The sequence below is a fragment of the Fulvivirga lutea genome, assembly GCF_017068455.1.
In the GTDB taxonomy this organism is placed as follows: Bacteria; Bacteroidota; Bacteroidia; order Cytophagales; family Cyclobacteriaceae; genus Fulvivirga; species Fulvivirga lutea.
In genome coordinates this window covers 655,514-713,184 of the sequence record NZ_CP070608.1, presented here as the reverse complement: position 1 = coordinate 713,184, position 57,671 = coordinate 655,514, and the positions used below count along the sequence as shown (strand labels likewise).

At 37.2% G+C, this 57,671-nt stretch carries 48 protein-coding genes (1 of these 48 cut by a window edge); 26 read left to right on the top strand and 22 right to left on the bottom strand.

Translation table 11 applies throughout. The features are described from left to right. Positions 1-296 precede the first annotated feature (296 nt). From JR347_RS03400 to JR347_RS03365, 8 genes are all read left to right on the top strand, one after another. Positions 297-2,129 carry a tetratricopeptide repeat protein gene (locus tag JR347_RS03400; RefSeq protein WP_235689744.1) on the top strand — a complete coding sequence of 611 codons (1,833 nt, stop codon included), beginning with the start codon at positions 297-299 and terminating at the stop codon, positions 2,127-2,129. Positions 2,130-2,182: 53 nt separating this feature from the next. Next, positions 2,183-3,946, top strand: coding sequence for an AMP-dependent synthetase/ligase (locus JR347_RS03395; protein ID WP_205722649.1), 1,764 nt, complete (start codon positions 2,183-2,185; stop codon positions 3,944-3,946). Positions 3,947-3,949: 3 nt separating this feature from the next. Then, complete coding sequence (locus tag JR347_RS03390; RefSeq protein WP_205722648.1) at positions 3,950-4,453, top strand: nucleoside/nucleotide kinase family protein; 504 nt, start codon at positions 3,950-3,952, stop codon at positions 4,451-4,453. A gap of 75 nt (positions 4,454-4,528) precedes the next feature. Then, the gene (locus tag JR347_RS03385) at positions 4,529-6,673 is read left to right on the top strand and encodes a M3 family metallopeptidase (RefSeq protein WP_205722647.1); all 2,145 of its coding nucleotides are present in this window, start codon (positions 4,529-4,531) and stop codon (positions 6,671-6,673) included. A gap of 170 nt (positions 6,674-6,843) precedes the next feature. Continuing rightward, positions 6,844-8,760, top strand: a complete 1,917-nt coding sequence (locus JR347_RS03380; protein ID WP_205722646.1) for a GAF domain-containing protein — start codon at positions 6,844-6,846, stop codon at positions 8,758-8,760. A 79-nt stretch (positions 8,761-8,839) separates the two neighbouring features. Beyond that, complete coding sequence (locus tag JR347_RS03375) at positions 8,840-9,043, top strand: hypothetical protein (RefSeq protein WP_205722645.1); 204 nt, start codon at positions 8,840-8,842, stop codon at positions 9,041-9,043. A gap of 18 nt (positions 9,044-9,061) precedes the next feature. After that, positions 9,062-9,694, top strand: coding sequence for a hypothetical protein (locus JR347_RS03370; RefSeq protein WP_205722644.1), 633 nt, complete (start codon positions 9,062-9,064; stop codon positions 9,692-9,694). A 27-nt stretch (positions 9,695-9,721) separates the two neighbouring features. Continuing rightward, positions 9,722-10,498: a response regulator transcription factor gene (locus JR347_RS03365; protein WP_205722643.1), complete on the top strand. Its 777-nt coding sequence runs from the start codon at positions 9,722-9,724 to the stop codon at positions 10,496-10,498. Here JR347_RS03365 and JR347_RS03360 read toward each other — a convergent pair whose 3' ends face one another. Further along, complete coding sequence (locus JR347_RS03360; protein ID WP_205722642.1) at positions 10,499-13,195, bottom strand: ABC transporter permease; 2,697 nt, start codon at positions 13,193-13,195, stop codon at positions 10,499-10,501. Then, a complete protein-coding gene (locus JR347_RS03355) occupies positions 13,195-13,530 on the bottom strand; it encodes a PadR family transcriptional regulator (RefSeq protein ID WP_205722641.1) in 336 nt (111 codons plus the stop codon). Before JR347_RS03355 ends, JR347_RS03360 begins: the two co-directional genes overlap by 1 nt. Positions 13,531-13,706: 176 nt before the next feature. On the opposite strand from JR347_RS03355, the gene JR347_RS03350 reads away from it, so the two are divergent. The 6 genes from JR347_RS03350 (at position 13,707) to JR347_RS03325 (ending at position 22,427) form a co-directional block, all read left to right on the top strand. Further along, positions 13,707-14,159, top strand: coding sequence for a MarR family winged helix-turn-helix transcriptional regulator (locus JR347_RS03350; protein ID WP_205722640.1), 453 nt, complete (start codon positions 13,707-13,709; stop codon positions 14,157-14,159). A gap of 8 nt (positions 14,160-14,167) precedes the next feature. After that, positions 14,168-16,570, top strand: a complete 2,403-nt coding sequence (locus JR347_RS03345; RefSeq protein WP_205722639.1) for a 3-hydroxyacyl-CoA dehydrogenase/enoyl-CoA hydratase family protein — start codon at positions 14,168-14,170, stop codon at positions 16,568-16,570. A 29-nt stretch (positions 16,571-16,599) separates the two neighbouring features. Then, the gene (locus JR347_RS03340; protein ID WP_205722638.1) at positions 16,600-17,775 is read left to right on the top strand and encodes an acetyl-CoA C-acyltransferase; all 1,176 of its coding nucleotides are present in this window, start codon (positions 16,600-16,602) and stop codon (positions 17,773-17,775) included. A 33-nt stretch (positions 17,776-17,808) separates the two neighbouring features. Further along, positions 17,809-19,611: an acyl-CoA dehydrogenase family protein gene (locus JR347_RS03335; protein ID WP_205722637.1), complete on the top strand. Its 1,803-nt coding sequence runs from the start codon at positions 17,809-17,811 to the stop codon at positions 19,609-19,611. Positions 19,612-19,718: 107 nt separating this feature from the next. Then, the gene (locus tag JR347_RS03330; protein ID WP_205722636.1) at positions 19,719-21,497 is read left to right on the top strand and encodes a DUF885 domain-containing protein; all 1,779 of its coding nucleotides are present in this window, start codon (positions 19,719-19,721) and stop codon (positions 21,495-21,497) included. A 258-nt stretch (positions 21,498-21,755) separates the two neighbouring features. After that, positions 21,756-22,427: a hypothetical protein gene (locus tag JR347_RS03325; RefSeq protein ID WP_205722635.1), complete on the top strand. Its 672-nt coding sequence runs from the start codon at positions 21,756-21,758 to the stop codon at positions 22,425-22,427. A gap of 14 nt (positions 22,428-22,441) precedes the next feature. Here the strand turns inward: JR347_RS03325 and JR347_RS03320 are convergent, their stop codons facing one another. The 6 genes from JR347_RS03320 to JR347_RS03295 are packed head-to-tail and all read right to left on the bottom strand — an operon-like array spanning position 22,442 to position 29,180. After that, positions 22,442-24,640, bottom strand: coding sequence for a T9SS type A sorting domain-containing protein (locus JR347_RS03320; RefSeq protein ID WP_205722634.1), 2,199 nt, complete (start codon positions 24,638-24,640; stop codon positions 22,442-22,444). 2 nt (positions 24,641-24,642) lie between these two features. Then, positions 24,643-26,457, bottom strand: a complete 1,815-nt coding sequence (locus JR347_RS03315; protein WP_205722633.1) for a M2 family metallopeptidase — start codon at positions 26,455-26,457, stop codon at positions 24,643-24,645. A gap of 59 nt (positions 26,458-26,516) precedes the next feature. After that, on the bottom strand, positions 26,517-27,536 hold the full coding sequence (locus tag JR347_RS03310; RefSeq protein WP_205722632.1) for a transferase family protein: 1,020 nt from the start codon (positions 27,534-27,536) through the stop codon (positions 26,517-26,519). Positions 27,537-27,548: 12 nt separating this feature from the next. Further along, positions 27,549-27,974, bottom strand: coding sequence for a VOC family protein (locus JR347_RS03305; RefSeq protein WP_205722631.1), 426 nt, complete (start codon positions 27,972-27,974; stop codon positions 27,549-27,551). Between the two features lies 1 nt (position 27,975). Next, positions 27,976-28,296, bottom strand: coding sequence for a Rieske (2Fe-2S) protein (locus tag JR347_RS03300; protein ID WP_205722630.1), 321 nt, complete (start codon positions 28,294-28,296; stop codon positions 27,976-27,978). Continuing rightward, positions 28,293-29,180, bottom strand: a complete 888-nt coding sequence (locus JR347_RS03295; RefSeq protein WP_205722629.1) for a sterol desaturase family protein — start codon at positions 29,178-29,180, stop codon at positions 28,293-28,295. The genes JR347_RS03300 and JR347_RS03295 overlap by 4 nt, the downstream gene beginning before the upstream one ends. A 59-nt stretch (positions 29,181-29,239) precedes the next feature. Between JR347_RS03295 and JR347_RS03290 the strand changes: the two genes are divergently transcribed. After that, a complete protein-coding gene (locus tag JR347_RS03290; protein ID WP_205722628.1) occupies positions 29,240-30,532 on the top strand; it encodes an amidohydrolase in 1,293 nt (430 codons plus the stop codon). 1 nt (position 30,533) lies between these two features. Further along, positions 30,534-31,445, top strand: coding sequence for a 1-aminocyclopropane-1-carboxylate deaminase/D-cysteine desulfhydrase (locus tag JR347_RS03285; protein WP_205722627.1), 912 nt, complete (start codon positions 30,534-30,536; stop codon positions 31,443-31,445). Here the strand turns inward: JR347_RS03285 and JR347_RS03280 are convergent. Continuing rightward, positions 31,422-32,027 (bottom strand): DUF2179 domain-containing protein, encoded by a 606-nt coding sequence (locus JR347_RS03280; protein WP_205722626.1) that lies wholly within the window; start codon positions 32,025-32,027, stop codon positions 31,422-31,424. The two genes, JR347_RS03285 and JR347_RS03280, sit on opposite strands and share 24 nt — an antisense overlap. A 5-nt stretch (positions 32,028-32,032) precedes the next feature. Next, a complete protein-coding gene (radA, locus tag JR347_RS03275; protein WP_205722625.1) occupies positions 32,033-33,397 on the bottom strand; it encodes a DNA repair protein RadA in 1,365 nt (454 codons plus the stop codon). 97 nt (positions 33,398-33,494) lie between these two features. Here radA and gpmI point away from each other — a divergent pair, with 97 nt between their 5' ends. Continuing rightward, entirely contained in the window at positions 33,495-35,018 is a 1,524-nt protein-coding gene (gene gpmI / locus JR347_RS03270) for a 2,3-bisphosphoglycerate-independent phosphoglycerate mutase (protein ID WP_205722624.1), read from the top strand. Continuing rightward, positions 35,015-35,584, top strand: a complete 570-nt coding sequence (locus tag JR347_RS03265) for a hypothetical protein (protein ID WP_205722623.1) — start codon at positions 35,015-35,017, stop codon at positions 35,582-35,584. The genes gpmI and JR347_RS03265 overlap by 4 nt, the downstream gene beginning before the upstream one ends. Here JR347_RS03265 and JR347_RS03260 read toward each other — a convergent pair. After that, positions 35,581-36,495, bottom strand: a complete 915-nt coding sequence (locus JR347_RS03260) for a universal stress protein (RefSeq protein ID WP_205722622.1) — start codon at positions 36,493-36,495, stop codon at positions 35,581-35,583. The genes JR347_RS03265 and JR347_RS03260 overlap by 4 nt on opposite strands. Positions 36,496-36,632: 137 nt before the next feature. Between JR347_RS03260 and JR347_RS03255 the strand changes: the two genes are divergently transcribed. From JR347_RS03255 to JR347_RS03245, 3 genes are all read left to right on the top strand, one after another. Then, positions 36,633-38,429 (top strand): ABC transporter ATP-binding protein, encoded by a 1,797-nt coding sequence (locus JR347_RS03255; protein ID WP_205722621.1) that lies wholly within the window; start codon positions 36,633-36,635, stop codon positions 38,427-38,429. Positions 38,430-38,450: 21 nt separating this feature from the next. Next, positions 38,451-38,858: a Fur family transcriptional regulator gene (locus tag JR347_RS03250; protein ID WP_205722620.1), complete on the top strand. Its 408-nt coding sequence runs from the start codon at positions 38,451-38,453 to the stop codon at positions 38,856-38,858. A gap of 176 nt (positions 38,859-39,034) precedes the next feature. Continuing rightward, positions 39,035-40,054 (top strand): TerC family protein, encoded by a 1,020-nt coding sequence (locus tag JR347_RS03245; protein ID WP_205722619.1) that lies wholly within the window; start codon positions 39,035-39,037, stop codon positions 40,052-40,054. Here JR347_RS03245 and JR347_RS03240 read toward each other — a convergent pair. The 3 genes from JR347_RS03240 to JR347_RS03230 are packed head-to-tail and all read right to left on the bottom strand — an operon-like array spanning position 40,029 to position 42,967. After that, entirely contained in the window at positions 40,029-41,306 is a 1,278-nt protein-coding gene (locus JR347_RS03240) for a TerB family tellurite resistance protein (RefSeq protein WP_205722618.1), read from the bottom strand. The genes JR347_RS03245 and JR347_RS03240 overlap by 26 nt on opposite strands. Positions 41,307-41,345: 39 nt before the next feature. Next, entirely contained in the window at positions 41,346-42,245 is a 900-nt protein-coding gene (gene ilvE / locus JR347_RS03235; protein ID WP_205722617.1) for a branched-chain-amino-acid transaminase, read from the bottom strand. 5 nt (positions 42,246-42,250) lie between these two features. Beyond that, complete coding sequence (locus JR347_RS03230; protein ID WP_205722616.1) at positions 42,251-42,967, bottom strand: sulfotransferase-like domain-containing protein; 717 nt, start codon at positions 42,965-42,967, stop codon at positions 42,251-42,253. 66 nt (positions 42,968-43,033) lie between these two features. Here JR347_RS03230 and JR347_RS03225 point away from each other — a divergent pair, with 66 nt between their 5' ends. Next, positions 43,034-44,029 (top strand): potassium channel family protein, encoded by a 996-nt coding sequence (locus JR347_RS03225; RefSeq protein WP_235689743.1) that lies wholly within the window; start codon positions 43,034-43,036, stop codon positions 44,027-44,029. 12 nt (positions 44,030-44,041) lie between these two features. Here JR347_RS03225 and purE read toward each other — a convergent pair whose 3' ends face one another. Then, positions 44,042-44,545 (bottom strand): 5-(carboxyamino)imidazole ribonucleotide mutase, encoded by a 504-nt coding sequence (gene purE / locus JR347_RS03220; RefSeq protein WP_205722615.1) that lies wholly within the window; start codon positions 44,543-44,545, stop codon positions 44,042-44,044. Between the two features lie 4 nt (positions 44,546-44,549). Beyond that, on the bottom strand, positions 44,550-45,689 hold the full coding sequence (locus tag JR347_RS03215; RefSeq protein ID WP_205722614.1) for a 5-(carboxyamino)imidazole ribonucleotide synthase: 1,140 nt from the start codon (positions 45,687-45,689) through the stop codon (positions 44,550-44,552). 182 nt (positions 45,690-45,871) lie between these two features. Between JR347_RS03215 and deoD the strand changes: the two genes are divergently transcribed. After that, positions 45,872-46,573 (top strand): purine-nucleoside phosphorylase, encoded by a 702-nt coding sequence (deoD, locus tag JR347_RS03210; protein ID WP_205722613.1) that lies wholly within the window; start codon positions 45,872-45,874, stop codon positions 46,571-46,573. A 3-nt stretch (positions 46,574-46,576) separates the two neighbouring features. Here deoD and JR347_RS18435 read toward each other — a convergent pair whose 3' ends face one another. Next, positions 46,577-48,514 carry a peptidylprolyl isomerase gene (locus JR347_RS18435; RefSeq protein ID WP_205722612.1) on the bottom strand — a complete coding sequence of 646 codons (1,938 nt, stop codon included), beginning with the start codon at positions 48,512-48,514 and terminating at the stop codon, positions 46,577-46,579. Positions 48,515-48,554: 40 nt separating this feature from the next. Then, complete coding sequence (locus JR347_RS03200) at positions 48,555-49,913, bottom strand: pyridoxal phosphate-dependent decarboxylase family protein (RefSeq protein WP_205722611.1); 1,359 nt, start codon at positions 49,911-49,913, stop codon at positions 48,555-48,557. Between the two features lie 78 nt (positions 49,914-49,991). On the opposite strand from JR347_RS03200, the gene JR347_RS03195 reads away from it, so the two are divergent. Both JR347_RS03195 and JR347_RS03190 read left to right on the top strand, forming a co-directional pair. Continuing rightward, positions 49,992-50,558, top strand: coding sequence for a collagen-like protein (locus tag JR347_RS03195; protein ID WP_205722610.1), 567 nt, complete (start codon positions 49,992-49,994; stop codon positions 50,556-50,558). Further along, positions 50,555-51,337 (top strand): hypothetical protein, encoded by a 783-nt coding sequence (locus JR347_RS03190; protein WP_205722609.1) that lies wholly within the window; start codon positions 50,555-50,557, stop codon positions 51,335-51,337. The genes JR347_RS03195 and JR347_RS03190 overlap by 4 nt, the downstream gene beginning before the upstream one ends. On the opposite strand, the gene JR347_RS03185 is transcribed toward JR347_RS03190, so the two are convergent. From JR347_RS03185 to JR347_RS03175, 3 genes are read right to left on the bottom strand one after another with little or no spacing between them, the layout of a single operon-like run. Continuing rightward, entirely contained in the window at positions 51,334-53,130 is a 1,797-nt protein-coding gene (locus tag JR347_RS03185) for a MutS-related protein (protein WP_205722608.1), read from the bottom strand. The genes JR347_RS03190 and JR347_RS03185 overlap by 4 nt on opposite strands. Positions 53,131-53,185: 55 nt before the next feature. Then, complete coding sequence (feoB, locus tag JR347_RS03180; RefSeq protein ID WP_205722607.1) at positions 53,186-55,297, bottom strand: ferrous iron transport protein B; 2,112 nt, start codon at positions 55,295-55,297, stop codon at positions 53,186-53,188. A gap of 1 nt (position 55,298) precedes the next feature. After that, entirely contained in the window at positions 55,299-55,523 is a 225-nt protein-coding gene (locus JR347_RS03175; RefSeq protein WP_205722606.1) for a FeoA family protein, read from the bottom strand. A 207-nt stretch (positions 55,524-55,730) separates the two neighbouring features. Between JR347_RS03175 and JR347_RS03170 the strand changes: the two genes are divergently transcribed. Further along, positions 55,731-56,567: a universal stress protein gene (locus tag JR347_RS03170; protein WP_205722605.1), complete on the top strand. Its 837-nt coding sequence runs from the start codon at positions 55,731-55,733 to the stop codon at positions 56,565-56,567. Between the two features lie 64 nt (positions 56,568-56,631). Here JR347_RS03170 and JR347_RS03165 read toward each other — a convergent pair whose 3' ends face one another. Further along, a protein-coding gene (locus tag JR347_RS03165; protein ID WP_205722604.1) for an alginate O-acetyltransferase AlgX-related protein crosses the window boundary here: on the bottom strand, positions 56,632-57,671 show its 3' portion. 100 nt of this gene lie beyond the right edge of the window; only the last 1,040 of its 1,140 coding nucleotides appear in the window; the start codon falls outside the window, past its right edge — the gene reads right to left on this strand; its stop codon occupies positions 56,632-56,634.

Here is a 57,671-nt window from a genome sequence, read left to right as displayed (position 1 = left end):
AACTAGCTGTATTCTGTAAACAAATTTTGATCAAATACCCACACTTTCTTAACAACGTAAACCCATAAATATTTTATCAACAAAAACACCATGTTATCCACTAATGGTACTTAAGCCATTTATAATCAATAACTTACAAAATAATTTTATGTTAATAATTAATATAGTCTTCAACTTCTTACCAACAATCTACATAACCAAATAAACTCTTGATTAATTATCCACGTATCCACATAGTAATAATTAATAATAGTTTTTAATTTATAATATATATATAATATTGCTCTGTGGGTATTGTGAATAAAACTTCAAAAACGATTTTATTATTACTGTTTGTAGCGACTAATATTCTTGCGCAGCAAACCACCGAAATTCAATTGGCCAACGAGTATTATGGACAGGGTGAATATGAAAAGGCACGCACACTATACGAGGATCTCGCCAAAGACTTTAATAATATCACACTCATTCATAACAACTACTATTTCTTGTTACTGGAAACGGCCAATTATAATGATGCAGAAAAGTATATCAAGAAGTTAATAAAACGATTTCCCGAAAATCTCTATTATAAATTAGATCTAGGTTTATTAATTTTTACGGAAGAAGGTGAAAATCAATCTGACATTTATTTTAAAAATGTCATTGATGATATTAAATACGATAATTATCTCGTCAGCATCACAGCCGATTATTTTGTAAACAAAAAATTGACACAATATGCTGTTTTAACATTTACGGAAGGACGAACCGCTTTGAATAATCCTTACTTGTTCTCACTGGAGCTTGCGAATATTTATCGTATCATGAACGAGAAGGATAAAATGGTTGAAGAATATCTAAACTATGTTATTCAAAATCCGGCTAATCTCAGTTCAGTAAAAAACACGCTCCAAACTTTGTTGAACAAACCGGATGAGTTGCAAAGTTTAGAACGACTTTTATATGATAAAATCCAGCAAAACCCACAAAGTGAAGTTTATTCGGAGCTTCTTATATGGGTAAATCTCCAGCAGAAAAATTTCTATGGGGCATTTCTGCAAGCAAGAGCAATTGATAAAAGATTAAGATCAGAAGGAAGCCGCACATTGAACATTGGTATGATTGCCTTGAATAACAATGATTATAACAATGCGATAAAAATTTTCAGCTATTTGATTCAAAACTACCCTGGCTCGAATAATTATCTTCTGGCTAAAATGTATTTGATCCGATCTTATGAGCAACGTGTAAGGAATACTTACCCCATTGATGAAAGAGAAATAAGAAATCTGGTGAATGATTATAATGAATTTATCAAGGAGTTAGGAGTTAGTAGAAACACGTTAGAAGCACTAAGGAACAAGGCACTGCTACATGCATTTTATTTAGATGAAAAGGATTCAGCTATAGCTATACTTGAAAAAATTGTTGAAACACCACGCGCTAACCCCGAAATTAAGTCGAAATCAAAATTAGATTTAGGTGATATTTATTTACTCAAAGGAGAATCGTGGGAGTCTTCTCTCTTGTATTCTCAGGTGGAAAAATCGAATAAAGAAGATGATCTTGGCTATATAGCAAAATTAAAAAATGCCAAATTATCATACTATAAAGGAAATTTTAAATTGGCTGAAGAACATCTGGATATTTTAAAAGAAGCAACCACCCGGGAAATTGCGAATGATGCCATGGCATTAAGTCTTCTTATTAAAGATAATACAGTATTAGATACTTCAGATGTAGCACTACAAGAGTATGCCAACATAGAATTGCTACTTTTTCAGCATAAAACGGAACAAGCAAAACTTAAGATCGATTCCATGCTCACTAATTTTCCAAACCATTCACTTACAGATGAACTCCTCTGGCTAAAAGCTGATTTGCTAAAAAAAGAAGGAAAATTTACTGAATCAATTTCTTTGCTCGACAGAATAGTGGAGCAGTATGGATCTGATATACTAAGTGACGATGCTTATTTTTCAATTGCTGATATTTATGACCGACAGCTTAACGAAAAGGAACGGGCTATGGAATACTACAGAAATTTTTTAACGAAGTATCCGGGCAGTGTTTTTATTGCTGAAGCTCGCAAAAGATTCAGAGAACTTCGTGGCGATTTCGATGCCCGCGAGCAGCTTGTTAACTAGATGTAATACGATCTCTAGTTTTTTTGTTAATTTAATCTCCAAAATAATTTATCATGGAGATAAACCGTCTGTTCGATACACTCGACTATCAACTCGAAGAATGCCCGCTTGATGATTCATTAGCCAATAAGGTTGATGGAAAGTGGCAAACAATATCAACCCAAGAGTTTAAAGAATTAGTGAACCAACTCAGTGCTGGGCTTATCAATAAAGAAGTACAAAAAGACGATAAAGTCGGAATAGTATCCTTCAACAGGCCAGAATGGGTAATTACAGATTTTGCTGTTACGCAAATAGGAGCAATTGGTGTACCCATGTATCCTAACTCAACACCAGGTGATTATGCATTTATAATTAATGATGCTTCCATTAAGAGAGTCTTTTGTGGTGACGTTGAAATCTGCGAGAAAATTGAAAGTGTAAAAGACAAACTAAATCAACCGGTTGAACTTTACTGCTTCGATGAAAATCAAAAATTCGAATTCTGGAAGAACTTATTCAAACAGCCCGGCCAATCCGATATAGACGAGATCAATGCCAGAAGGGATTCAATTAAAACAGAAGATCTGGCCACAATAATTTATACCTCCGGAACCACAGGTAATCCTAAAGGAGTAATGTTAAGCCATAAAAACATACTCTCTAATTCTGCATCTGTAGAAGAAATTTTTCCAAACGTGGAGAAAGGATATCGTACGTTAAGTTTCCTGCCACTGTGCCACATATTTGAGCGAACAGGATTATATACCTATATGCGTTTGGGCGTAAGTATTTATTATGCCGAGAGTATGGATACCATTGGTGAAAACTTAAAAGAAGTAAAGCCCCAGTTTTTCGCCACGGTGCCACGATTACTTGAAAAAGTATATGATAAAATTGTTGCCAAAGGCTATTCACTCACAGGTATAAAAAAACAGCTCTTCTTTTGGGCACTTCAATTGGGTGATAAGTATGAGCCCAATAAATCACATAGTTTTATATATAAATTAAAACTGGCAATAGCCAACAAACTAATATTTAGTAAGTGGCGTGAAGCTCTCGGTGGCAATGTTCAGTTTATAGTTTCTGGAGCGGCAGCACTTCAACCCAGATTGGCTCGAGTTTTTTGGTCGGCACAAATAAAAATTTTGGAGGCCTACGGCCTCACAGAAACGTCCCCCGGAATTAGCTTTACACGAGACGACCCTAAAGATGTTAGGATAGGTTGTGTAGGTCCACTGCTACCGAGAGTTGAAGTGAAGTTTGGGGAAGATGGCGAAATATTGGCCAAAGGACCAAGCGTAATGATGGGCTATTTCAATCGACCAGATGCCACAGCCGAAGTGTTAGATAGTGATGGCTGGTTTCATACGGGTGACATTGGTGAAATGGTGGAAGGTAGATATTTGAAAATCACCGATCGTAAAAAAGAAATTTTTAAAACTTCTGGAGGAAAATACATCGCGCCTCAGTTAATTGAAAATAAGTTTAAAGAATCTACACTCATTGAACAGGTGATGGTAATAGGTGAAGGGGAGAAATTTCCATCTGCCTTAGTCGTACCTGCTTTTGAAGTACTTCGCGATTGGTGCGAGATTAAAAAAATCAATTATACTACCGATATAGAAATGATTGCACATGAGCGTGTTTTGAAGAAATTTCAAAAAGAGGTAGATAGGTTGAATAAATCATTTGCTCAATATGAGAAAATCAAAAAAATTAAATTATTACCTACTTCATGGACTATTGAATCGGGCGAGCTTACGCCTACGCTTAAATTGAAAAGAAAAGTAATTCTTTCAAAATATCAGGCTGATATAGATTCACTATACGCTTAAGTAATGATTATTGGAATTGGTGGCGTAAGCAGGTCAGGTAAAACAACATTGGCCAAGTTATTACAAGACCAACTCGGGGAAAAAAATGTTAAGATTATTTCGCAGGATGATTTTGCATTGGATAAAGCAGAGTTACCCACCTTTCATGGCATGACCGATTGGGAGCATCCTAACGGTATAAACTTCGACAGTCTAAGGAAAACCGTTTTACAAGAATCTAAAAAATATCCCTACCTAATTACTGAAGGCTTTTTAATTTATCACGATGATGAATTGAGATCATTAATTGACTTCAAAATCTTTATTGATATTAATGAAGCTACTTTTCTGAATCGCAAGATGAAAGACGACCGATGGGGAAAAACACCCATCATTTATGTGTCGCACATATGGGATAGCTATCTGAAATACGGAAAAATAAGTGATCAAGGGATTGACCTCAAGCTAGATGGAACAAAACCTTTTGATGGTACAATTATTATTTCCGAAATAATAAAATCAGAGTAATCCTACCATTCATAAAAATATCCTGTTTATATCGCAGGCTTATTTTTAACTTTCCAAAAACCAAATATTCTTAAAATGAATTTTAAAAAGCTTACAACTTACCTAACTATTGTGAGCGCTGTTGCCTGGACAGCGTGTTCTCAAAGTTCTCAACCTGAGGAAGAAGAATTTACGACAGACAATGTGCTGTTAAAAGAGTGGTCGGGCCCTTACGGTGGATTGCCGGCCTTTGATCAAATGAATTTGGATAGTTTAAAGCCCGCTTTAACAGAGGGTATGAGACTAAACCTGCAAGAGATTGATAAAATTGCCAATAACCCAGAGCCTCCAACTTTTGAAAACACAATTGTAGCGTTAGAAAGTACTGGAGACGCACTCAATAGAGTGTTTGTTTATTATGGCATTTGGAGTAGCAATATGTCAAGTCCTGAGTTCCGTGAAATTCAAGCAGAAATGGCTCCAGTTATTTCTGAATTCAGTTCAAAAATTACACAAAACGAAAAACTGTTTCAGAGAGTAAAAGCAGTTTATGAACAAACTCAAAAAGAGCCTAGGTCTCCCGAAGAACAAAGACTTGTTCAGCTGACTTATGAAGGGTATGCGATGAACGGAGCTGACTTAGACGAAGAGTCTAAGAAGCGTTATGCAGAAATTAATAAAGAGCTCTCTTCGCTGTATACAAAATTTGCAAGTAATGTCTTGGCAGATGAAGAATCGTACGAAACATTTTTAACAAAAGATCAGCTTGGTGGTCTTTCAGAGTCTTATATAAATTCAGCTGCAAAAGCTGCTGCTGATAGAGGAAAAGAAGGAATGTATGCTGTAATTAATACACGTTCATCGATGGACCCTTTCTTAACTTATTCTACAGAAAGAGATCTGAGAGAAAAAGTGTGGCGTAACTACTATTCTCGTGGTGATAATGGTGGTGAACACGACAACAATCAGATTATTGCCGACATTTTGAAATTGAGAGATGAGCGCGTTGCATTGTTAGGACATGATAATTATGCAGAATGGAGACTTCAAAACAGAATGGCTAAAAAACCGGAAAATGCGATGCAAATGATGGAGTCTGTTTGGCCGGCAGCTATAGCAAGAGTAGATGAAGAGGTTGCTGACATGCAAGCCATTGCTGATAAAAATGGTGATAACATTACCATCGAACCTTGGGACTATAGATATTATGCCGAGAAAGTGAGACAGGATAAATATGATTTAGATTCTGATGAAGTAAAACAATACCTGCAACTTGATAAGTTGAGAGAAGCGATGTTCTTTGTAGCGGGCGAATTGTTCAATTTCAAATTCACTCCCGTACCGGAAGGTACAGTTCCTGTTTATCAGGAAGATGTAAAGGTTTGGGAAGTTACGGACAAAACTTCTGGTGAACATATCGGCCTGTGGTATTTAGATCCATTTGCCAGACAAGGAAAAAGATCAGGTGCCTGGGCAAACTCTTACAGAAGCCACACTACATTTGAAGGGAAAGAAACTGTACTCGTTTCAAATAATTCAAATTTCGTAAAACCGGCACCTGGCGATGCAGTACTTGTTTCGTGGGATGATGCCAATACTTTCTTCCATGAATTTGGTCATGCACTTCATGCATTGTCTTCTAATGTAGAGTACCCAACATTAAATGGAGGAGTGAGAGATTATACGGAGTTTCAATCTCAACTTTTAGAAAGATGGTTGTCGACTGATGAAGTAACTAACAATTATTTGGTACACCATAAAACTGGCGAGGCTATGCCTCAGGAATTAATTGCAAAAATTAATAAGGCCTCTACCTTCAATCAGGGCTTTGCAACTACAGAATATTTAGCTTCTGCACTCATGGATATGTATTATCATACTACTGATCCGGAAGGCATTGATCCTGATGCATTTGAAAAAGAAACATTGGCTAAATTAAATATGCCAGATGAACTAGTAATGCGTCACAGGTCACCACATTTTGGGCACGTGTTTTCTGGTGAAGGATACGCTGCCGCTTATTATGGTTATATGTGGGCAGATGTATTAACGTCAGATGCAGCCGAAGCATTTAAAGAAGCTCCGGGTGGATTCTATGACAAAGAAGTTGCAGAGAAATTGGTAAAATATTTATTTGCTCCAAGAAACTCAATGGATCCTGCTGAAGCGTATAGAAAGTTCAGAGGTCGCGATGCTAAAATTGAAGCATTAATGCGTGATAGAGGTTTTCCAGTGAAGTAATTAATTTAATTTTAAGTAAAACCCTGACGAGCACCGTTAGGGTTTTTTTATAACTAGTTGATAGAGAGCGCTGTGTAATTCACATAATAATAACTTAATTATTACTTAATCAAATGCAGAAATCTTAGAGGGCATTTTACCTGTTATTTTGAATCCTAACGAATACAAATATGAAAACCTGGATTCAAAAACTGCCAATAAGATTTAAACTACTCTTTGCTTTTGGCTCTATACTTCTAATGTCAGTCTGGATTATCTCTGTAGGCATTTCCAGTATCCAGAATATAATTTCATACAATGAATTATCTGAAAGAATAAATGGGCTGAACGTAGCAGCACTCAAAATGTCGCGTGATATCCAGGAGTTTTCTGATCGAGGCTTTAAAAACGTAGAATTTTTAAAAACGAATGAAAGTGAATGGCTAAACTCCTACAATAAGGAATATGCATTTATTCAAAGTGAACTTGAGGACATTGACAGTCACGATTACTTTACTCGCCAAATAAATAAAAGGCAATTAGATTCAATTTCCAGTAAGCTGGTCGCCTATGATAAAAATGTCAAAAGTCTAATTCTTACTTTCTCTGAACGAGGGTTTCAGGATTATGGTGTTGAGGGAAAACTAAGAAAAGCCATTCATGATGTTGAAGACTCTAACTACCCCTACGACAAAGCAAGCATGCTGATGCTTCGCAGACACGAAAAAGATTTTTTCTTAAGGAAGGATTTAAAATATAAAAACCGATTTAACGATCAAATAGAAAAACTTACAATACAGGTTGACTCCATGAATCTGGAAGAAGGGAAAAGTGAGATTAAAAATAGTATCAAAAAGTACCAATCACAGTTCAACTATATAATCGAACTGGAGTCCAAAATAGGTCTGGATTCTGAGAGTGGATTATTGGGAGCGATTAATAGCAATTTTGAATCGTTTGAAAATGTGCTATCAAACTTAACACAATCAGTAAAATCGAAAAATCAAGAAATGGTGCAACACTCATTGATTACCCTATTTGCACTGCTTACACTTCAGATTATTGTAGGGTTAATATTGGTTATTTTTTATGCAAATCTTCTTACTAAGGCAATTAATGAAATAAAATCTGCCTTAGTAAGTCTTTCCAAAGGGTCTTTTCCAGAAAATATGGTTGTTCGCACAAAAGATGAAATCGCTTATGCAAAACACGCGCTTAATAACCTGGTTGAAAGAATTAAAGCTGCCGTTCAGTTTGCTCAGGATCTTGGAAAGGGTAATTTGAATATCGAATACAAAGACGAGTTTAAAGAAGACGTTTTGGCTACAGCCATAATAAAAATGAAAAGTCAGTTGGTTGAGGCGGATAAACAACAAAGAAGTATTAACTGGTTAAATGAAGGAATGGCCAAGTTCTCTGAAATTTTAAAAAACAACACCAATAATATTTCAGAGTTAGGTGATGAGATTATTTCTCAGCTTGTAAATTATCTTGGCGTTAATCAAGGGGCGATATATGTTATCAATGAAGATGAAAATTGCCTTGAATCGGTGGCTACTTACGCTTACAATAAAAAGAAATATGAACATAAAAAGATACAAATTGGTCAGGGTCTGGTAGGTCAGTCTGTACTGGAAAAATCTTATATTCTACTAAAAGAAGTTCCAGAAGATTATATCAAAATCACATCAGGCCTGGGTGAGGCAACGGCAAGAAATGTAATTATCGTTCCGCTTATGATCAACGATGAGGCGATGGGCGTTATTGAGTTAGCTTCTTTTCAGCTCTTTTCAGAGTTGGAAATTAAATTTATTAACAGAGTATCTGAAAGCATAGCCAATATTTTATCTAGCAAAAAAATAGCTGAAAGGACATTAAAATTACTGGACGAGGCTCAGGAGAAGGCAGTGGCACTTAGTGCACAGGATGAAGAATTGCGACAAAACTCAGAAGAGCTTCAGGCCACGCAAGAGGAAATGGAGCGACAGCGAACGGAACTTTTGAAAGAGGTAGAGCGATTGGAAAATGAGTTGGGCAAATCGGAAATACAAATTTCAGATCTAAGAAATAGGCTAACTCAAAAAGAGAAGGAACACCTGTTTGAATAAATTATTGATCTTCCTTCAAAACCATTTCATTTTTTGACAAATCTTTTTAGCTTGTAAGTTAATTCAAACTTACACTCCTATGAAGTACTTACTTTTTATTGTCTCAGTTGGTATCCTGTCAGCATGTAGCTCTGCCCCTAAAGAAGAGGTTAGTGAAGAGCTAAAGTCCAATACAGAAAGTGTAGAGGCCGCAACAGAAGAATTAGATCAAACTACTGATGACCTTGAGAAACAAATGGAGAAAACCACTCAGGAAGTAGACAGCCTTTTAAAGGATATTTAAACCCAACCTCTGGTAATCATGAAAAAGTTAACCTACATACTATTAACTCTTGTTCTTTGCGTAACAATTTTAGAGTCCTCGGCTCAAGGAAATTCTGATAAAGCGAAAGAGAAAAAAGAGCAAGCTCAAAAGAATAAAGAAAACAAAGGGAAAGGAAAGGAGAAAGATAAAAACAGTAATGAGTCTGACAGTCTGGATTCAGAAGAGAAGGGAAAGAAAATGAAGGAGGAGAAGGTGAAAGACAAAGACCCAAAAGAAGATAAGGAGGAAAGTGAAGAAGGGGAGGAAAATGATGGGAATGCCTACGGAAAAAATAAAGGTGAACTAAGCGGTAAAGAATTTGGCCAAGCCAGGGCGGCAGAGGCTCGTGCTAAAGCCGAGGCAGAAGTGAAAGAATCCGAAGAGAAAGTGGCTTTAGCGGAGCAAACTTTACAAGAAACTCAAACAAAAATAGAAGTGGCCAAGCAAAAAGTTGAGGAGCAGAAACAAGCAGGCGATGTTGTTGATGAGGCAATTAAAGTAAAAGAGGAGAAAATAGCTCAGGCTGAAAAGGTAGCACGAGATTTAGAAGAAAAAATAAGATTGGAAAAAGAAAAATTGGAAAGAGCCAAAGCTGCACTTGAAAAATTAGGAACGGAGTTTAAACATTAAACATTGTCTGCTGTTTAGTTAAACAAAATGCATAACCACGAATTTGTAAATATTTACGATGAAGTCTTTGAGACTATAAAGGAGCTCAAAGGCGATGTAATCGAAACCCACATTAAAAGATTAAAAGAACTAGATAAGCTAATTCCGCCCAGTGCTATGTTCTTTTGCATTACTAACACTACTAAAAGATCTTTTGAGTTTGTAAGTAAGAATTTCTCCTATGCTACTGGTCTCGACCGAAAGAAAATGGAGGATGAAGGCATGACCTATTGGTGGAGTAGGTATCACCCAGATGAGGCAAGTATTTGGTTGAAAGTGTTGTCAGAGCTTATGGAATTCACACTAGCTGAAATTCCACAGGAAGATAGAAAGCGCGTAAGTTATATCTGGAATTACAGCATTAAAAACTCCAAAGATGAATACCTGAATGTCACTCAACATACAACACCCATGTATTTTGATGATGAAGGAAAACCTGTAATAGGTTTGGCTCACTATTCAGTTACGGGTTCTGGAGATCGTATTCCAATGAAATCAACGGCATTAATTTTAAATGCGAATGATGAATATGAAACTATTTATTATAAAAACTACTCTCAACACTTACTCGAAAATAAATACAGCCACCGAGAAAGAGATATATTAAGATTACTGTCGCTAGGTCATTCTACATCTGAGATAGCTAAAAAGTTGTTTATCAGTGAACACACTGTTCATACCCACAGAAAAAACATTCTGGCAAAAACTGATTGCCAGAATATTACGGAGCTGGTAGCCAAATGTATTAGAGACGGCCTGCTTTAATTACTCGCTTTTCAAAGAATCTACAGGGTTGCTCATGGCGGCTTTTATTGCCTGATAACTTACTGTTATTAATGCAATTAAAAAGGCAAGGGCACCGGCTATTATAAAAAGTTCAGCACCAACTGAAATTTTGTAGTTATAACTGTTCAACCACAGGTCTATGCCATACCATGCAACCGGGATGGCTATAAAGTACGCAACAAGAACTAAAAGTGTAAATTGCTTTGAAAGCATCAGAGCAATTGAGTTTACACTTGCTCCTAACACTTTTCTTATCCCTATTTCTTTAACCCTTTGTTCAGCCATAAAAGTAGCTAATGCAAACAGTCCTAAACATCCGATGAATATTGCCAGTGCAGAAAAAATACCAAAAACCACGCCCAACCTTGATTCTTCAGCATACATTTTTGCAAACTTGTCATCAAGAAAATGATAGTTAAATGGCAATCCAGCCCCTACCTTTTTCCATGTATCTTCAATTTGTTTCACTGAATTTGAAAAATCGTTTGTTGATAACCGAACAGACATAACGCCAGTGCTGTTACCTAATCTAAGCGCCAGAGGACCAATATTTTCTTTGAGGGATTCAAAATGAAAATCTTTAACCACACCAATAACATGATAAACTTCAAACTCATCAGATAACACAGCACCAGTATTATTATTGTAGCTATATGTTACGATTGCTCTTTCGTCACCTGGGTTAAACCCATAAACTCTTAACGCCTGTTCATTTAAAATTACCGCGTTTGAATCGGACGCTATGTTTTTGTCAAAATTTCGTCCTTCAATTAATTCCATACCCATCGTTGGTATATAGTCACTATCTACATTCCACATTTGGGTGCTAATCGTATTCGATTCATCTGGCGAGAGTCCCTTCTTCCAATAAACATTATCATTTCTGTTATAGCCGTTGATCGGAATAAAACCGCTATATGAGGCAGAAACTACATTGCCTAACTGGGTAACCTCATTTTTAAAAGTTTCTCTGGAGTCACCCAACATATAGGTGTCATTTACCAAAATCACCTGCTCTTTATTGAAACCAATTTTTTTGTTTTGAATAAAATTTAATTGTTTCTGTATAGCGATAGTGCCTATAATCAAAAGAATACTGATAAAGAATTGGAACACAACAAGTGAGCTACGCAGTATTGAACTTCCGGCACCCTGAGCCAATTTTCCCTTCAAGGTATTTATAGGTTTGAAAGAGCTAAGGAAGAAGGCTGGATATATTCCGGCAATAACTCCTATAACAATAGCACCACTTAAAACAGACAAAATGAAAAGGGGGTCACCAAAAGGAATGGTTAGGCTTCTTTCAGCAATGAGATTAAAGAATGGTAAAAGAGTTATTACCAGTATGAAACCTACAATTAAAGACATTAAACTCATAATAATAGATTCAGTAAGAAATTGTCTTACTAAGTGAGATTTGTATGACCCCAATGCCTTTCGAACGCCAACTTCTTTTGCCCGGTTAGCAGACCTTGCAGTTGATAGGTTCATAAAGTTTATGCACGCTAATGCCAGGATAAAGATGGCAATGGCAATAAAAAGGTATACACTTTGTTGATTGCCTGTTTTACCGATGTCAAAAATGAAGTCAGACTTTAGATAAATATCTTCCAATTGTTTCAATTCCAAAACCACTTCATTACCTGATGCAGCAAATTCCTCAAGGCCAACACCTAAAAACTCTTTGAGTTGAGGCTCTACTTTTCTACCATAGAAATCGGAAAGCTTTAAGGCAAGGTCTTCTTTTTCAACACCATCAGCGGCCCTTATGTAGGTGTAGAAATTATTGCTCAACCACATGTTGTTATTGGCTTCCTTTTGAATAGTTGACATCGACATAAAAAAGTCGAACTGTATGTGGGAGTTGCTTGGGATATCTTCAAAAACAGCCGTTATTTCAAACGACTCATTGCCATCCATAATCAGAGTCTTATTCAAAGCACTTTCTCCAGGATAATACTTATCGGCCGTTGATTTGTTTATGGCCACTGTATAAGGCCTTATCAGCGCTGTTCTTTTGTCTCCTTCAATTACCTTAAAAGTAAACAGATCAAACAGTGTAGAATCGGTGAAGGTCAATCGATCTTCTTTTATACTTTCATTCGATTCTGGTGTCTTTACCAAGTAAGTACCTCTGTTTCGGAACCTTACTGCTTGTTCAACCTCAGGCATTTCTTCAACTGCAGTGAACCCGAAAGGGGCAGGTCCCGTAGGGTACTTAAATTCATTTCCATTGATTTTACCATATCTCTCTATCCGATAGATGTTGTTTCCATTTACATGAAAATCATCATAATTGAGCTCATTTTGAACAAACAGGTAAATTAAGAGGCTACAGGCAACGCCAACAGCTAGGCCAATAATATTTATAGCAGAATAAAACTTGTGCTTCACGAGGTTTCGAATGGCAATTTTAAAATAATTACGAATCATGATCTTAGTGTTGTTATTGGAGTATTGGATAGTTTGGGATTGTAGTGAAACGAGCTTTTCCTCGTTTCCAAAGTCTTTAATTACCTCATCATAGGCTTCAATAAAACGCATTCCTGATTGCATCTTATCTTCCACCAATGAACATATATGATCGAGCAGTTCTTCACCCAGATTGTCGTCAACGATTCCTCGATATTGAATGTCCTTCGAGATATAGTTAATATGCTCGTTGGTTAATTGCATTAATAAGCAGGTTTAATCTGGAGCACATTAAACATGGTGCTGATAAAGGCCTCAAAAGCCTCAATTTTTTGAGAAACCGTGCTGTTACCAACCGGTGTGAGTAAATAATATTTTCTAACGCGCTTACCCATGCTTACCTTTTCAGTTGAAAGAAGCCCCTCGGCTTCAAGCTTATGAAGAGTTGGGTACAATGAACCTTCAGTTAAAACCAATTTTCCATTGGAAAGGGCTTTTACTTTTTGGGTTATTTCATACCCATACATTTTACCATTATCAGCCAGTAGCTTCAAAATGATAGTTTGTAAAGTGCCTTTTAATAGTTCCGGACTATGCATAATAGTTCAATACATTGGAGTCTTAGGTAATACGATTGTAATTCGTGAAGGTTACAAACACATTAAAATTGATTATATTGTGAGTAAAATTTAATCCAATATAGTATGCATGCATAACAAATTTTTTTATATTTGTTATCCTTCAAAAACAAACGTTTGAATTGAAGGGTGTGAATATGAAAAGAGAGGAAACAATCGATCATAATATTAAGTCTGCATGGCATGCCATCTCTCGAATGTATAACCAGCAGGCGGTCAAACAGGACATCACAACTTCTATCGGTTTTGTTCTATTGAACATTAGTTCTAAAGAAGGTACTCAGGCTACCAAGATTGCTCCTCTAATGGGCTTGGAGTCAAGGAGCCTAACGCGTGTCTTAAAAAACATGGAAGAAAAAGGGCTGATCTATCGTAAGCCAGACGAGAATGATGGCCGATCAGTTAGAATATACCTAACAGAAGAAGGCAAACGGAAGAAAGAAGTTTCACGAAATACGGTGTTATCTTTTAATAATCAGGTGCGTGAGAAAATCCCAGAATCGAAATTAAATGTATTCTTTGATGTGATTAATAACATCAACGAAATTATAGATAAGAATAAAGTATACGATAACGCAAATAATAAATAAACTAACTAATGACTAGACGAATAAGAAAAGTTGCTGTATTAGGATCCGGTATCATGGGATCGCGAATTGCATGTCACTTTGCTAACATTGGTGTAGATGTTCTTTTGTTAGACATTGTTCCTCGTGAGCTTAATGATCAGGAAAAAAAGAAAGGTTTAACACTAGAAGATAAGGTTGTCAGAAACAGAATTGTGAATGATGCCTTTGAATCAACCTTAAAGTCAAAGCCTGCATCACTTTATGACAAAGACTTTGCTAGTAGAATAACACTAGGAAATTTTGACGATGACATTTCTAAAATCAAGGATTATGATTGGACAATTGAAGTAGTAGTTGAAAATCTGGATATCAAGAAAAAAGTATTTGAGCAGGTTGAAAAGCACAGAACTCCGGGAACGCTTATTACTTCTAATACATCAGGTATTCCTATTCACCTGATGCTTGACGGTAGAAGTGAAGATTTTCAAAAGCATTTCTGCGGAACGCACTTCTTCAATCCACCTAGATACCTTCGATTACTTGAAATCATTCCTACCCCAAAAACAGACCCTGAAATCACAGATTTCTTAATGCACTATGGTGATCTGTTCTTAGGTAAGACAACGGTATTAGCGAAAGATACACCAGCCTTTATCGCCAACAGAGTTGGAATTTATGCCATTTTGAAAGTCATCGAATCCATGCAAAAGCTTGGCCTTAACGTGGACGAAGTAGATAAACTCACAGGGCCGGTAATTGGCAGGCCCAAATCGGCTACCTTCAGAACCTCTGATGTTGTTGGCTTAGATACACTTGTTAAGGTTGCAACAAATTTATATGAAGGTTTACCTAACGATGAAGGTAGAGATACTTTTAAATTACCTGACGTAGTCGGCAAGTTGATGGAGAATAAATGGCTTGGAGACAAAACAGGCCAAGGTTTCTATAAGAAAACAAAAGATGATAAGGGCAAAACAGAGATACTTACCTTAAATCTAGAAACGTTAGAATACGAGCCTAAAAAGAAAGCCTCTTTTGGAACGCTTGAAGCTACTAAGCCAATTGAAAATCTTAAAGAAAGATTTAAGCCATTGTTGGCTGGAAAAGATAAAGCAGGTGAATTTTACAGAGACTCATTCTTCGCGCTTTTCAAGTATGTAACAAACCGCATTCCTGAGATTGCCGATGAGTTATATAAAATTGATGATGCAGTTTGTGCAGGCTTTGGCTGGGAAGTAGGTCCTTTCGAAACTTGGGACTCTATCGGCATAGAGAAATCGATCCAGCAAATGGAAGAAATGGGTTATAAGCCTAATAAATGGGTTTATGACATGTTAGATGCTGGTATTAAAACATTTTACACAGCGAAAGATGGCGTAAGACATTACTATGACATTGATTCTAAATCTTATAAACCAGTTCCTGGCGCAGACGAATACATCATACTGGATAACATTAGAGAAAGCAAAGTTCTTTGGAGCAATTCAGGCTCTACAATTTTTGATCTGGGTGATGATGTAATTGGAATTGAATTCCATACCAAAATGAATACCCTCGGAGGTGAAGTGGTTGAGGGAATTAATAAGGCCATTGATATGGCAGAAAAAGACTACCGAGGTTTAGTAATAGGAAACCAAGGAGCACAATTTTCTGCGGGAGCAAACTTGGGTATGGTATTTATGTATGCCATCGAACAAGAGTTTGACGAAGTAGATTTTATGATTCGTCACTTCCAAAATACAATGATGCGAGTTCGTTATTCATCAGTACCTGTTGTGGTAGCACCTCATGGGCTCTCATTGGGTGGTGGCTGCGAAATGACCATGCATGCTGACGTTGTACAAGCTGCTGCTGAAACTTATATAGGTTTAGTAGAAGTTGGTGTCGGCCTTATCCCAGGTGGTGGCGGAACCAAGGAATTAACGAAAAGAGTTTCTGATGGAATACAAACAGGCGATGTTGTTCTGAATGATTTACAAAATGCATTCATGAACATAGCTACTGCTAAAGTTGCCACTTCTGCTGAAGAAGCACGAGGCATGCACATCTTGAGACCTCAGGATAGAATTTCAATGAATATTGATAGACAGCTAGCTGATGCAAAAGCTACGGTAATTGAATTAGCAGATGCTGGTTACACGATGCCAGTCCAGGCAAGCAATATTAAAGTTCAAGGTAAAACAGGTATGGCTTTATTTATGGCAGGTGTTAACGGAATGAGAATGGGTAATTATATCTCTGACCATGACCTGAAAATCGCGAATAAAATTGCTTACGTAATGTGTGGGGGAGATTTATCTTATCCACAAGAAGTTACTGAACAATATTTATTGGATCTTGAAAGAGAAGCATTCTTATCTCTAACAGGAGAAAAGAAAACATTAGAAAGAATTCAAAGCATTTTAACAACAGGTAAACCATTAAGGAACTAAAAGTTGTTATTACTATAAATTAAAAAACTATGGACGCATATATAGTAAAAGGATATAGAACAGCAGTAGGAAAAGCAGGAAGAGGTGGATTTAGATTTACTAGACCAGACAACCTAGCTGCAGATGTAATTAAGCACTTGGTAGGATCAATTGATGGATTCGATGCCAAGAGAGTAGATGACCTTATTGTAGGGAATGCCGTACCAGAGGCTGAGCAAGGAATGCAGATGGGTAGAATCATTGCACTTCTTTCTTTACCAATTGAAGTACCTGGTATGGTGATTAACAGATACTGTGGTTCAGGACTTGAAGCAATAAATATTGCAGCTGCCAGAATACACGCAGGTCAGGCAGACTGTATTATTGCTGGTGGAACAGAGTCAATGTCGTTAGTTCCAGTAATGGGTCATAAGACAGCTCTTAACTACGAAATCACAACAAAAAACCCTGAGTATTATACAAGCATGGGTTTAACTGCAGAGCAAGTTGCAAAGGAGTATAAGGTGTCTCGTGAAGATCAGGATGAGTTTGCTTATAACTCTCATGTAAAAGCAGCTAAGGCAATTCAGGAGGGTAAGTTCAAAGATCAGATTGTTCCTATCAATGTAAAAGAAACATATCTAGATGCCAACCTTAAAAAGAAAACCAGAGAATATGTGGTAGATACTGATGAAGGCGTTAGACCAGATACAACGGTAGAAGCGCTCAGTAAATTAAGACCAGTTTTTGCAGCGGGTGGATCTGTGACAGCCGGTAACTCAAGTCAGACTTCTGATGGTGCTGCTTTCGTGATGGTGATGTCTGAAAAAATGGTTAAAGAACATAACCTTGAGCCGATCGCGAGACTAGTTAGCTATACTGCTGCTGGTGTTGAGCCAAGAATTATGGGCATCGGACCAGTAGCAGCTATTCCAAAAGCATTAAAAATAGCTGGGTTAAAATTAGATGATATCGACCAAATAGAATTGAACGAGGCATTTGCTGCGCAATCACTTGCCGTAATTCGAGAGTTAGGTATTGATCAGAACAAACTAAATCCTAACGGAGGAGCCATTGCATTAGGACACCCACTAGGTTGCTCAGGAGCAAAATTGTCAATCCAATTATTTGATGAAATGAGAAGAAGAAAGCAGAAATACGGAATGGTAACTGCGTGTGTAGGAGGAGGACAAGGAGTAGCTGGAATTTATGAGCTCCTTAACTAAACGAAACTAACTACTGATTAAAAAATTATAAATATGTCAACTACAACTGAAACAAAAACTAGCATTAAAGGAGGAGAGTTTCTGATCAGAGAAACTGATGCTAATGATGTATTCATTCCTGAAGAGTGGAGTGAAGAGCAAAAGATGATTGCTCAAACTTGTAAGGATTTTATTGAACAAGAAATTCATCCAAGATTGGACGAGATTGACTCAATGAAAAACCCAGAGTTAATGCCATCTCTATTAGATAAAGCAGGAGAACTTGGTCTTTTAGGAACAAGTGTACCTGAAGCTTATGATGGGTTTGGAATGAATTTCAATACATCTATGCTTGTGGCAGAAGTATTTGGAGCTGCCCACTCATTTGCAGTTGCTATTTCCGCTCACACTGGAATTGGAACGCTTCCTATCCTTTACTATGGTAACGAAGAACAAAAGAAAAAATATTTGCCAAAGCTGGCTACAGGGGAGTGGAAAGCTGCCTACTGTTTAACAGAGCCAGATTCAGGGTCTGATGCCAATTCTGGTAAAACAAAAGCCGTTCTTACTGATGACGGTAAGCATTATGTGATCAACGGACAGAAAATGTGGATCACAAACGGTGGGTTTGCTGATGTTTATATTGTATTTGCCAAAATTGATGACGACAAGAACTTATCTGCATTTATAGTAGAGAAAGAGTTTGGTGGAATCACCATGAATGAAGAGGAGAAGAAAATGGGAATCAAAGGTTCTTCTACTCGTCAGATATTCTTTAACGACTGCAAAGTACCTGCAGAAAACCTTCTTTCTGAAAGAGAAAATGGTTTTAAAATAGCTGTTAATATACTTAACATCGGAAGAATTAAGCTAGGAGTTGCTGCCGTTGGAGGAAGTAAGGCAATTATCAGTGCAGCAGTAAATTACTCTAACGAAAGAAAGCAGTTTGGTACTTCAATATCAAATTTCGGAGCGATAAAACATAAGATAGCAAGAATGGCTACTATGGTTTATGCGTCTGAGTCTGCACATTACAGAGCCGGTCAAAATATTGATGATGCGTATGATTCATTAATTGCTGGCGGAATGGCTGAGGCAGAAGCCAAATTGAAATCAGTAGAAGAATTTGCAATTGAGTGTGCCATTTTAAAAGTACATGGTTCTGAAGTATTGGATTACTGTGCTGACGAAGGCGTTCAGATTTACGGTGGTATGGGATTCTCAGCCGAAGGTCCGATGGATAGATCATATAGAGATGCACGTATCAACAGAATATTTGAAGGCACAAATGAAATAAATAGAATGCTTTGCATAGACATGCTGATGAAACGTGCTATGAAAGGGACTTTAGACCTTATGTCACCAGCTATGGCTGTTCAAAAGGAACTAATGTCTATTCCTGATTTTGGAGCTTCAGATGATGATGCATTATTTGCCAAAGAAAAGAAAGCCTTAGTTAACCTGAAAAAAGCAGGTTTGATGGTAGCCGGAGCTGCTGTTCAAAAATTCATGCAGAAATTGGGTGAAGAACAAGAGGTGCTAATGAATATGGCTGACATGTTAATCGAAGGATACGTTGCAGAGTCTTGTCTTTTAAGAGTTGAGAAACTTGTTGGTCAAAAAGGTGAAGAAGCAATGGCTCCACAGATTGATATGATGCGAGTTTACTTGCATGAAGCGATAGAAAAGGCAGCTTCTGCAGGTAGAGAAGCAATTAACTCTTTTGCGACTGGAGATGAGCAAAGAATGATGCTGATGGGCTTGAAAAGGTTTACAAAAGTTGAACCAATGAACTTAAAAGATGCCCGAAGAAGAATTGCAGACTACGTGATAGCTAAAAATGAATATCCTTTTTAATAATTACTAGTTTTAAGTTTAGAAGTCCTGGTGTTACCATCAGGGCTTTTTTTGTGCTATCAGTTATGAGGAATTATTAACTTTAAAGAGTTTATAAATTAACTCAAATGAAAAATAGCATATATAAAATTATTGCCATCGCAGTTATTACATTTAGCTGTCAGAATTCAAGTGAAAACCAAGTTGACACAGTTGAACCTGAATTAGCATTTGACAAAATGCTTGAGAACTACCATGAAGAACGGTTACAACTCTTTCCATTAGATGCCACATTTGCAGGAGATACTAGATACAATCATATCCTTCCAAATAATTTAACCGAGAGGTTTAAGCTAAAACTTACAGACTTCTATACTACTTATTTGGAGGCGTTAGAATCGTATGAGAAAAGTAGTTTATCGGAGGATCAACGAATGAGCTATGAAGTTCTAAAGTGGGAGTGTGAAATGAATCTGAAAGACTTAAACTTTCCGATGGATTTAATGCCTATTGATCAAATGTGGTCAATGAATTTAATGTTTGGACAATTAGCCAGCGGCTCATCTGCTCAACCATTTAATACTTTTGAGGATTATGAAAATTGGCTTAAACGAGTAGATCAGTACATAGCCTGGGGTGACAGCGCTATAGCGAATATGAAAAAAGGTATTGAACAAAATGTGGTTCTACCTAAACCATTAATAAAAAAGGTAATTCCTCAAATAGAATCATTGGCTAAAGGACCCTATAATGAGCATTTGTTCTATTCTCCAGCGAAAAACTTTCCTTCTGAATTTTCTGAAGATCAAAAAACCGCACTGAGTGAGAGCTATAAAAATATGGTTGAAGGTCAAATTATTCCACTTTACTCAAGAATGGCTGAATTTTTTAATAATCAATATCTTGAAGCAGGAAGAGAAACGACAGGAATTGATGCTCTCCCTTTTGGTAAGGAATACTATCAGCATCAAATAAAAAAATATACTACAACAGACATGACTGCTGATGAAGTATTTCAATTGGGCAAAGATGAAGTTGCAAGAATCTCAAAAGAGATGGAAAAAGTGAAAGAACAAGTGGGTTTTAAGGGCGATCTAAAATCTTTCTTTAATCATGTAAGAACTAAGCCAGAATTAATGCCCTTTACAGAGCCAGAGGAGGTAATTGCTAATTTCAACGCAATTCATGAAAAAATGAAGCCTCAACTTTCGCAATTATTTGATAAAACACCTAAAACACCATTTCAAGTCAAAAGAACGGAAGCTTTTAGAGAAGCCTCTGCCAGTGCCGAGTATAATCAAGGCTCTAAAGATGGATCGAGGCCAGGCACTTTCTATGTTCCAATTCCAGATGTGGAGGCCTATAATATGTATTCTGATGAGTCACTGTTTTTGCATGAAGCCATTCCAGGGCATCACTACCAAATTTCATTGCAGCAGGAAAATGAAAATCTACCAGAATTTAGAAGAACATTGTGGTATAGTGCTTATGGTGAAGGTTGGGCATTGTATAGTGAATCTTTAGGCAAGGAGTTAGGCTTATATACTGACCCTTACCAGTATTTTGGAATGTTAGGAGCTGAAATGCATAGAGCAATACGTCTGGTTGTTGATGCAGGAATGCATTCACAAGGCTGGACCAGAGAACAAGCGATACAATATTCATTAGAGAATGAAGCAGAAAGTGAAGAGTCAATTGAAAGAGAAATTGAGCGCTATATGGCTAATCCTGGCCAGGCCTTATCTTATAAAGTAGGCCAACTAAAAATAATTGAGTTACGGAAAAAGGCGCAAGAAGCAATGGGAGAAAAATTTGATATAAAGCAATTCCATAATATAGTATTAGAAACAGGATGTATTCCGTTAAAACTGCTTGAGGAGAAAGTTGAAGCTTATATCAACAATTAATTTGAAGGAGGCTTAGGCCTCCTTTTTTATGCAATAAATTGTTTATTGTAAAATCTTTCTGGTCTACGAAGGCGCTCTATTTTAATTAACAATTTATAGGTTGAGTCTTCCAGTGTTGAAATACCGGAGTGCCTTGCTTCTATGCTAGCGTCATTTCTATAGAGTAAAATTGACGAAAAAATGACTAGTATGATTCCTATAGTTTTCATAACATGTACTTTAAACGTAGAACATCTATAATAGATTTAAACAACAGCCATGCCAAAACCCTTAGAAAATATGTTATATACAGGTAATCAGGTAGTTACAGCATTAATAATAGGGCTATTATTTTTGTCATGTGAGTCAAAGAAGGAAACAAAAATGGAGAAGGAGTCAATTATGCCTGCCGACACTCTAATCGAATTTTTATCTGTTCAAAAGACAGCCAACGACTATACATTGCTACTTCAAAACGATTCTATTTATAGAGTACTTGCATTTCGCAAGCATGCAGATTCTTTATCATTTCAATTTATGAACTATCAATTTTCAGGTATTGATAATGCGACACTTCAAAATGAAGTTACCTTTATTGACTATTTATGGGAAAAGGCAGCCGATAGTATTAAAATCGACCTTAAAGGAGCAATGGTTGGGTATCCGTTAGAATACAAGGATGTTCTGGTCAAACATATTGATGCTGTTAAATCTGACGGCTCTCATGAAGATCAAGATTATGATCGACTAAGACGACTAATGCATGAAGCTAATGTTTACCAGCCTTTTGCAAACATGTTAACGGCACATGGCTACATGATTAATTCTATCTCCACCGAAAAACACGGACGTGTTCCGAAAGAGGAGCTATTAAAGCTTAGTTATAGTGATTCTCTCATTATACCTGTACCTTTTATGGTGTGGTTAGAGATAAAAAAAGCCTCTAATTAGAGGCTTATAAATTTCTATTGTATAATGAGTTTTTGTTTGTACGTACGTTTTGTTGAAGTAACCTGTAAAATATATGTACCTGGTTTTATATCCTGAACATTAATTTCAAGTTGTGATCCCTGCGTATATATTTCTTTATTAAGTATTTCTGCACCCTTCAAATCGATGATACTAACACTTAAATTATTCTGAGAATCAAAATCACCTGAAATTTTAATAACCTCATTGGTAGGATTAGGAAATACATTTATTGACTCTTGTGCAATTTGAGGTTCTGTAGAAGTCACAACTTTATTAAAGTAATTATCAGCAAGTGTAAATGCTTCTTGGGCAATTTCATATCCTATTATTCTACCTCTAATATCATCAGCCGGAGGATGTATTCCACCCCATATTCTTGATAAACTAGTTTGATCTGAAGCATCTCTATAAGTTGCCCATTGAAGTGTGACATCAACACTTGGCCCGTCTTCAAATACCAAAAATTCATTCATTGGTGCCTCAAACTCACCCACACCACCTGGAAAATATTCATCACCAGTTAATAAAGTTAATACCTCTGCTGCAGCTCTGGAGTATGTGCTATGCCCAGAAACATAACCTGCAAAAGGCGGAGTTATAAATGATGGTCTCTGATACGGCCACCAGTTATCGGCAAGAATCCAATCAACACCAGCAATATCTACATCTGGGTCTGCTATAAAATCTGGACCTTTCCATGCATAAAGTTTAATTTTACCCACATTCTCATTACTTGCACCCGCTAATGGGTCCCCAGCTTCTACTAATTCTATATACCCAGGTTCTAATGGTATTCCCTCTGGATGATAACTTGGTAAATTTTCATCAGAACTTTGTCCTTTTTCTGCCATATAACGAATTGCGGAAATTGGACGAGTATAATCATACCAGCCTTTTATACCCCACGCGCTAATAGCGCAATCATGCATAGCTCCACCTAACATAAAATAGGCTTTCACGTCCCATTCTAGGTCAGGAAGTTCAGTACCTTCACCTTTATACAACCTTTTAAAATCAGGGTGATCATGTACAGCTTCATTTAAAATTGTGAACCAATGTCCTGGAGGAGTTTCTGAATCAGGTCCATCGGCCCAAAACTCAGCCAAAACGCGCCCATAATCGCCACGAGGCACAATATTCTCAGGATAAGGCTGACCTGTTTTTGGGTTAATTGATCTTCCGGTTCCGGGATCACCACCACCGAATGTGTCATAAAAATCACGATAATCTTCAAGCTGGATTGGGAATGTAGACATATCTACATTGCCACTTGCACCTGGAGAAATATCCCACATCACTCCATCAGATGGGTCTAAATGACTTGACCAGATAGAGACCAGAGAAAACGTCCATTTATACTCATCAGATAACCCGCCTCCATCACTTTCAAGGTATGGTGGGTCAGATGGATCATGGTAAACCCAATACTCTCCGCCATCTCTTTCATATATGGTCAAATCTTCTTCTGTAAGTGAAAAAGGAAAAACCTGTCCCCATTCAGGACTTAAAAAAGCTGGAGTTGCTCCTGGGATTACATTACCTCCTTGATCAATAAATACTTCTAAAGTGAGAGGCTGCCATCTATTTGGGTCACTCATAGTAGAGTTTCCTGGTTCAGCCGGGGCTAATGGGTCATTAACAGGTTCATAAAATAAGTTTTCATAACCATTTGCTTCATTCGATCCATCCATAAGTCCGTATTCTATAATGCACTGTGCAATATAGTTTCCAAGTGCTGCAGGCTCGTTAAACTCAAGATTAGTAGAAGTAAAAGCCCTGTCATAACCAAGATTATCCATTAAATCGTCAATTAATGACATTACTTCTTCGCTACCGGGTGAATTGGCAAATCTGTGTTGCATTATACGATATACAGCAAAACTTATAGCTTCTTCCTGCGCAGCCTTTTTAGCAGTAGGTTCAGTAGGAATAACAATACCATTATATTGGCATTTATATCCATTTAAACTTTTACCTAATAGATAAAATTCGCCAGTACCCTCAAATGCATTCCAAGCATCATACATAGCCACTGATGTATGAAAAAGGTTTCTTGCATGAACAGTCGGTCTGGCAAAGTCGTTTCTAATTCCCTCTAGTACGGCATCATTCCATATTCTTGCTATTGAATGTTGACTTTGTCCAATTGATAAATTAAGGGCAAAGATGAATGTCAAAAATAATCTTCTCATTATTAAAAAGCTTTTTCAGGCAAAGTATAAATTCTTCCTTTATTTTCTTCTTTTAAATACTTAGTAAGCGGTGAAAAGTAATCGAGCATTGCCTTTGCATTTAATTCTTCACCTGTGGTTTCTTTTAATAATTCTCTCCAATCTTTGGTTGCTCCTACTTTAAGCATATCGTTTAAAAACTTTCCAACTTCTTTATTGCCATAGTAGTTAGTAGCTCTAGGGTCTTGCTTTAATATGTTTTTAGCAATATGATTATGCACTTGGAATAGCAACACATAACTCAACGCATAGTCATAATACTGTGCGGCATCATTATTAATGTGTGTTTTGGATGTTGCATCTGCATACTCTTCACCCCTTTCAGTTGGAGGCACAATACCCTGAAAGTCTTTTTTCATTTGCCACCAGGCTTTATTGTACTCATCTTTTGAGAGATTATTAACATATAAATCCTGCTCAAAATGTGTCATCACGCCAGCTGAGAAAGGAATGAAGACCACATAGTTTAGAGCTTCTTTTAAAAGAGTTTGTGTTTCATCGGTTTCTACACCTGAAGGAATCAACTCAAGATTTTCTAAGAAAGGCTTCTGCATGGCTGCTAACCCTAACATACTACCAATAGCTTCATGAAACCCTCTGTTTGCGCCCCCTCTTAGCAATGGCGGAACATCAGGATTAGTGTAAGAAACGTAATAGTAGATATGACCTAATTCGTGGTGCGTAGTCTCGTACCACTCTGCCGTAGGAACAACACTCATTAAACAACGAATATCTTTTTGTAGGTCCATGTGCCATGCTGATGCATGATTATTCTTTTTATAATCAGCTCCTTCAGGTGCAGGGTACATACTTGAGCTATCGTAAAAGCTTTGTGGCAATTCTTCAAAACCCAGACTTACATAAAATCTTTCAGCTTGTTTAACCAGCCATTCGCTTCCTTTTTCTTCAAGCTTTGAATCTAAATCAATACCTTCAACATTAACTAGACCAGACCAATCCTGACCCCATCTGTTTGGTAACCAATGTGCAGGAAGCATGTCTGGAACTTCCTGACCATATTTTTCAGCTAGTTCATATCTAGCCCATGTATGTAGTTCTCTATATAATGGCCACACATCACTAATGAGTTTTTTATTTAACTGAACCATTTCTTCAGTAGTCATCCCATAATCAGATACTTGATAATTGAAGTAATCCTGATAACCAAGTGCCTGAACAGTTTGGTTTCTTAAGTCTTTTAATTCGGCCAGACCTTCTTTTAGCGTTTTACCTACTTCTTTACTCGCTTCCCAAGCCGCCTGGCGCTTCTTGATGTCAGTTTCTTCACCTAGGATTCTGTCGATCTCATTAGGAGAAACGGATTTACCATCGATTTTAAAGTCAAAACCAAATAACTTTTCGTTTTGAACAGTTTCCGCTTTAATACGCTTATTAACAATTTCTTTAGCTGTTGAAGGATTATTTGCAGCTGCATATAATATGGCTTCTAATTGCTTAACCTGAAGAGCATCTAATTCCTCTCTTTTATCTAGAAATGCTCTGGTACTAGTAATGATTGATTCACTACCCGTAAAATCGGCAAGCGCTTCGTTCGCTTTTTGGGTATAGTAGGCATTGAGCGTGTCGCCTTCAACAATATGAGTGTTAGATTCCCATTCAGCCTTTGCAGAATTGTAATAGAGCCTCAGAAATTCCTGTGTATAATTATCGATAAACTCCTGAGCATCGGATTTGATGTTTGATTGCTTTTCATCTTGCTGGTTACAGCTTATTAAAAAGCATAGCATGATGAAGGTCAATAATCTGTACTTAAACATGTTTGAGTTGGTTTTGATTGGTATTTGAAATTGCTTCAAATATAAGTATTCTCAATCAATCAATTTCTAATCAACTCATTTCTCAAATTGATGATGTAATTAGATAGGCCCTCTTGCCAGGTATAACCAGCATCCCAACGCTTACCAATGAAGTTCTTTTTGGAGTAGATATGCTTTATATAGAATTTATAAACACTAGCATTAATGTTCTGTGACGTTATGTTGGACTTTCCGTCTGATATTGTTTCGCTAACAAAGGCGGTTTCATTTGAATTGTATTCATATTCCAGCATATCCTTCACTGATTTAGCCGAAGAATGAACAAAGTACAAAATATATTGATAACCGTTCTTTCTTAATTCTTTTTCATCTATGTTTTCTTCAACAAAACCCCATTCGTAAGGGTATTCTTTCATAACTTGACTTATTTGTGCAGTATCGGCAAACATGGGAACGGCTAATTTGTCTGATGAGAAGTTAAGATCATAAAAATCTGATCTTCTACCGTCAAGTACTTCAACAATCTGACCGTATTCAGGAGTTTCTATAATTAATAGGTTTGATTTTTCCAGACTGGAATTTGCTGCCTGTCTATACAAGTCTTCCATCATGTTTTTTAAATCTTTACCTTTCATTTGCCAGGCTTCCTGGTTTTCTTTAATTAGATATTGCCTGTCTTGAAGTTTTAAGAGTGTTAAAAAATATTCTGTTCCATCATATTCAAGGATAGCAGCATGCGAAAGGTTCCTATCGTCAAAAGCATCTAAGAAAACATGATAAGCTTCTGGTCCACTCATTATATCATCTATATAATAATATGCTACGGCATCAATGCCTGATTTTTTAAAGCCTTTCTGAGCAACTTCTGTTATGGATTTCCACTCACCGCGAATTTCCGGAGATTTAGATTTATAAGGCACCTTAACAAGAACAACAGTTTTTGACGATAATATCTCCTTGGGAAGGCCTTCAGTTATAGTTAAATTTTCCAATCTCTTGAAAAACTCTCTTTCCTGAGACATTCCTCCAGATATGAAGGAGATAACTAATAATAGTATTGAAAAACCTTTTTTGATCATTTTAATGCAACGCTACTCAGTAGCAAATATTTGACTTTTATCTTTAAAAGCCTTGAATTCTAGCGCATTACCGCTTGGGTCTAAGAAAAACATGGTTGCCTGTTCTCCTGGCTTACCTTTAAATCGAATCTGAGGCTCGATTATAAAAGTTATATTAATGCTTTTCAGTCTTTCACTTAACTTTTCCCAATCCTGCCATTCCAAAATAACACCAAAGTGTCTGACAGGAACATTTTCGCCATCTACGGCATTCGTTTTATTTTCAGAAACCACTTCCGGTTTTAAATGCGCCACCACTTGATGACCGAAAAAATCAAAATCTATCCAATGATCTGACCTACGACCTGTAGCACAACCTAATACATCCGTATAAAATTTATAAGTTTCGGAAAGATCCTTAACGGGAAAAGCTAAATGAAAAGGGTTTAGAGAATCCATATTACAATGCTAAATATACGCCATCTTCTTTTATTCTAACTGGGAAAATCTCTAAGTCAGCACATTGACTATTGGCCTCACGACCATCCAATAAATTAAACCTATAGCTATGTAAAGGGCATATAATTTCATTAAGATGATTTACCCTCCCTTCATTTAAAGCGGCACCGCTATGCGGGCACTTGTTCGTGGAAACATGAAGGTTGTCATTAATTCTTACACCACATAAAACTTTATTCCCTACGGTAATTTTAATTGGCGTTTTGTTAGCCATTCGTTCTTTAGCCTCATTCAGCGAGTTAAAAATTTTAACCCATTTCATAATTTAACTTTCTCGAACTCCTTTTTTTTCAACTCCAACTTACTTGGCCTGGCGAATACCATCGTGTATGCCTCTTTAAGTGATCTTGAGTTTCTAACGTCTTTTACAATATCGGCCCATTCATGAAAGCATAATGTAATTGGGTTGTAAGAATTAACGGGCTTGGTAATGCCATAATCAGCTTGCTCCTCTTCCGGTTGGAAAGTACCGAATAAGCGATCCCAGATAATAAAGGTAGAGCCATAATTTTTATCCAGATACTTTTCATTTCTAGCATGATGTACCCGATGATGTGAAGGCGTTGTAAAAACATATTCTATTGGCCTGGGCAACTTTCTGATGTATTCCGTATGAATCCAGAATTGGTAGAGTACTTCTATTTGATGACAGATGAAAAACACAACAGGGTGAAAACCAACTAGCACTACTGGAATAAAAAATACTATTTTAATGTGCTGTGTCCAACCGAGGCGGAAAGAAACGGACCAATTATATTTTTCTGAATTATGATGTGTAACATGTGTTGCCCACCAAAATCTATTTTCGTGTGCAATTCTGTGCGCCCAATATCTCCAGAAATCTATCCATATTAAACACAAAATAAATGACCACCAGGTTGCAGGAATAGACCATGGCACAACATTATAAAAGTAAAGTATGATGCTAAATGTAACTACTTTGATAGCTGCGCTAATTGCTACATTAACAAGACCTATTGTTGTTGCTGCTAACGTATCTTTTGCATCATAAAAGTTTTGTTTCCTTTTGTAACTAAAATACCATTCTAACCCTACCAAAATAAACATTACTGGTGCTGCGTAAAGAATGATGTTTGGCAAGTCCATATTTAAAACCTGCTCTAAGGTGAATTTTTCTTTCTGCATGTCGTAAATTAAACTTCGAAATTACCCATTCAGCAAACTAATTAAAAATAATACGAAACATGAAATATCTAATTATCCTGCTCTTATTTATTCCATTTTCTTTATCAGCACAAAATGACCTTAATTCGAAAGCAATAGAAATGGCAAAAAGTGCTGAACCTAAAATGGTTGAGTGGAGGAGACACTTTCATCAAAATCCTGAATTATCGAATAGAGAGGTGAATACATCAAAAAAGATTGCAGCTGAGCTCAAAGCTATGGGAATTGAAGTGCAAACGGGAATAGCCAAAACTGGTGTTGTGGGCATATTAAAAGGCGGTAAACCAGGCCCTGTTGTAGCGCTTCGTGCGGATATTGATGCGTTGCCTATTACCGAAAGAACAGGATTACCTTTTGCATCTGAAGTAACCACCGAGTTTAATGGCAACAATACTGGGGTTATGCATGCTTGTGGACATGATATGCACATGACCATTGTGCTGGCCGCAGCAAAGATTCTATCTGAAATGAGAAAGGATTTGCCGGGAACTGTGAAGTTTATTTTTCAACCTGCTGAAGAAGGCCCGCCACCAGGGGAGGAAGGTGGTGCATCACTTATGGTGAAAGAAGGCGTTTTAAAAAACCCGGATGTAGAAGCTATTTTTGGACTGCATATTGACGCAGGTTCTTATACGGGGCAAATAAGCTATAAATCAGAAGGAATTATGGCCGCTTCAGATCGTTTTGAAATTAATATAAAGGGAAAACAATCACATGGTTCTAAGCCGTGGTCGTCTGTAGACCCTATTTCGGTGGCTGCGCAAATCATCAATAGTCTGCAATATATTGTTTCCAGAAATGTGGAATTAACGAAAGAGGCCGCAGTTATTTCCGTTGGGATAGTTCAGGCAGGCGTGCGATTTAATATAATTCCAGAAGAAGCCAAAATTGTTGGAACGATAAGAACACTAGATAAGCCTACTCAAAAAATGATTTGGGAGAAAATTGAATCCACAGCAAAAAATATAGCTGAGATTGCAGGAGCTACAGCAGAAGTGCAGATTGAAAGTAATGCATTATTAACCTATAACGATCCAGAGCTTATGGCTAAAATGCTCCCTAGTTTAGCAAAATCTACAAAACCGGAGTTGCTATATAATACAAAGGCAATAACACCTGCCGAGGACTTTTCATACTTCCAGGAAGAAATCCCAGGCCTATATTTCTTTGTAGGTGCAGGAGGTGATAATCCGTCAGGAGGGTTAATTGATGGTCATCACACACCAGAATTTAATCCGGAAGAAGCAGCTATGCTTACCGGATTAAAAGCCATGCTCAACCTAACTTTGGATTATATGCAAATGGAGCAGTAAAATGCTTAAAATCCACCAAGAACCTATTATTCAAAGGATTAAATCTAAAGTAGCTCAACAAAAAGGTGTTGAACTTTACATAAAAAGAGAAGATTTGATTCATCCATTTGTTTCAGGCAACAAATGGCGCAAGCTTAAATATAATTTAGAGGAAGCCAGGGCTAAAGGTTTAAAAACTATAGCAACTTTTGGCGGAGCTTACTCTAACCATATATACGCAACAGCTGCAGCCGCAAAAGAGGCCGATTTTCTTTCAATTGGCATTATACGAGGTGAAGAATTAGCCAATAAATCATTAAATAAGACTCTGCAATTTGCTATTGAAAACGGAATGCAGCTGAAGTTTGTCTCTAGAGAAGAATACCGTAAAAAATCAGGGTCAGAATTTATACAGAAACTGAACAATGAGCTTGGCGACATTTATTTAATACCAGAAGGAGGGACAAATTCTTTAGCTATTAAAGGGTGTACTGAAATTCTTGATAATAGTACAAAAGAGTTTGATTATATCTGTACCTCTGCTGGCACCGGAGGAACATTAAGCGGACTTATTGTTAGCAGCAAGGATCACCAGAAGATTCTAGGGTTTTCATCTTTAAAAGGGGAGTTTTTGGCAAAAGATGTTGAAGACTTAGTCTACAACTATAAAGGCACGCAAAAGAAAAACTGGGGAATTAATACCAATTACCACTTTGGTGGATACGCAAAGACTAACGATGAGCTGATAAGGTTTATCAAACAATTTGAAAGAGATTACTCAATTCTACTCGATCAGGTGTATACCGGTAAAATGATGTACGGAATAAATGATTTGATCCAAACAGGTTATTTCAAATCAGGAACAAAAATTTTAGCTATTCATACTGGAGGACTTCAGGGTAGAACAGCTTTACTTTCTTCTGACAGAAGTTAACCACGCGCCAATTCCTCTTCGACTTGGTTTTTCTACCATTAAACCAGCCTCACTTGCGCTTTTTACAGATTCTATGGTATAAAATGCTTTAGGCAAATGCTTGCTGATTTCGTCAAGCATGTAAGGAACATGGTCTCTTTTTAGAACGGCAAACAACAGATTTTCTTTGCCTTCATTACTTTCCGCTGATACAATTGAAAATCGAAATTGATGTTTATTCAAATACGCGATAATTAACTCTAAATCTTCAGCAGTAATTATTCTTATAATTACTTTACCCAAGGCAATTTTTTCTTCAATCAACATACCAATTAAAATTCCACCAGCGAAACCTGCAGGGTAGGCTATATAGCAATACACATTATCCATATGTTGAAAAATTTGCCCTATTGCCAAAAGCCATATCAATGATTCTAAAAACCCCATAACGGTGGCGATATATTTTTTACCACTCATTACAAAAATGATTCTTACGGTGTTGATAGATACATCTAAAATTCTGGCTAGAAATATGAGAATGGGAACAACTATCAACCCAAATGTTTCATTATCTATTCCAAGAGACTCGAAAAATAATTCCATAATTATTAACCAAACAGTTCGCTAAACACATCATTTATTTTAGAACAAGATACAATTCGAATTTTAAACTTCTTTGTATCAATTCCTTTTAATCCATATTTCGAAATATAGATAGTTTCAAACCCCAACTTTTCTGCTTCTCCAATTCTATTTTCTAGTCGATTTACCGCTCTAAGCTCGCCTCCTAATCCTACTTCAGCAGCAAAGCAAGATTTATCTGAAATGGAGATTTCTTCCAATGAAGAAATAATAGAACAACAAACCGCCAAATCGATAGCCGGATCTTCTACTTTAATACCACCAGCCATGTTAAGAAACACATCTTGTAAGCCTAGCCTAAAACCGCATCGTTTTTCCAATACTGCCAATAGCATATTTAACCGTTTCGCATCAAAGCCAGTAGAACTTCTTTGCGGAGTGCCATAGGCCGCAGTGCTTACTAAAGATTGTATTTCAATCATTAAAGGCCTATTTCCTTCAATGGTTGCACCAATAGTTACGCCACTAATATCACCTTCTTTCTGTGATATCAAAATTTCTGATGGATTGCTTACTTCACGAAGCCCATTACCCATCATCTCATAAATGCCTAACTCAGAAGTTGAGCCAAAACGATTCTTTGTTGTTCTTAAAATACGATAAGTAAGATGCCTATCGCCTTCAAATTGTAAAACGGTGTCAACCATATGCTCTAGTACTTTTGGGCCTGCTATGGCTCCATCTTTAGTAATATGGCCAACCAGAAATAGCGGTGTGGCGGTTTCTTTGGCAAAACGAATTAACTCTCCGGTAGCTTGCCTCACTTGCGATACACTACCCGCTGCCGATTCTACCTGATTGGAATGCAATGTTTGAATAGAGTCGATGATCATCAACTCGGGAGCGAACTCTTCGGCTTGTTTGAAAATATTTTGAGTACTGGTTTCTGCCAGGATAAAGCAGTTCACTTTTATTTTTTCAGTCATCCGGTCAGCTCGCATTTTTATCTGCTGCTCACTTTCTTCCCCCGATACATAAAGTACTTTGGCGTTTATCGAAAGACCTATTTGAAGCATTAAAGTAGACTTTCCAATTCCAGGCTCCCCTGCAATAAGAATAACTGATCCGGGTACCACACCACCGCCTAAAACGCGATTAAGCTCGCTGTCCGTAGTGTTAATTCGGGCACTATTTTCTGCTGTAATTTCTTTGAGCGCCTTTGGCTTAGGGCTGCTTTTCTTCTCAGAAGGGCTCCAGTCATTTTTCGTAGCTTTTTGCTGAAGTTCTTCTACAAAAGTGTTCCACTCATTGCATGATGGGCATTTGCCCAACCATTTCGCAGATTCATATCCACAATTCTGACAGAAAAATATAGTTTTTGTTTTAGCCAATTTGAAAGTTTTTAAGAAAATCAAAATTAGTCAAAACAGGGTATTAGTTGTTAGCCAAATGAAAATTCACGTCTTTTGCCACTTTAAATGACCTACAATGAGTAAAAAAGTACTTTTAATGATATTGGATGGCTGGGGCTTAGGTACTAACCCTGAAGTTTCTGCAATTGCCAAAGCCAAAACACCATTTATGGATTCTTTATATCCAAAATATTCTAACTGTAAACTTCAGGCATCGGGCATGGCTGTGGGTTTACCGGAAGGACAGATGGGTAATTCAGAAGTGGGGCACATGAATATTGGTGCTGGGAGAGTGGTTTACCAAGACCTTGTTAAGGTAAACCTTGCTTTTGAGGAAGGCACCATAAATGATAATGAGGCAATCAATGAGGCATTTGAATATGCTCAGTCGAAAGGTAAAAATATTCACTTCATGGGTTTAGTCTCAGATGGTGGTGTTCATTCCCACCTTAATCATTTAAAAGGGCTTTGCACATTAGCAGCAGAAAGAGGGCTCAAGGATGTTTTCATTCATGCATTTATGGATGGAAGAGATACCGACCCGAAAGGAGGAGAAGGCTATATTAATGATCTTGAAGCACACCTTGGAAGAACTACGGGTAAAATTGCCTCAGTCATAGGTCGATATTATGCTATGGATAGAGATAACCGTTGGGAGCGGGTTAAGCTTGCTTATGACCTGATGGTAAAAGGTGAAGGGAAAAAAGTGAATACAGCTATTAAAGGACTTTTGATGGCCTATCAGGCTGGCGAAACCGATGAGTTTATAAAACCCCTGGTAGTAACAAATGGAACTGACAGTCCGGTGGCAACAATTGAAGAAGGGGATGTAGTGATGTGTTTTAATTTTAGAACTGATAGAGGAAGACAAATTACTCAGGCACTAACGCAACAGGATTTTTCGGAGCATAGTATGCATAAAATGGATCTGCACTATGTTACCATGACTAACTACGACAATACTTTTAAAAACGTAAATGTTGTTTTCGGAAAGGATAACCTGGAAAACACATTAGGTGAGGTATTGGCAAATAATAAAAAGACACAGGTTAGAATAGCTGAAACAGAGAAATATCCTCATGTAACATTTTTCTTCTCAGGAGGTAGAGAAGTTGAATTTGATGGTGAAAGAAGACTTTTATGTCCATCTCCAAAAGTAGCTACTTATGACTTACAGCCAGAAATGAGCGCATTTGATATTAGGGATAAAATTGTGGAAGACATTGATGCTAACCAGCCCGATTTTATCTGTTTAAACTTTGCCAATCCAGATATGGTTGGGCATACGGGGGTATTTGAAGCAGCGGTAAAAGCATGCGAGACAGTAGATAGTTGTGCTGAAACCGTAGTAAAAAAGTCACTTGAGCATGATTATATGACCATCATTATTGCAGATCATGGAAATTCAGATGTTATGATAAATCCAGATGGTTCGCCTAACACCGCCCACACTACTAATCTTGTACCATGTATTTTTGTAGACAAAAACTTTAAAGGTGAAGTTAAGGATGGCAAACTTGGGGACCTAGCCCCAACTATTTTACACTTTATGGGTGTTGCAAAGCCAGATGAGATGACAGGAGACGTTCTAGTAAAATGAGAAAACTAATCCTTGGAATTATACTGATCGTTGGCTGTAAGGAGATTGCTCCCAGAGAGACTTCGGCTTATTTTTCATTAGATAGCCTTCTGAATAAACAATCAGAGTTATTGCAAAATGAAGATGTGACGTTAAGAAAACGCGCAATTGTAGGTAATGATACAGCCTCTAATGAAATTAAGTTGGACAGTTTGGGGTGGGCCAATGAGTTTGAGTTTATGCGCGATTTAGATATCAATAAACCTGCATTAATAGGTAGGTATAACAGAAAAGTGGTAGATGATATTAACAGTAATTTAAAAGTGATAGACTATTCTGCCAATGAAGACAATCTAAGAATTAGAAAATTCAGAATTTACTATTTAGATAAACCTGAGAATATTAGAATTATAAGCGCAATGAGTAAAGAGTCGAATAGTATTTTTAAATCATCCAAGAAGATAAAGCTTGAGTTTGATGAGTTCGATGGACAAACGGTGCTTACCTCATATTCTTTGAGGGGCTACCAAAAAATGATATTGCAAGACTCTATAGTTTTTAAAGTTGACGCAAGACTGATGCATTAAATTCTCATCAAAGCCTCTAATATTCCAAGGTTTTGTTTTTTATTTTTTACAACTAACACAGGAATATCTCCCTTGCGCATCAGCACTTTATCAGCAATGCTTCCTAAAAGTATATTGGCTAGCCCGGTTCTACCTTTTGAGCCCATAACAATAATGTCAGCATTATGTGAGTTGGCGTCTGAATAAATCTTGTCAGACGGCTCATCGTCATTATCTAAAACGAGGGATATACTACAGCTCTCATTTTCAACGCCTAACTCTTTCATAAACTTACGTGCATCTTTTTCAGAATTTTGCTTCATAATATCAGCAAATTCCTCATAGCTTTTTCCAGTAGAATGATAACCCCAAGGCACTTTGTATGTATTATGCAATATAATTTTTGCCTTCGATTTTTTAGCTAACCCGAGAGCCTCCTTTAGAGCAAACTTAGAAGATGACGAAAAGTCTACTGGGACAAGAATTTTTGTGAGGGATTTTGGTGGCATTTTTTCCGTAACGGCCAGTAGTGAACAATGACCAATTTTCGCAAGTCTATTTGGCAAAAGGCCACTTCCTTTGAGTGAGCTCTTTTTACCAACAACAATCAGGTCAATTTCTTTAATCTTAGACCATCTCAGAATTTTATCTTCTGCATTACCCTCCATTACTTCAACAGATGTTTCTGCTTCACCTTTATAATATTGAGATAGTTTGTCTTTTATAATGTCTTCTAAAGATTCATCGGCAGGAGCCATTAATCCAGGATACTTTTCTACAATAGCTTTCGGAAGCTCTAGATTTTCGGCAACGTGCAAGAAGTATACTTTGTCTATACCTAAAACCTCTGTTAGCAATGAAGTATAGGAAATTACGTATTGATCGATATCCGTTAAATCTAATGCTACAAGTACTCTTTTGATAGGATGCATAGTATATTAAATATTTGTTTAAAGATAAATGAAAATATAGTAAACGATAAGTCTAAAAGGCAATTCTGAGAATTTTGATAATAATTAGTCTTTCAGGGTCATTGTAGATAAATTTGCTCTTTCATTTGAGAGCATCTATGGCGAAAAATAGAAGGAGTGAACCACTTGAAAAAGAGGAGAAAAGAGCTCTAAACAAACAAAACTTCAACAAGCTTTTCGGGATATTTTCTTATATCAAACCTTATAAGAATAAATTCATTCTCGGCATGATTTGTCTGTTGTTTAGCAGCACCACTCTTCTTGTTTTTCCTTTTTTGGCTGGTAAACTAATGGATGTTGCATCAGGAAAACCCTGGGCCATAAATTCGGTCAATCACATTGCGATAGCTCTTGTAGGGGTTCTGCTATTTCAAAGCATCTTTTCGTTTTTTAGAGTTTTTCTTTTTGCACAGGTGAGTGAGCGATCTATGGCCGATGTTAGGCTTTCAGTTTTTAGCAAGATGGTGATGCTTCCTACCACATTTTTTGATAAACGAAGAGTAGGCGAACTGATTAGCCGCATTACTTCCGATGTGTCAATGTTACAAGATACATTTAGCACTACACTAGCAGAGCTTTTTCGCCAAACGGCCACTTTAATTATCGGAGTAGGAGTAATATTTTATATTGCTCCAAAACTTACACTTTTTATGTTGCTCACTTTTCCGGTTTTAGTATTAAGTGCGCTAATCTTTGGTAAGTCAATTAGAAAACTCTCTAAGCAAACTCAGGATAAGCTGGCGGAAGCAAATACTATTGTAGAGGAATCATTGCAAGCAATTCACGTGGTGAAGGCATTTACCAATGAGCTTTTTGAAACGAAACGCTACGCTAAAAACCTTAATGAAACAGTAGCTATTGCTTTAAAAACAGCTACTTACAGAGGAGGGTTTATTTCATTCGTAATTTTTGCATTGTTTGGAGGAATTGTGGCGGTGATGTGGTTTGGAGCCACTCTCGTTCAAAATGGAAGTATGAGCGTTGGAGATTTACTTTCATTTGTTTTGTATACCACTTTTATTGGTGGATCTATAGCTGGCTTAGGAGATATTTATAGTCAAATACAAAGAGCCATTGGGGCATCTGAGAGGGTACTGGAAATAGTAAATGAAGAGCCTGAGTGGGAAAGCGCATCAAACGAATCAGCCCGTTTAAAAGGTGAAATAGTGTTTGATAAAGTCCAATTTTCTTATCCTACCAGAAAAGAACTGAGTGTACTAAATAATATTAGCTTCGAAATTGAAGAAGGTAAGAAAGTGGCTTTAGTAGGACCGAGTGGTGCAGGTAAATCAACTATTATTCAGCTATTGTCAGGCTATTATAAAGTTCAGTCAGGCAACATTCTAGTTGATGGCCAGAGTGTCAATGATTATCCATTAGACCATTTACGTAGCAATATAGGAATGGTGCCGCAAGAAGTAATTTTATTTGGTGGAACGATCAAAGAAAATATAGCCTATGGCCGACCATCAGCTACAGAACAGGAAATCATTGAAGCAGCTGAAAAGGCCAATGCCATGGAATTTATTCAAAGATTTCCTGATGGGCTGGAAACGCTGGTGGGCGAGCGAGGCGTAAAACTTTCCGGTGGTCAAAGACAACGCGTTGCAATAGCAAGAGCAATTTTAAAAAACCCAGCCATTTTGGTATTGGATGAAGCCACAAGCAGCTTGGATGCGGAATCTGAACATTTAGTACAGCAAGCCTTAGATGAGTTAGTGGTTGGTAGAACAACAATTATCATTGCTCACCGACTGGCAACAGTAAGGAAAGCTGATACAATATTTGTATTGCAGGATGGTAAGATTGTCGAAAGGGGCACACATGAGGAGTTGTATTCAAATAATGACGGGGTTTATACGCACCTTTCTAAGTTGCAATTTCAGTTGAACTAGAAAATTCTTTACTTTTAAAACATGGAGGCGAGAGAAGTATTAGTAAGTCATAATTTGAAGTCGACAACTTGTCGGAATGAGGTGTTGAATTTACTTTTAAACTCTTCTCAGGCGCTGGCGCAATCAGAAATAGAAAAACAAGTAGATCACTCTCATGATAGAGTGACTGTTTATAGAACGCTAAAAACATTTTTAGACAAAGGCCTGGTTCATAAAGTGCTTGACGATGAGGGAGGCACGAAATATGCACTTTGTAACGAATGTGCAGAAGACCACCATAATCATGAACATGTGCACTTTAAATGTGAAAATTGTGGGCAAACCTTATGCTTGGATAAAATAGCAATCCCTGCTATTGAACTACCACAGGGCTATAATATCAGTGAAAAAAACCTGTTGATTCAGGGAACCTGTAAAGATTGCAGTTAAAAAAAGGGTTACTTTTTTATCTAAACCAGTAATAAACCACTCATGTAAGCTTTCAGCTAAAATTTAATTTATTATTTTTACGAGCTGAACAAAGGTGATTGCCAACTAATTTACCTTGCAACCAAAAATTTATTAAATAAATTGAAAATAATTGTAATGAATAGTTACTCCCTTTGATGCTACTGATATCGCTTTTTAATGGCTCTCACGACACAGTCCTTTTTACCTTATTTGGGATAATAATTGTTGTATTCCTGATAATCGATTTAGGAGTTCTAAATAAAAGTGCACACAAAATTTCAACTAAATCTGCACTTTATCAATCTATTTTTTGGGTGGTGGTTTCAGTTTCCTTTGGCTACCTTATTTATGTTTATGGAGATGGTGCTGATGCATCGTTAACATTTTTTACTGCGTATCTGACAGAGTACGCCTTATCAGTTGATAATATCTTCGTAATCCTTCTTATTCTAAGGTATTTCGCTGTAAAAGAAATTTACTATCACAACATTCTATTTTGGGGGATATTAGGGGCCCTAGTATTCAGAGCCATTTTCATCTTTTTAGGGGCATATTTGATCAGTCAGTTTTACTGGATCCTTTACATTTTTGGTGTGTTCTTAGTTTATTCTGGTATAAAAATATTTTTTGAAGACGAAGAGGATGATATTGATCCTGGTAAGAACCCTATCTTAAAGTTGGCAAAAAAGTACCTTAATGTAACTGACGATGACCATGGAGGAAGGTTTGTTGTGGTTGAAAATAAAAAGCTACTTTTCACGCCTCTCTTCCTTGTAATCATACTTATTGAAACAACGGATTTGATTTTTGCAGTTGACTCAATTCCCGCAGCTTTTGCCATTACGCAAAACGAATTTTTGATTTATACCTCTAATATATTCGCAGTGCTGGGTTTACGAGCTAAGTTCTTTTTGTTAGCTGGTATCATTGATAAATTCTATCTTTTACAAAAGGGCCTTTCTTTTGTTTTGATATTTATTGGCGCCAAAATGCTGTTAGAAATAGTACATATTGAGGTGCCAATAGCACTAAGCTTTTTGGTAATTATTGTGGTGCTGGCAGGTTCAATTATTATGTCTTTAATAATACCTGAAAAAGGTAAAGATAAAGATGATTCAGATTCATCGGAAAATTTGGAATCGGATATTATTAATCCTGAGAAAGAACTCTCGTAATTGTTTCCTTAGGAATTACTCTAAGCAGGTTATCATAACTCAAAAATTCATCAGGCAACATCACAACTCTGAAATTTGGTATACTCTGTAGAATATTCAGAAACTTGCTTTTAATTAGCTTTTTATCTTCTTCAGAAAGTTCATTAGAACTGCCTTTTTTAATGGCCGCAAGTAGTGTGTAATCTTCAGCTACCATATTTTCAATTTTCGATAAATGGGCCGTTGACATTTTTACTAAGAGATCAATATACTCATCGCTAACAGCCTTGTAATTAATTTTACCTTGTAGTTGATCTAGCTGAGCCCAATTTTGCAGTAAAAATCCTTCAACGGCAATTAAGCTCACCTCAAACTCATCGGAATTGAATCCTAAAGATTCACTAAACGACTCTAAAAATTCCCTTTCGGCATCCTCCACTTTCTTGTCTGACCAAATGGTAAGAGCAGAAAGTTCAAGGAAAAATTTACGGATAAGCCAGGGATCAGATTCCTGAATAGGAATTTCCTGTATGCCCATGCCATGTTCAAAATATTCCTGAGCTACTCTACGCTTTTCGGCAGGTAGGTTAGTGGTTGTAAGAAAGTGCTCGAATAGGCTTCGTTCTTCATCTTCAATTTGAGCATTGGCATGTGCAGCAGCAGCAATCACCTTAACGGATGTAAAGCTTAGTTCTTCTTTTTCACCCTTAAAAAATTCTAGTAAGATATTGTCAGGGTTAGTATGCGTCCACTGCCCGAAAATATAAACATCAAGAAACAGTTGACTACGGCTAAAAAATGATGACCAAAAGTTAGATGCCTTGGTTCCGGTTAATGATACACGTTTTTCAATGGCTTGTTCTGCCAGTTCATACGCTGTTTTCTTTTTACCCAACCAGGTTTTACTACTTACTGCAATTTCAGGGTAAACACCCCTATAAAATTCCGTAATACTAGTTAAGGTGTTTTCAATTAACTGAAGAAATTGTTCCTCTGTTTCTGCCGCCTTATTTGAATACAGTTCTGCAACATTTATTAAACTATCCGCAAGCAGTACTTTGGTTTTTTCATAATCAGTCCAATGTGGTTCATTTTCAATACCAAAAAGGCCAACAGGATAGCCATACATAATACCAGTAGGCTGAATAAGTCCATAGAAAGATTGATCGGGATGTTTCCCTTTATGCATCTTCTTGTACTCTGAAGACTTAGAAAAATTTGCCAATTTGAAATCAATAAACTGACTTAACCAACCTGATTTAGACGGATTCATTTTGAAAATTTACGAGAAATAGTTAACAATATGAATACTTTACTGCGGTATTGTTACAGCTTCACGCTTCACAAGCTCACTGTAAAGAGCTTGAATTTTACTGGTCATAGCACCTTTTTTACTATTAATTTTTCGCCCATCAATTTCTAAAACAGGAGTTATCTCACCCATGGTTCCAGTTACAAAAACTTCATCAGCTGAATACATTTCAGAAATAGAAATTCGTTTTTCTTTAACCTGAAGCCCATTTTCCTCACCAATTCTCAAAATATTTCCTCGTGTTATACCAGGCAGGCAACTATCGGCAAATGGAGTATATACTACATCCTTTTTTACAATAAAAATATTGGTTGCGTTGGTTTCAGAGACGAACCCTTCTATATCTAACATCACGGCATCCTCAACTCCGGCCAGATTAGCTTCAATCTTAGCTAAAATGTTATTAATGAGGTTGTTATGATGAATTTTGGAGTCAACACATTGTGGAGGGTTTCTACGAATTGAGGAGGTGATTAATCGTATACCATTATTGTCGTATACTGGTTTTTTCCATTCTGCCAGTACAATGAGGGTTGGGCCATATTGATTGAAATGTGGACTCATGCCTGAAGTAACTTTTTTACCTCGAGTTAATGTAAGACGAATATGGCATTCGTCATACATGTTGTTTGCCTTTAAGGTTTTAAAAATTTCTTCTTTGATCTCTTCCTTTGAAGGAATAGTATCAAATGCCATGGCTTTTGCAGATGCCTGCATTCTATCGAGATGTTCTTCAAGCATAAACACCTTTTTATCATAGATTCTGAGACCCTCCCAAACGGCATCGCCACCCTGAACTACACTATCGAATACAGATACCTTGGCTTCATCTCTAGGATAAAGTTCTCCGTTGATATTAATTAAAATGTTTTCGTTTCTACTGTCAGGTAATTTTATCATGGATTTCAAATTTTAAAACTGTGTTTAGACAAATGTTCATAATAGGGTCTACATTCTTCCAATAATGGAATTAACTGTTCTGGAAAAGGATCATTTTTCTCGTTATAAGGGGTAAATCCAATGGATTTATGAACGTTCTGATACCAAAATTTAGCCCAAACGCCATCATAAGGTTTTGGGCCAGATTCCCAGCTTAACATTTTTTCAGTAAACTCAATATCAACAGCCTCACATAACTTATTTAGAATTACTTTATTATTCAGGAGTAGTTCCTTAGAATCAATAACTATAGGTGCTTTACCTTTTCCTGATAAATAATCAAACATTTCTGATTGTTGGCGTAAGCCGGTATCTCGTAAAATGGGTTGTGGTATTTGCCTGACTAAAGAAGGCAACATTTGCTCAGGGTCTCGAATGAGAAATATATTATCAAACAGTTCCAATTGACTGTTATCGAACCCTAGCCAATGATGACACATATTTTTTAAGAAAAGGACAGGTACTTTTTGGGCGTGTTGCCTAATCGATTCCAAAACCTTATCTCCATCATTTTCCATATTTTTTAACACCAATTCTTTACCCGGATGATCGGCTTGAGTTGTTTTTAAATAATAAGCGTAAAGAGGCTCGTCAATAACGGTGGTGTCATCGCGTTGAGCAAAGGAATACATCAGGGCAGTGGAAACATTTCTGGGCCCAGACCATAGGGAGATAATTTTCATCTAATCCTAAGCTATTAAAATTGCAGACTAATTACAATATCAATATCTTCAACTATGCCGCGAGCTTTGAAACGTATAATTTACGCTACTTCACTCTTTCTTATAAGCATGACACTTGGCGCATTGGGCTATGTGGTGTTAGAAGATTTTACAACTCTCGATGCTGTTTACATGGCAGTTATCACTTTTGCCACCGTTGGTTACAACGAAGTAAACACTTTAAGTGAAGCCGGAAAGGTTTTTACTATTGTATTCATCATTGTAAATATGGGTATATTCGCTTATACTGTTTCTGTTCTTTCTTCATTCTTATTTGAGGGTGAATTAAGAAAAGTATTTAAAAATTTAAAGTCTAACAGAGATTTGAGTAAGCTAACGGATCATGTAATTGTGTGTGGTTATGGTAAGAACGGCAGCAAGGCTTGTGAAGAGTTGTTAAAAGACAATAAGGAGTTTGTGATTGTTGAATCAAATGAAGAAGTGATACGCTCCTTACCGGAAGATAAACGCTATCATTTTGTCATTGGTAATGCAACTCTTGATGAGGTACTTTTAGAGGCAGGAATAGAAAATGCATCTACAGTCATCACCTCATTGCCAGAAGATTCAGATAACGTATTTATTACACTAACAGCAAGAGAATTAAACCCATTGGTTAAGATTATTGCTAAAGCCACTGAACCAAGTTCTGAGAAAAAACTATATAGAGCAGGTGCTTCTCATGTGGTTATGCCCGACCGTTTAGGAGGAATTCACATGGCTAATTTAATTACAAAGCCTTATGTTATAGAGTTTTTGGAGCTCATTAATGGCGTAAACGATAGTAAGCTTGTATTAGAGGAAGTGAACCATGAAAGCTTGAAAGAAGATTATAAAAATAAGACACTCAGAGAGCTAGACATTAGAAATAAAACAGGAGCTACTATTATTGCTTTTAAAGATGATCAGCTCGGTTTTGTTTTCAACCCACACTCAGAAAAGCTTGTTCAGGATAACGATGTTTTAATTGTTTTAGGCAAGGCTGAGACAATCGAGAAGTTTAAAGCCACATTTGTGGCTTGATAATTCATGGGCTTATTTCCAGCCTTTGGACTCTATCTTTTTCACTTTTTCCAGCACTTTATCTTCCAGGCCCTTTTTGTATTTGGCCAGATTTTTAGAAATCTTTTCATCGAAAGCACCGATAATTTCTGCAGCTAAAATTCCTGCATTTTTGGCTCCATCCAGTGCTACAGTAGCCACTGGTATGCCTCCCGGCATTTGTAAGATTGATAGTACTGAGTCCCAGCCATCAATAGAGTTTCTGGATTTGACCGGAACACCTATTACGGGTAGAGTAGTAATTGAAGCAACCATACCAGGCAAGTGTGCTGCACCTCCGGCTCCTGCAATAATCACTTTTAAACCTTTGTCTTTGGCAGAATTAGCATATTCGAACATCCTTTGAGGGGTGCGGTGGGCTGAAACAATAGTCAGTTCATATTCTACGCCTAATTCTTCCAAAACTTCTGCTGCTTCTTTCATTATTGGCAGGTCGGAATCACTACCCATTATAATACCTACTAATGCTTTTGCCATCTTGTTATGCTTTTACTTTTAATGTTTTTTTAACAAACTCTACTGTTTCCTTTAGCTCTGCAATATCTTTTCCTCTCAGAGTAACGTGACCCATTTTTCTGAAAGGTTTAGTAAGTTTCTTTCCATACAAATGTACATGAACACCTTTTTTGCTCATTACGGCTTCTAAACCTTCATATTTGGCAATACCTGTATACCCTTCTTCTCCCAATAAATTCACCATGGCCGAAGGAACAATATTTTCTGTATTACCCAATGGCAAGTTAAAAATTGATCTTAAATGCTGTTCGTATTGTGAGGTGTAATTTGCCTCGATGGTTTGATGCCCACTATTATGAGGCCTCGGGGCTACTTCATTCACCAGCACTTTTCCATCTTTTGTCACGAACATTTCAACTGCAAGCAGTCCAATCATGTCAAGCTTTTGAATTACTTCTTTGGCAATTCTCTGCGCTTCTTTTTCAACAGATTCAGAAATGTTTGCAGGAGAAAAAAGGTACTCAACCATGTTGGCTTCCGGGTGAAATACCATTTCTACAGCCGGGAAAGAAGTTATTTCACCACTTTCATTTCTAGCCACAATCACAGAGATTTCAGTCTCAAAATCAATTAGTTTTTCTAAAAGTCCTGGCGCATCAAACGCTTTGGCCAAGTCTTCTTCTGTTCTTATCATTTGTACGCCTCTACCATCATACCCTTCTTTTCCTAGCTTATTTACAGCTGGTATAAACTCTCTATGATTAGCGGCATCTTCTTTATTTTCTACCAAAATAAAGTCGGCAGTAGGTATATTATTGGAGGCGTAAAATTGCTTTTGAACACGCTTATCTTTGATCAGATCAATCACTTTTGGTTGAGGAAAAACGTTAATTCCCTCATCAGCAAGTTTTTGAAGTGCTTCGGTATTTACGTTTTCGATTTCTATGCTTACCAAATCGCAGTCTTTCCCAAAGTTGTAAACCGTATCAAAATCGGTAAGCTTACCTACTTCAAACTCACCTACAATATCTTTGCATGGAGCGTTAGAATCAGGATCCAGAATTTTTATATCGATGTTAAAATCAAGTGCCGACTGCACAAGCATACGCCCTAGCTGACCACCTCCTAAAATTCCTAGTTTTTGTTCTTGAATACTTTTAGCCATCTGTATTATTCGCTCTCTTTAAAAGAGTGACAAAGATAATATAAACTATTGTGCTATATGATTAAAAGCTCATGCAATCAACATCAGCGTTAAATATAGGTGACATTTATCAGGCACTAGCCTAACTTCTAGCAAGGTATTTTAATGTTGAAATACTCAAGTTTGAATAAATTTTATTGATTATGAGTATTCATATTGGAGCGAAGGACGGAGAAATAGCCAATACAGTGTTGGTTTGTGGCGATCCGCTCAGGGCTGAACATATTGCGAATACATATTTAGAAGAAGCAATTTGTTATTCTTCTGTACGTAATATGCTTGGGTTTACAGGAAACTACAATGGAAAGAGAATATCTGTGCAAGGAACGGGTATGGGTCAGCCATCATTGGCCATTTATCTTCATGAGTTAATACATGAGTATGGCGCTAAAAGGATCATAAGGGTTGGAACATGTGGTGCTCTAAATCAAGATATTGAGCTTGGGGATATTATTGTAGCACAAGGGGCTTCAACAGATTCTAATATGAACAAACTCATTTTTTCGGGGTTAGATTTCGCCCCTCTTCCTGATTATGGTTTGATGTCTTCCGCCATTAAGGAAGCAGAAAGGCAACATATTAAAGTAATAGTGGGGAATGTTTTTAGTACCGATTACTTCTATTTTAAAGACGATCCGGAAAGGTGGAAAATATGGATTAATCACGGCATACTTTGTGCAGAAATGGAATCTTCGCTGCTATTTACTATGGCCGCTGCAGAGGGTGTAAGAGCCTGCAGTATTTTAACCGTTAGTGATAATATCATTTTAGGTAAAGCATGTACAACGGAAGAACGGGAGTCCTCCTTCAATGATATGATGAAAATAGCATTGAATATTTGCTAGTACCTATTTAATTTCTACCTGAGTTATTTTATCTCCAATTTCTATTGTATGGATAACCTCCATACCCTCGATAACTCTTGCAAATACGGTATATGAGCCATCCAAATGTGGCGTAGGTGAGTGCGTGATAAACCACTGTGTACTTTCCGTGTCTTTACCTGAAGATGCCATTCCAACGGTACCTTCTTCATACCTTAAATTAGCCAACTCAGAACGGATGGAATAATCTTCAGAACCAAAACCATCACCTCGATTGCAGCCACCTTGAATAACAAAGTTCGGAACAACTCGGTGAAAGTTTTTACCATTATAGTAACCGGACTTAGCCAGTTTTACAAAGTTTGAAACAGAGCCTGGGGCGTCTTCTATGTACAATTCAAGTATAATTTTTCCTTTCTCAGTCGTTATTTCAGCTTTAGTCTTTTTATCAATACTTTTCACCAATTCCCAGTTAATAGGATTATTATACTCTCTGTCAGGGCTTATTGGGTCCTTTCCTTCTAAATAGGCAATAGCCGCGTTTAAGCTTGACATGGCCTCGGTATCTTTTGGTAGCGTCAAATTTGCTTTGGCTTCATATAAAAAGTCTGGTGTGTCGTAAATCTCGTTATATTTTAAGTTCGGCTGGGATATAACGGACGAAGCTATGCTTATTTGAGCAACGTCCTTACTTAAAATAGCCTCTTTAAATACCTCAGCAAATGATGCCTCCAACTCTAATGGAAAAGCTTCTGACATTCTCATTTGTGCTAGTGTAGAGATGGCAGATGTAGTTATAGCAGGGTGTTTCTCAGTAAATAATTGAGTGATAACAAACTCATTACCCATCACAGAATTTCCCATTGAACTTAATAAAGCTGCCTTATAGTAAGGGTTTTCTGTTGCGGTATATTCGGATTTAATTTTTTCTAAGGCAACTTGTTTTTCTTCGGCAGATTGAAGTATTGCCCCTATCAAAGCACCTTTTACCCGCCAATTTTTAGCAGTGTTAAAGGCTGCATTTAACTCATCGTACATTTCATTAGTAGACTGTGTACTCAAGTTCATGGCAGCAGTTATTCGCACGTTTAAATTTTGATCTTGCAGGGCATTGAGATAGGACTCTTTTGTTTCTTCGATATTAAATGATGTCATTGCCCTCAATGCATTTACCCTTACCCGATAATCAGGATCACTCATTAAAGATTTTAAGGCGTTTAACGAACTTGCTTCAATGGCATTTCTTAATGCCAATGCACAGGCCATTCTAACGTTAGGAGAAGCATCGGTCAAAGCCGATCGTGTAATAAAAGCAGTTCTTCCCGTTATATCTAAATTGCTTGATCGATATAAAAAGTGTGCTGCACCTAACCTGGTAAGATAAGAATTGCTACTATCAAGTAATGAAAGTGCTATGTCTATTGAAATTCCGTCATGTACATTTCTAATTCCTGCTCTGTAAAGTCCCCAAGCTAAGCCTTCCTTGTCTTCCTGAGTTTTTAGTGGCCAATACTGTAAAAGCGATAGCGAATCTTGAGTAATAACTTTGCCAAGAGATTCCAATAACTCCTTTCGTACATACACACTATCTTCGGTTTCAAGAGAAATAACTATAGGCTCAATGGCCGAAGAATCTCCTATTTGTCCTAAAGAATAGGCAGCAGCCTTTCTCACTTTAGCTGAGCTATCCTGAAGAGCATACGATAGTGGTTGAATGGCTGCGGGGTCTTGAATGGAGCCAAAACCTAATGCAGCTTCATATCTGTAAAGATCATTAGCATGTCTTAAATAGTTTAGAAGAGAATCTCCTTTTCGCTGATCAATTAACTCATATATCTCAATTAAGCCGTCATCAGAGAATTTGTTAGGTGGCATTTTCTTTACCTGTTCTACTTGCGATTGACAGGAGGCAACAAATAAGATGATTACAAGTAAAGGAACAGATTGCCAGATCTTTTGCATGCTAATACTTTTGATCGCTAATATACTGGTTATTCTTAAATCAAGGCATTGTGGCCTGAATGACTGACCAGATATCGTCAACCCAGTTGATATGCTCAAATTTCATTAAGCAACTTCGTAGGCAAGTCACATATTCCTGATCTTTTTTAACATGGCTCCAATCTTCGGATAATAGGTTTTTAGGAATCTTGATTAATGCCAGATGAACATCAGCCTTGGCAGCTTTTTCAAAAATAGAGTTTGAAACTTTACTTATTTCATTTAATGAGTTTCCTGTAGGAGCCCAGACAACAATATCGAGCTCGGGCTCCATAACCAGTTGAAAACGAGCATCAGATTTTATGAAAACACTGAGTTTACGAGCAGCTTTGATGCAACTTTCAAGTCCGGCACTAAACTTTCCATTTTTCTCTAATGGAAACATCTGCAAGGTAGCCCATAATGCAACAGCCGCTGCACCGGGTCGTGAACACTCCAAACTAATCTCCCCTAGATGGAGTTCGGCAGAACTGAAGTAAGTGTAGGGTGAGTCGTGTTTATAATGGGCACCCATTTTTGGATCTTTAAACAAAATGCACCCGCAACCATAAGGTTGAAGCCCATGTTTATGAGGATCGATGACGATGCTATCGGCATGATGAATAAGATTAAACTGTTCAGAGGCATGTGGGTCCAGATTATCTGCTAAACCAAAATAACCACCGTATGCAGCATCTATGTGAATTCGGAAACTATACTTTTGTTGGAGTTCAATAATTTCTGATAGCGGATCTATTGAACCTGTTCCAGTGGTTCCGAGAGTTACCACCACTGTACCTACATCGTTACTAGTTAAAACTTGTTCAAGACCCTGAGCGCTCATCCGCCCCAATTGATCCGTTCGTATGCTTTGGAACTTAATTCCTAAAACATCTGAAATTCGCTGATGCGTATAATGCGCCATACTCGAAGCCACAACCATTCTGTCAGGGTGTTCTTTTTTGGCAACCCATAGTGCCTCCATGTTTGCCATGGTTCCACCACCTGTTAAATGACCCAAGTGCACTGTCCAACCAAACATTTCTGCAATTTTGGCAACCGCTTCCTTCTCCATTTGAGAGCTGGCCCTTCCGCCATCCAAAGCATGATTGTTTGGGTTAAAATACATGGCGAGCATATAAGCCAACCTTGAAACAGGGTGCGGTGGCTTGAGCATTTGACCTGCATAGTTGGTATCGAAATAAGGATAATTATCCATCATTCGATCGGCCACCTCGTTTAGAATGACAGAGACTTCTTCCAAGTCTGTTTCAACAGTAAAAGAGTGTTGAAAGTCATTTTGAAGCCGATTTATCACTTCACTCACTATCTTTAATTCACCTTCAATCGCCATGTTTCTTAGTCTAAGATTATCAGTCAATTACATATTTAAATAAAGCCACTTTTCTTTTTTGGCCTGATGTTTGGTTACTTCACATTGAACTAAACATTTAAAGTTATGAAACCTTTAGCTTCAATACTCGCACTTGGTATTTTGTTATCATTCAGTTCATGTTTTATAGGTGGAGATGAGGGACCGATTGGGCCTCAGGGTCCGCAAGGTCCACGTGGAGCTGATGGAATAGATGGCGAAGAAGCCTATGTATTTGAATATGAGAATGTGTCATTTACAGGTCCAGATTATCAAGTATTCTTGCCATATGCGGATGATTTTGAGGCATTGACTTCAGATGTAACTCTTGTTTATTTTTTGTGGGATGTGGATACGGATGGAAATGAAATTTGGAGAGCGCTACCACAAACTGTCATTACAGAAAATGGTCTTTTACAATACAATTTTGACTGGACTACTCTAGATGTAAAATTGTTTCTGGATGCAGATCATGAACTTGACTTATTGACGGCTATGGACACAGATAACTGGTTCGTGAGGCTGGTTGTTGTTCCTGGTCAGTTTTGGAGTGGTGGAAGAAAGGCTCATCCATCATATGAAGAAGTGAAAGAAAGATATGGTATCGAGGATAGTAAAATTTCAGGAAACGTAATGAAAAGACGGTCACTATGATAAAAAAACTTAGTATACTTCCAGCACTATTATTTTTGATGAAGGCCAGCTTCGCTCAGGTTTCTGATGTGAAAGACTGGTCTTCACTCACTTTAGAGGAAAATGAAATGCTTACTTATGCCGATGACTCACTTCTTTTGGAGAACCTTGTCATGAAAGAAGGGAGTGAAATTCGGTTTTTAAATGATGTTTACGTTCAAGTAGAAAATGCGTATTTGGGCAAGAATACTAAGTTTAATCTCAATGGAGAAAATGGTGTTAACGGGAAAAGAGGCCGAGGATTAACATTGCATGGAACGAGTGGTGAAGCAGGCAAACGGGGTAGGGATATAACTTTTGTGGTGAAATTTGACCAGTTGGAATCTTTTACTATTGAAACAAATGGAGGCAATGGAGGTGACGGAGGCGATGGGAAGACACCTAGAAGAAACCCAGCCTTTGGAATGAAAGGAGATAATGGAGGTGATGGTGGAAGGGCTGGTTTTGGTGCCAATGCAGGTAACATTAAGCTTTATTATGAGGCTCCTAATTTTTTACCTCTTTTTAATGGTGAAGGAGAACACTCCATTTACTTAATAAGTGAAGGTGGTCAATGTGGTAAGGCTGGTAAACCAGGTAATGGTGGACTTGGTGGAGAAGAACAAGTAGTTAGAGACCCTAAAACTAATCGCGTTATCAGTATCACACCGGAAGGAGCAAGGGGAGAGCCTGGAAATAGAGACCCATACTGCCAAAGTGGAAAAGATGGTGAAATCGTGATTAAAAAGAATAACGCTTAGTTTTCCCGATGGATTTCAATTCCAATTTTTTCCATGAGCTTGCTAGCATTAAAACTGTGGCAAATTCCTTTTTCTAATTTATAAGGGAATATAATTTCATCATTTTGAATGACGCTGTTGAAACTATAGTTTTCAATATTCTTATGCTGAGTGGCCATTTCACCAAGAGCTAAGTCATGTGTAGAGATTAAACCAAAGCTATTCGTTTTAGAAAGTTGTAAAGCAAGAGACTTGGCTCCGATATGTCTATCTTGTGAGTTAGTACCTTTCAGTATTTCATCAAGCATGTACAGTACGGGGGTAGAATTATTAACTAATTCCAAAAGCATTTGAATGCGTTGTAGCTCGGCATAAAAAGAAGAAACATGTTCTTCCAGGTTATCCTGCGTTCGCATACTCGTAAATATTTGAACAAAGGAGATTTTTAGTTCTTTTGCACATACTACGGAGCCCATTTGAGCAAGCACAAGATTTACGCCAAGGGTCCTTAAAAAGGTACTTTTACCTGACATGTTGGAGCCCGTGATAATTGAAACACTACCCTTCTCTTTGAGTTCGTAATTGTTCGTTATTCTTTCATCAGAGGCAATAAGTGGATGTCCAAGACCTTTAGCTTCAAAGAAATATTCATCATCAGCAACCGCTGGCCATATAAAATGTGGCTTGGCAAACCTAAACCCTGCAATACTGCATAAGGTTTCCAACTCTGAAATGCTGTTAAACCATTTCGACACATCCGTTTGATTTTCCGATTTCCATTTCTCAGACATTCTGATAATGTGTAGGTCATACAGAAAGATAAAGTTGATTAAGCCATAAAGCATATTGGCTCGGGCGTTTAAATAGTTTAGTATAGTATAAAGGGCTTTTATACTATTTGAAGCGGAGGCTTCTTTACTTGCAATTGTAGTTTTAATAAGGCTCAACTTATTTGATTGAAAAGTCGAGTCTTCAACTTGCTTAAACAGTAGGCTGTATGCTCCTAAAACACCAATGTGTTGGGCGACTGACTCTGTCAAGTTCTCTATCCTTTCTTTAAAACGGTATAACACTACTCCATTTACCAACCCTAAAAGTAAAGTGGCAAACCAAGGCCATTCAGTTAATGCATTTAACATAATAGATGCTATGGTTAATGCTGGCAAGACAAACGAAAGAGACTTTTGCTGCTTTGATAATTGATTTGAAGACTTTATCCAAGACAGAAGCTCATCTGAATTGTCTTGCTGCATTTCATAATGCAATCCATTAGCCTGAAAATTCTGGCGCCAATCTATCTTCGCACTTAACTCTTCAATGGCTTCCTGCCTTTCTAATACAGTATCCTTATTTGATTTATTGAGTAGCCAATCGGCAAGTAAATCCTTACCACCCTTTGTGGAGGTTCTATTGAGGAGCTGAAAAAGTGAGTTAGAACCAAAAATATCCAAGTCATTCGCATACGAATGCTTTTTATTTAAATACTCTTGCCCCGTGGCTTGCGATGATAAATTACCATTTAGAATATTAAGCTCACTCTGATTTATGGACTGCAATATTTTAGCATGCTCCCGCTTAAACTTAATTTTTTGATGAGCCCTTACAATGAACCCAAAGGCAAATGGAAAAACCAGTGCGGTAATTCCCATTTCAACAGCCATTCTATAGTTGGCAAATACGACAAATAATACTAGAAATGCCATAAATACTATTATCCTCAATGTAGCAATGAAGTTGTATCGAGCATTTAGTGATTTGTATTCACTGCTAAATTTTTCTATTCGCTCTTGAAATATGGGGGCAGGACTTTGCATTATATTAGAATTTAAAACTCAAGAGTATAACAAATAAAGGATTTCTTACAGCCTTTTATGATAAAAGGTTGTAAACCAATAAGGCGGATAGATAAGCTATTCCCGTCATGCTAATGAGTTGCAACATTGGCCATTTCCAGCCTTTGGTTTCTCTGTACACCACAGCGAGAGTACTCATGCACTGCATGGCAAATACATAAAAAACTAAAAGAGACATACCAGTTGGCAAATCATATCTTGCTTTGCCTGTTTCTGGATTAACTTCAGATCGTAGCCTGCTTTTTATTGTGGCTTCCTCATCAGTATCTCCTATACTATAAATGGTAGCCATAGTGCTTACAAATACTTCGCGTGCTGCAAATGAAGTAATTAATGCAATACCTATTTTCCAATCATACCCTAGTGGCCGGATGACGGGTTCGATAGTTTTACCAAAAATTCCTGCATAAGAGTGTTCGAGCTTGTATGATTGTACTTTATTATCCAATTCCTCCTCTGATAGCCGTTGCTCTGTCTGTTGTAACACATAACTTCTGGCATTTTCCTGATGATCACCCGGTCCATAAGATGCCAATACCCAGAGAATAATTGAAATAGCTAAAATTATTTTACCTGCTTCAAATACAAAGGTTTTTGATTTTTCTACCATTGTTAAGCCCACATTAGCCCATCTTGGTGCTTTATAGGTGGGAAGCTCCATGACAAGGAAGCTACGCTCTTTGGTTTTTAATATCAGCTTCATTATCCCTGCTGAGATAATAGCCATTAAAAAGCCGAGCAGATATAAACCCATGAGCGCAAGACCCTGAAGATTGAAAATCCCCAATACATACTTATTTGGAATAATTAGAGCTATGAGGATGGTATAAACTGGTAACCTTGCCGAGCAGCTCATAAAAGGAGTAACGAAAATAGTAATGAGTCTTTCTTTCCAGTTTTCAATGGTACGTGTTGCCATTATAGCTGGTATGGCGCATGCTACACCCGAAATCAAAGGAACCACACTCTTGCCGTTGAGCCCCACCTTACGCATTATTTTGTCCATCAAAAACACTACACGCGACATGTAGCCCGTTTCTTCCAAGATTGAAATGAACGCAAATAAAATGGCGATTTGAGGAATGAAAATCACAATGCCGCCAATGCCTGGTATAATCCCCTCTGCTAGTAAGTTAGTAAGCAGTCCATCCGGAAGAGCATTACTGACAAAAACACTCAACTCAGAGAATATGAGGTCTATGAAGTCCATGGGAACGGTGGCCCAGGCAAAAATGGATTGGAAGATTAAAAATAGAATGCTTAAGAATATGGCATACCCCCAAATTTTATGAGTAAATATTCTGTCCAGAGTGTCTGTAACTCGTTTTGGTAAAACTGTAAAATTCTCCTTTACCGATCCATTGATAAACTCATTAATGGAAGCGTACCTTTCTAGTGTTTCTTTTCTCCTGAGTTCATCCTTAGCAAACCCATGGTTTTCTTCAATCTTATTGAGTGTTTGTCTGTCCTCTTCAGTGATAAACTGATTGATCTTGTGTTGTTGCAAAAGCTGGTAGGCAACATAATCATTTGTAATGTCAAAACTATTTTTTACAGCTTCAATAGCCTCAGATGCGTGATTTTGAGCGTTGAATATGGGCTTGCGAGGAGTAGCCGGAATGGCAGTTAATGTTTCCTTCAAAAGATCAAGGCCTTTACCGGTACGAGCTTTCATGGGTAAAACGGGCACTCCCAGTTCCTCACTTAGTTTAGCGGCATCGATACTTAAACCTGTTTTTTCCACAATATCCATCATATTCAATGCAAGAATAACTGGGATATCTAAATCGTGAATTTGGGTAAAAAGGAGAAGGTTTCGTTTAAAGTTTGAGGCATCTACAATTACCACCACTGCATCGGGATGCAGGTTATGTGATTTGTTAGCCAGAATGTCAAAGACAATACGCTCATCCTTTGAATTTGGATAGATGCTATACGTGCCAGGCAAATCAATGATTTCAATTTTCTCACCATTAGGTAAAGAAGTAAAGCCTGTTTTTTTATCCACAGTTACACCTGGAAAATTTCCTATTTTTTGATTGAGACCCGTTAAGTGGTTAAAAAGTGAAGATTTACCTGAGTTAGGATTGCCCACTAAGGCGACTTTTCTCATATCGCCTTTTGCCATATTACTGAATTGAAATGGTAATTGCTTCGTCTAGTCTTAAAGAAAGATCGTAACCAGAAACGCTAACACAAATTGGATCACCTAAGGGAGCAGCAAAATTGAACTTAATTGGCTGGCCAGGAAGGCAGCCCATTTCCAAAAGCTTGAGAGACAAGGCATCGTCCATAAATCCGCTAATTATTGCGCTTTCTCCGGGGCCTAAATCCGCTACACTTCGTATGTTCACCGCTTTTATTTAGATTAATTATAAACAATGCGAAGATAGAATCTAATGCCGTCATTAACAAAATTTTAATAGGAAAAGGTATCAGCGATATAAGTGATTTTAGTCAACTAAGATGGCATTGATTTCAATCATTTCATCTACTGACAGTTCTCATATTAATACGTAATTAAAAATGGGAACTTCGGTTATCATCAAAAGAAAAAAGCCATGAAACGCATTTTGGTACCTACCGACTTTTCATCTAATGCGAATAATGCAGCCAAGGTTGCACTTTCGTTAGCAAAAAAATCAGGCGCTGAACTTCACTTCATTCATGTTGTTTATACTCCCTCAGATTGGAATAAAATGACTGATGAAATGAAAGAGAAATACCCTGAATCTTCTCATAAAGTTGAGTCAGCCAGGCTTTCAATGGAAAAGTTGGTATCAGATAAAATATTTGATACTATCAAAGTTGCTAAAACCCTTGGATTTGGTAACCCTATTGAAGAAATCAATCATTACCTTTCTAAGAATGAAGTGGATTTGATTGTGGTGGGTTCACATGGCACTTCACATAAGGCAGACCTTTTTATAGGTAGCAATACACAACGTATCATGCGGAGCACAAAAATTCCGGTTGTTGCTGTAAAAGATTCATTTAAGCTCGAGGACTTAAACAGAATAGTTTTTGCTTCAAATTTTGATAAGGAAGCAGAAATACCTTTTAAAAAGATGGAAGCTATTTCAAATGCGCTGGGGGCGGAATTAGATATGTTATATATCAATACACCACACAATTTTAAAACTTCAGAGGAGATTGATACGGTAATTAGTAAGTTTTTGAAAGAGATTGATTCAAATAAAGAAATTCATGTTAGAAATGATCACGATGTAGCCAAAGGCATACTGAGTTATTGCAAAAAAACCAATGCAGACATGGCAGTTTTGATTAATCATAGAAAAGCCTACAAAGCACATTATCTAATGGGAGTAACCGAAACCTTAGTTTTTCAGTCAGATTTTCCAGTGATAAGCATGAATGTGAGTGAGGGCAGAATCTAATTTCAAGCTACGGCTTTAGGAAATTTATTCACTTTTAGAATAACGGTTAACAAGTTGTGTTGAATTAGTTGGCCTCAGTATTTACTTCACTTGCTTCAAGTAATGTGTACAAATACCTTTCAACTATAATTTGAATTACCATATCGGGAGATTCTTTTTCAACAATTTCTTTATTAAGCTGATAATTATGACCCCAGATATACACTGTCCTTTGAAAGTGTTGATTTAAGAATTGTTGCATATAACCCGCATAAGAATCCTTAAAAACAACTGCTTTTAGGTTAGTATTGCCTCCCTCAAATGCAGAAACAGTTAATTCCGGGTGGAATATTTTAGGATTAGGCATTTCGTAATCGCCAGTATTAGCTTCTTTATACAAGTACCCATTTTTGGGGCTGTATTCAATAAATGTATCTTTAATTTCATTTTCCATGCCCATCATTGAAACAATATCGCCTCCTATTTTCTCATACTCTCGTAAGTGAAAGTCAGACTTCTGAAAAGGTTTAATTTCGGGAAAATCTGAATGAATTTTATTAAAAAGCTCTTGATAACCAATAAATGAGCCATTCAAATTCCAGTGAGAATCTGTTTTGAAATATAGGGTTGAGTCTTTTGATTCAAGCATCACATCTCTTATGTCTACTATCGGTATATTGGCTTCTCGCAATGAAGGCAAAAGTTGCTCTAACCGTGATTTAGTACCAATTTTATTAATATAGTCTGGAAGTTGATCAGAGTAGATAGTGTGCTTATTAGGAACAATCAATAAGTAGTATTTTATTCCTAAGTCTGCTAAATCTTCTTTACACTTCTCTAATGATCTTCGAATTTCATAAACTTCAGATTCAGTAAAAGGTCTTACTGCTCTGTAATCATCAATAACGTGTTGAAAATTGGAAAAATACCAGCCGTTCTTTCCTATTACAAGACTATTGTCTTTAAATGGTTTTGAACTTAAACTTCTTTTTATTTTCATGTTCATGTCAAAAAAAAGACTTCTACCATGAAAATTATCCTTGAAGTACTCCTGTAATTCAACAGGTATTTCTGAAAAATCAGTAGAATCGAGGGATATTGTGGCTAAAGTACGGTTTTCAATAT

Coding starts and splice junctions, on each gene's coding strand:
- JR347_RS03240 (WP_205722618.1), bottom strand. CDS start 41,306: ATGAATCCGTCTAAATCAGGTTGGTTAAGTCAGTTTATTGATTTCAAA.
- JR347_RS03380 (WP_205722646.1), top strand. CDS start 6,844: ATGAAAACCTGGATTCAAAAACTGCCAATAAGATTTAAACTACTCTTT.
- JR347_RS03260 (WP_205722622.1), bottom strand. CDS start 36,495: ATGCATCCTATCAAAAGAGTACTTGTAGCATTAGATTTAACGGATATC.
- JR347_RS03375 (WP_205722645.1), top strand. CDS start 8,840: ATGAAGTACTTACTTTTTATTGTCTCAGTTGGTATCCTGTCAGCATGT.
- JR347_RS03280 (WP_205722626.1), bottom strand. CDS start 32,027: ATGGAATTATTTTTCGAGTCTCTTGGAATAGATAATGAAACATTTGGG.
- JR347_RS03195 (WP_205722610.1), top strand. CDS start 49,992: ATGAAACCTTTAGCTTCAATACTCGCACTTGGTATTTTGTTATCATTC.
- purE (WP_205722615.1), bottom strand. CDS start 44,545: ATGGCAAAAGCATTAGTAGGTATTATAATGGGTAGTGATTCCGACCTG.
- JR347_RS03345 (WP_205722639.1), top strand. CDS start 14,168: ATGACTAGACGAATAAGAAAAGTTGCTGTATTAGGATCCGGTATCATG.
- deoD (WP_205722613.1), top strand. CDS start 45,872: ATGAGTATTCATATTGGAGCGAAGGACGGAGAAATAGCCAATACAGTG.
- JR347_RS03330 (WP_205722636.1), top strand. CDS start 19,719: ATGAAAAATAGCATATATAAAATTATTGCCATCGCAGTTATTACATTT.
- JR347_RS03255 (WP_205722621.1), top strand. CDS start 36,633: ATGGCGAAAAATAGAAGGAGTGAACCACTTGAAAAAGAGGAGAAAAGA.
- JR347_RS03185 (WP_205722608.1), bottom strand. CDS start 53,130: ATGCAAAGTCCTGCCCCCATATTTCAAGAGCGAATAGAAAAATTTAGC.
- JR347_RS03215 (WP_205722614.1), bottom strand. CDS start 45,689: ATGGCTAAAAGTATTCAAGAACAAAAACTAGGAATTTTAGGAGGTGGT.
- JR347_RS03230 (WP_205722616.1), bottom strand. CDS start 42,967: ATGAAAATTATCTCCCTATGGTCTGGGCCCAGAAATGTTTCCACTGCC.
- JR347_RS03300 (WP_205722630.1), bottom strand. CDS start 28,296: ATGAAATGGGTTAAAATTTTTAACTCGCTGAATGAGGCTAAAGAACGA.
- JR347_RS03295 (WP_205722629.1), bottom strand. CDS start 29,180: ATGCAGAAAGAAAAATTCACCTTAGAGCAGGTTTTAAATATGGACTTG.
- JR347_RS03305 (WP_205722631.1), bottom strand. CDS start 27,974: ATGGATTCTCTAAACCCTTTTCATTTAGCTTTTCCCGTTAAGGATCTT.
- JR347_RS03385 (WP_205722647.1), top strand. CDS start 4,529: ATGAATTTTAAAAAGCTTACAACTTACCTAACTATTGTGAGCGCTGTT.
- JR347_RS03355 (WP_205722641.1), bottom strand. CDS start 13,530: ATGCATAGTCCGGAACTATTAAAAGGCACTTTACAAACTATCATTTTG.
- JR347_RS03245 (WP_205722619.1), top strand. CDS start 39,035: ATGCTACTGATATCGCTTTTTAATGGCTCTCACGACACAGTCCTTTTT.
- JR347_RS03250 (WP_205722620.1), top strand. CDS start 38,451: ATGGAGGCGAGAGAAGTATTAGTAAGTCATAATTTGAAGTCGACAACT.
- JR347_RS03265 (WP_205722623.1), top strand. CDS start 35,015: ATGAGAAAACTAATCCTTGGAATTATACTGATCGTTGGCTGTAAGGAG.
- JR347_RS03360 (WP_205722642.1), bottom strand. CDS start 13,195: ATGCAATTAACCAACGAGCATATTAACTATATCTCGAAGGACATTCAA.
- JR347_RS03390 (WP_205722648.1), top strand. CDS start 3,950: ATGATTATTGGAATTGGTGGCGTAAGCAGGTCAGGTAAAACAACATTG.
- JR347_RS03325 (WP_205722635.1), top strand. CDS start 21,756: ATGCCAAAACCCTTAGAAAATATGTTATATACAGGTAATCAGGTAGTT.
- JR347_RS03310 (WP_205722632.1), bottom strand. CDS start 27,536: ATGATCAAAAAAGGTTTTTCAATACTATTATTAGTTATCTCCTTCATA.
- JR347_RS03190 (WP_205722609.1), top strand. CDS start 50,555: ATGATAAAAAAACTTAGTATACTTCCAGCACTATTATTTTTGATGAAG.
- JR347_RS03315 (WP_205722633.1), bottom strand. CDS start 26,457: ATGTTTAAGTACAGATTATTGACCTTCATCATGCTATGCTTTTTAATA.
- JR347_RS03365 (WP_205722643.1), top strand. CDS start 9,722: ATGCATAACCACGAATTTGTAAATATTTACGATGAAGTCTTTGAGACT.
- JR347_RS03335 (WP_205722637.1), top strand. CDS start 17,809: ATGTCAACTACAACTGAAACAAAAACTAGCATTAAAGGAGGAGAGTTT.
- JR347_RS03340 (WP_205722638.1), top strand. CDS start 16,600: ATGGACGCATATATAGTAAAAGGATATAGAACAGCAGTAGGAAAAGCA.
- gpmI (WP_205722624.1), top strand. CDS start 33,495: ATGAGTAAAAAAGTACTTTTAATGATATTGGATGGCTGGGGCTTAGGT.
- feoB (WP_205722607.1), bottom strand. CDS start 55,297: ATGGCAAAAGGCGATATGAGAAAAGTCGCCTTAGTGGGCAATCCTAAC.
- JR347_RS03285 (WP_205722627.1), top strand. CDS start 30,534: ATGCTTAAAATCCACCAAGAACCTATTATTCAAAGGATTAAATCTAAA.
- JR347_RS03290 (WP_205722628.1), top strand. CDS start 29,240: ATGAAATATCTAATTATCCTGCTCTTATTTATTCCATTTTCTTTATCA.
- JR347_RS03370 (WP_205722644.1), top strand. CDS start 9,062: ATGAAAAAGTTAACCTACATACTATTAACTCTTGTTCTTTGCGTAACA.
- JR347_RS03320 (WP_205722634.1), bottom strand. CDS start 24,640: ATGAGAAGATTATTTTTGACATTCATCTTTGCCCTTAATTTATCAATT.
- JR347_RS18435 (WP_205722612.1), bottom strand. CDS start 48,514: ATGCAAAAGATCTGGCAATCTGTTCCTTTACTTGTAATCATCTTATTT.
- JR347_RS03170 (WP_205722605.1), top strand. CDS start 55,731: ATGAAACGCATTTTGGTACCTACCGACTTTTCATCTAATGCGAATAAT.
- JR347_RS03350 (WP_205722640.1), top strand. CDS start 13,707: ATGAAAAGAGAGGAAACAATCGATCATAATATTAAGTCTGCATGGCAT.
- JR347_RS03395 (WP_205722649.1), top strand. CDS start 2,183: ATGGAGATAAACCGTCTGTTCGATACACTCGACTATCAACTCGAAGAA.
- ilvE (WP_205722617.1), bottom strand. CDS start 42,245: ATGATAAAATTACCTGACAGTAGAAACGAAAACATTTTAATTAATATC.